Here is a 40,903-nt window from a genome sequence, read left to right as displayed (position 1 = left end):
ACGCCCGGTTACATTCCGAACCCGGAAGCTAAGCCTTTCAGCGCCGATGGTACTGCAGGGGGGACCCTGTGGGAGAGTAGGACGCCGCCGAACAACCCGCCCTTTTAGCTCAGTCGGTAGAGCGTCTCCATGGTAAGGAGAAGGTCAACGGTTCGATTCCGTTAAAGGGCTCCAATGAAAAAGGCCCCCGCCAATTGGCGGGGGCCTTTTTTGTTTTCCGGCACGGAACCTGAGGCTAGAAAGGAATCCATGAGTTTCGACATCTTTGTGTGCCGGTTCGAGAACGGTGATCCGACGCCGCTGGACATGAGTGCTGCGCACGAGGTCCTCGCCCCCTATGTGGTGGCACGGGACCCCCGGACGAACTTCCTGCAGGTGCGTACGGCGAAAGGGGAGGAGGCAGGTGTGTTCTTCTCCAGCCCGGGCAACATCACCTTCAACCGCTTCGGAGGCGGCGGAATCATGGACCTCCTGGCCGTCCTGCTGCGCCGGCTGGATGCCGTGCTCGTCATCCCGGGCGGACCAACCCTGATTCAGCGGGACGAGGACCGCGACCTTCTGCCTGCCGCCCTCAGGGACGAGTGGCCCGTCGTCGTGGCCCGCACCGGCGCGGAGATCGATCGGGCGATCCGGGCTTCCTGAACGAACGGGGGAGGGGCCCATCTCTGGTGCGTGCCACCGGGAACGGCCTCGTGAAGACCGCTTTCGTCCTTCACCACGCCTCGACCTGAGGTTGGAGAAGGCTCATGGACGTGCCCGTGTGGCACGGCCGGCACAGGCCTCCGAGGGCCGGAGGGGCGGGCCGTACCAGAGCTGCCTACCATGGATGTGAAGGGTAGATAAGGTACGTCCGGCGGCTTCGAGGTGCCCCCAAGGGCCGCTCGGCTGGCCCAGGAGGCGTGATGACCGTACCCCCCGACGCAGCGGCGCCACAGCACACGCAGGGCGATCCCGAGGACGTCCTCAAACACATCGGGAGCACGTGGCACTGGGCACTCGGCTTCGCCCTCGCGACCCTGATCCCCGGTATCCTGGTGCTCGTCTGGCCCGACGAGACGTTGCACATCCTGGCCGTCATCATCGGTCTGCAGTTCCTGGTGGCGGGCGCGTTCCGGTTCGTCACCGCCTTCTCGCACAGTCGCGACGGCGGGAGCAGGCTGGCGGGTGTCCTGATCGCCATGCTCGCGTTCCTGGCGGGCGTCCTGGTGTTGCGCCATCCGATGCAGACGATCGGCGCACTGAGCTTGATCATCGGCGTGTTCTGGTTGCTGTCCGGAGTGCTCGCGGCGTTCACCGCGATCGCCGACCACACGCTGGTGCACCGGGGCCTGCAGTTCGGCCTGGGGGCTCTCGGCGCCGTCGCCGGAATCGTCGTGCTCTGCTTCCCGGTGGACTCCGCCGTGGCCCTGACACGGCTGCTGGGACTCTGGCTCGTCCTGCTGGGCGTGTTCGAGCTGGTGATGGCATTCGCACTGCGTTCGGCCACCCGCCAGGTTGCGTCGGCCCGTCCGGAGTGAAGACCGGGCGTCGCCGGACCCGTACTTCCGCGAACTGAACTGAACTGAACTGAGCCTGGGCCCGGCGCACGCCGGGCCCAGGTCTTTGCGGAGACGGGCCCCGACTATTCGCCCATGCGCTGTTCCGGGACGCGGAAAGCGAGGATCGCCATGTCGTCCGACGCGGGTTCCGCGGCGAAGCGTTCCACCGCCCGCAGGACGCGGGAGGCGACCGCGCCCGCGGTGAGGCCCGTACACGTGGTGAGGACTTCGGTGAGGCCGTCGTCGCCCAGCATGCGGGTGCCCTCGCGGCGTTCGGTCACACCGTCGGTGACGCAGAGCAGCACATCGCCCGGGTCGAGGGTGAGGGTCTGTTCGTAGAGGTCAAGGTCGTCGATCACGCCCAGCAGCGGCTGCGGGTCCGCGGCAGCGTCGACCTGGCCGTTCGGGCGCAGGCGCAGCGGCAGCGGGTGGCCCGCGCAGACGACCTTCATCAGCGCGCCGCCGTCGGGCTGGGGGTGGAGCTCGCCGTAGAGGAGGGTGAGGAAGCGGCTGCGGGTGCCCTCGTCGAGGATGGCCGCGTTGAGGCGTTCGAGGACCGCCGGGCCGCCGAGGCCCTCGCGGGCCAGCAGGCGCAGCGCGTGCCGGGCGAGGCCCGTGACGGCGGCGGCCTCCGGGCCCGTACCGCAGACGTCGCCGATGGCGAAGCCGTACGCGCCGTCGCGGATCGGGAAGACGTCGTAGAAGTCACCGCCGACCTCGTTGCCCTCGCCGGCCGCGCGGTAGATCACCTCGACCTCCATGCCGGGGATCGCGGGGGAGCCGGGCGGCAACAGGCTGCGCTGGAGGGAGCGGCTGATCGCGGTGCGCTCCGAATACAGGCGGGCGTTGTCGAGGGCCAGGGCGGCGCGGCGGGAGAGGTCCTCGGCGAGTTCGAGGATCTCCTGACGGAAGTGCTCCTCCCGCGGCTTGCCGAGGGTCAGCATGCCGATCACGCGGTTGCGGGCGAGGAGGGGCAGGACCACCGTCTCGCCGCCGACCGCGGCGGTCGCCTCCGGCCACGGGCGGGCGCCGGCCTCGCGGACCGGTTCGGGCGGGCTGAGCCGGGACAGCAGGTCCTTCAGGCCGTCGATGCGTTCCTCGTCCTCGTGGAGCACGTAGGAGAGGTACGGATCGGAGGACTGGTCGGCGATCGTGTAGACGGCGCACCAGGTGGCCAGGGTCGGGACGGTCATCTGGGCCATGAGGGCCAGGGTCTGGTCCCGGTCGAGGGTGCCGGCCAGCAGGTCGGAGGCCTCGACGAGGAAGGAGAGGGAACCGCGGCGCAGGCGCTCCAGTTCGCCGAGTCGAGCGGATTCGACGGCGAGGGCGATGCGGTCGGCGGCGAACTGGAGGTGCAGGGCTTCTTCGTTGGAGTAGCGGCCGGGAGTTTCGGCGGCGACGCCGAGTGAGCCGGTGAGGCGGCCTTCCACCTTCAGGGGGACGGTGACGGCGGAGCGCATGCCGGTGGCCTCGAGGAGCGGCACGGCTCCGGGGGAGGCGATGAGGTCGTCGTGGACGGCGGGCATGCGGGCGGAGCCGTAGCGGTTGGTGCCGGCCTCGACGGGGACGCGGGCGAAGCGCTGGCGGGTGGAGGGCAGGCCGGTGGTGGCGCGGACCTCCAGCTCGGTCTCGTCGTCGGTGGCGAGCAGCAGGAAGGCGGAGTCGGCGTCGAGGAGGTCGCGGGCGCGCTCCACGGTGCGCTGGAGGAGCCCGTCCAGGTCGTCGGGGGCGGGGGAGCCGATGAAGACCTCGAAGGGGTCCGTGGGGCGGGGCTCGGTGAAGTGGCCGCCTTCGGAGGTGGGTACCCGTACCGGGGTCTGTAGCAGGGCGCGCTCGTCGTCGTGGACGAGGAGGCAGACGATGGACGGTTCGCCGTGGGCGTCGCGGACCCGCAGGTGCGAGGCGAAGACGGGGATGACGCGGCCGTCGGCGCCGCGGACGCCGTAGCTGCCCTCCCAGCGGGACAGGCGCAGGGCCTCGGCGATGCCGGTTCCGGTGCCGGGGGTCTGGGGCCAGGCGGCGAGCTCGGCGAGCGGGCGGCCGAGCGCCTTCTCGGCGGGGTGGCCGAAGATGTGCTCGGCGTCCTCGTTCCAGGCGGAGATGGCGTCGTCCGCGTCGATCTGGAGGACGGCGACGCGGACCCGACTGTCGGCCAGGGGGAGCAGCTGGTCGGGGACGACGGGGCCCGCGGAGCGGGTACCGACCGGCCGGTCTGGCAGATCGAGACGGAACCACACGTGCTTGTGGGTGGCGGTGTACTCGACGCCCCAGCGGGTGGCGAGGGCGGCGCACAGCATCAGGCCGCGGCCGTTCTCGCGGTCGGGGTCGGCGTAGGGGCGATCGCCGGGGTGCTGGAGCGGGAGCTCGCGCTCCGGGTAGCGGTCGGCGACCTCGACCCGTACGCCGCCGTCGGCGCGCAGGCACAGGACCTCGGCCCGGGTGCCGGCGTGGACCACGGCATTGGTGACGAGCTCGCTGGTGAGGACCACCGCGTCGTCGACGATGTCCGCGAAGCCCCAGCCGTGCAGGGTGTCGCGGACGAACCCGCGGGCGGCGGCGACCGAGCGCCCGAGGGGATCGAAGCTGGCAGCCGCCCGTGCCGTGATCACGAGTCTCCTTCGACGCGGTTGGACATCGGGTGCCAGGTTACTTACCTTCGCGGTCGGCATGGTGCCGTCGTGGGGGATTCCACCCGCAGGGTACGGCGGGTGTGCGATGGTGCCGAAGTGTTATGGCCGGGTTCGGCCAGGGTGAAACACTGGGCGGGCTTGCAAGGTCGGCTCGTAGATGAGTCGGGCGTCCGGTGGAAGAGTGGTCGACCCCTTCGGGAGGGACACGGTGGAGTCTGGCGCAGCGGTACGGCGTACGGGAACGAGGCCGAAGGGCGGGCGTTCCCGGCGCAGTGGCACGACGGAGGTCGATACCGCCGCTCTCAACCGGCTGCTCACGGCCCTGGTGTCGATGCGGGACGGGAATTTCCGCAAGCGGCTGACGGTGTCCGGCGAGGGCGTGATGGCGGAGATCGCCGCCGTCTACAACGAGGTGGCCGACCGCAACCTCCACCTGACCGGGGAGCTGTCCCGGGTGCGGCGGATGGTGGGCCGCGAGGGCAAGCTGAGCGAACGGCTGGAAACGGGTGCCTGTGAAGGCTCCTGGGCGGCCGCGATCGATGCCTCGAACCAGTTGGTGGACGATCTGGCCCGGCCGGTGTCCGAGGTGGGCCGGGTGCTGTCGGCGGTGGCCGAGGGCGATCTGGACCAGCGGATGGACCTGCGGACGCAGGCGGCCGAAGGGGCCGGACATCCGCTGCGCGGGGAGTTCCTGAAGGTCGGGCGCACGGTCAACAACCTGGTCGACCAGCTGTCGGCGTTCACCGACGAAGTGACGCGCGTGGCGCTGGAGGTGGGTACCGAGGGCAAGCTCGGTGGTCAGGCCCAGGTGCGCGGGATGTCGGGTTCTTGGAAGGATCTGACCGACTCCGTCAACACGATGGCGTACCGGCTCACCGCCCAGGTGCGTGACATCGCTCTCGTCACGACGGCGGTCGCCAAGGGCGATCTGTCGCGCAAGGTCACGGTGCACGTGGCCGGCGAGATGCTCCAGCTGAAGAACACCGTGAACACGATGGTGGACCAGCTGTCGTCGTTCTCCTCCGAGGTGACCCGCGTCGCCCGCGAGGTGGGTACGGAGGGCGAGCTGGGCGGCCAGGCGAAGGTGCCCGGGGTCGCGGGCGTGTGGAAGGACCTGACCGACTCGGTCAACACCATGGCCGGGAACCTCACGGCCCAGGTGCGCGGGATCGCGCAGGTGACCACGGCGGTCGCGAACGGCGACCTGTCGCAGAAGGTACGGGTCAGCGCGCGCGGCGAGGTGGCGCAGCTGGCCGAAACGATCAACCAGATGACCGAGACGCTACGGACCTTCGCGGACGAGGTCACGCGCGTGGCGAGCGAGGTCGGGGCCAAGGGTCTGCTGGGCGGTCAGGCGCAGGTGCCGGGGGCGGCGGGGACGTGGAAGGACCTCACCGACTCGGTGAACACGGTCTTCCGCAACCTCACCACCCAGGTGCGCGACATTGCGCAGGTGACGACGGCGGTGGCCAACGGCGACCTGTCGCAGAAGGTCACCGTCGACGTGGCTGGCGAGATGCTGGAGTTGAAGAACACCGTCAACACGATGGTGGACCAACTCTCCTCCTTCGGCGCGGAAGTGACGCGTGTGGCCCGTGAGGTCGGCGTCGAGGGTGAGCTGGGCGGTCAGGCGCAGGTGCCGGGGGCGGCGGGGACGTGGAAGGACCTCACCGACTCGGTGAACACCGCCTTCCGCAACCTCACCGGGCAGGTGCGCAACATCGCGCAGGTGACGACGGCGGTCGCCAACGGCGACCTGTCGCAGAAGGTCACCGTGGACGTCTCCGGCGAGATGCTCCAGCTGAAGAACACCGTGAACACGATGGTGGACCAGCTGTCCTCCTTCGCCGACCAGGTCACGCGGATGGCGCGGGACGTGGGTACGGAGGGCCGCCTCGGCGGTCAGGCGCGGGTCGAGGGGGTGTCCGGTACCTGGAAGGAGCTCACCGACTCCGTCAACTTCATGGCCGGGAACCTGACCTCGCAGGTGCGCCAGATCGCCCAGGTGACGACGGCGGTGGCCCGCGGTGACCTGTCGCAGAAGATCGACGTGGACGCCCGGGGCGAGATCCTGGAGCTGAAGAACACCATCAACACGATGGTCGACCAGCTCTCGGCCTTCGCCGAGCAGGTGACCCGGGTGGCCCGCGACGTGGGTACCGAGGGTCGCCTGGGCGGTCAGGCGCAGGTGCCCGGGGTGGCCGGCGTATGGCGCGACCTCACGGACTCGGTGAACGGCATGGCCGGGAACCTGACCTCGCAGGTGCGCAACATCGCCCAGGTCGCGACGGCGGTGGCCCGCGGTGACCTGTCGCAGAAGATCGACGTGGATGCGCGCGGCGAGATCCTGGAGCTGAAGAACACCCTCAACACGATGGTCGACCAGCTCTCGAACTTCGCGGAGCAGGTGACCCGGGTGGCGCGCGAGGTGGGCACCGAGGGCATCCTGGGCGGCCAGGCGGAGGTCAAGGGTGTCTCCGGTACCTGGAAGGACCTCACCCAGTCCGTCAACTTCATGGCGAACAACCTCACGTCCCAGGTGCGCAACATCGCCGAAGTGACCACGGCGGTGGCCATGGGCGACCTCTCCAAGAAGATCACCGTCGATGCCAAGGGCGAGATCCTCGAGCTGGTCACCACCGTGAACACGATGGTGGACCAGCTGTCGTCGTTCGCGGAGCAGGTGACGCGGGTGGCCCGTGAGGTGGGCTCCGAGGGCATCCTCGGCGGTCAGGCCCGGGTGCGCGGGGTGACGGGCATTTGGAAGGACCTGACGGACAACGTCAACCTGATGGCCAACAACCTGACCTCCCAGGTGCGCAACATCTCGCAGGTGTCGGCGGCGGTCGCCAACGGTGACCTGACGAAGAAGGTCACGGTGGAGGCGCGCGGCGAGGTCGCACAGCTCGCCGACACCGTCAACACGATGGTGAAGACCCTGTCCTCGTTCGCGGACGAGGTGACCCGGGTGGCCCGCGAGGTGGGTACGGAGGGCCGTCTGGGCGGTCAGGCGCACGTGCCGGGCGTCTCGGGGACGTGGAAGGACCTCACCGATTCGGTGAACTTCATGGCCTCCAACCTCACCGGTCAGGTGCGGCAGATCGCCATGGTCACGACCGCCATCGCCAAGGGCGACATGACCAAGAAGATCGACATCGATGCCCGCGGCGAGATCCTGGAGCTCAAGACCACCATCAACACGATGGTGGACCAACTGTCCTCGTTCGCCGACCAGGTGACGCGGGTGGCCCGTGAGGTGGGCACCGAGGGAATCCTGGGCGGCCAGGCCCGCGTCCGTGACGTAGACGGCACCTGGCGGGACCTGACGGAGTCCGTGAACGAGATGGCCGGGAACCTCACCCGGCAGGTGCGCGCGATCGCGGCCGTGGCCACCGCGGTGACCCGCGGCGACCTCAACCTGAAGATCGACGTGGACGCGGCGGGCGAGATCCAGGTCCTCCAGGACAACATCAACACGATGATCGCGAACCTGCGCGACACCACCTTGGCCAACAAGGAGCAGGACTGGCTCAAGGGCAACCTCGCCCGGATCTCGGCCCTGATGCAGGGCCGCCGGGAGCTCGACGACGTGGCCTCGCTGATCATGAGCGAGCTGACCCCGGTGGTCTCCGCGCAGCACGGCGCCTTCTTCCTGGCGCTGCCGGCCGGCGGCACCACCGAGATCGGGACGGACGGGGGCGCGGACGGCTCGTACGAGCTGCGGATGCGCGGGAGTTACGCCTACGCGGGCGGTCAGATGCCCATGTCGTTCCGGCCGGGGGAGGGGCTGATCGGGGCGGTCGCCGAGGAGAAGCGGATGATCCTCGTCGAGAACACCCCGCCGGGCTACCTGAAGATCTCCTCGGGCCTGGGCGAGGCGCCGCCGGCGCACGTGATCGTCCTGCCGGTGCTCTTCGAGGGGAAGGTGCTCGGCGTCATCGAGCTGGCCTCCTTCACGCCGTTCACGCAGATCCAGAAGGACTTCCTCAGCCAGATCGCCGAGATGATCGGTACGAGCGTCAACACCATCAGCGTCAACTCCAAGACGGAGATGCTGCTGAAGCAGTCGCAGGAGATGACCGAGCAGCTGCGCGAGCGCTCCGACGAGCTGGAGAACCGGCAGAAGGCCCTGCAGGCCGCCAATGCGGAGCTGGAGGAGAAGGCCGAGCTGCTGGCCCAGCAGAACCGGGACATCGAGGTGAAGAACACCGAGATCGAGGAGGCCCGGCAGGTCCTGGAGGAACGTGCCGAGCAGCTCGCGGTCTCGATGCGCTACAAGTCCGAGTTCCTGGCGAACATGTCGCACGAGCTGCGGACCCCGCTCAACTCGCTGCTGATCCTGGCCAAGCTGCTCGCCGACAACGCGGAGGGGAACCTCTCGCCGAAGCAGGTGGAGTTCGCCGAGACCATTCACGGCGCGGGTTCGGACCTGCTCCAGCTGATCAACGACATCCTCGACCTGTCGAAGGTCGAGGCCGGGAAGATGGACGTCTCGCCGACCCGGATCGCGCTGGTCCAGCTCGTGGACTACGTGGAGGCGACCTTCCGGCCGCTGACCGCGGAGAAGGGCCTGGACTTCTCGGTACGGGTCTCCCCGGAGCTGCCCGCCACGCTGCACACCGACGAGCAGCGGCTGCTCCAGGTGCTGCGCAACCTGCTGTCCAACGCGGTGAAGTTCACCGACACGGGGGCGGTGGAGCTGGTGATCCGGCCGGCCGGCGCCGATGTGCCCGCCGCGATCCGCGAGCAGCTGCTGGAGGCCGGTTCGCTGCGGGAGGCGGACGCGGACCTGATCGCCTTCTCGGTCACCGACACCGGGATCGGTATCGCCGCGAGCAAGATGCTGGTGATCTTCGAGGCGTTCAAGCAGGCGGACGGGACGACGAGCCGCAAGTACGGCGGCACCGGGCTGGGGCTGTCCATCAGCCGGGAGATCGCCCGGCTGCTGGGCGGCGAGATCCACGCGGCCAGCGAGCCCGGCCGCGGGTCCACCTTCACGCTGTACCTGCCGCTGCACCCGAGCGAGCTGCCTCCGCAGGGGTACGCGCCGCCGACCCCCGGCGGCGCCCGCGGCGAGCTGTACCGCAGGTCGCTGGACGGAGGCCGACCGGCGCTGCCGGGTACTCAGGCGGGGCCTTCGGCCATGCCGTCGGTCCAGGCGCAGCAGGTGCGGCCGGCGCTGTCGGCGGCCGAGCCGGCCGGGCCGGGGCAGGGCGGCGGGGCCGCGCTGTTCCGGCGGCGGCGCAAGGCGGCGAGCGATCTGGAGCCGCGTACGGCGGTGCCGGGCCAGCCGAACGTGGTGGGGGCCGAGGACGGCTGGGGCAGCGCGGAGGAGGATCTTCCGGTGGTGCCCCGGACGTACGACTTCCACGGCGAGAAGGTGCTCATCGTCGACGACGACGTGCGCAACGTCTTCGCGCTCACCAGCGTGCTGGAGCAGCACGGACTGGCCGTGCTGTACGCGGAGAACGGGCGGGAGGGCATCGAAGTCCTGGAGCAGCACGACGACGTGACGGTCGTACTGATGGACATCATGATGCCCGAGATGGACGGGTACGCGACGACCTCGGCGATCCGGCGGATGCCGCAGTTCGCCGGGCTGCCGATCATCGCGTTGACGGCGAAGGCGATGAAGGGGGACCGGGAGAAGGCGATCGATTCCGGTGCTTCCGACTACGTCACCAAGCCGGTCGATCCCGACTACCTGCTGTCGGTGATGGAGCAGTGGATGCGCGGCAAGTGATCGTCGGGAGAGCGGAAGGGCGCCGATCGCCGACTCACCCAGCCCGGGGCGGTGTGGGAGGGCGGCGAACGGGGAACCTTCTGCTCTCCCGCCGCGTTTGCGCTTCGTGCACAGTGACATCTTGGTGACAGGGTGTGGCGATCTCGGGACTGGGGCTACGATGACCGGCACAAGGACGGACGGCGCAAGGATGCCGTCCTCTGGGGCGGGGTCCGGCGCACAGGCCGGAACCCGGAGCCGGGGAGGCCCCATGCCGGGGCGAGGAGGACAGGGCATGGTGCAGAAGGCCAAGATCCTCCTGGTCGACGACCGGCCGGAGAATCTGCTGGCGCTGGAGGCCATCCTCTCCGCGCTCGATCAGACACTGGTCCGGGCGTCGTCGGGGGAGGAAGCGCTCAAAGCGCTGCTGACGGACGATTTCGCGGTCATCCTGCTGGATGTCCAGATGCCGGGCATGGACAGATTCGAAACGGCCGCGCACATCAAGCGGCGGGAACGGACCCGGGACATCCCGATCATCTTCCTCACCGCGATCAACCACGGTCCGCACCACACGTTCCGCGGCTACGCGGCGGGTGCGGTCGACTACATCTCCAAGCCCTTCGACCCGTGGGTGCTGCGGGCCAAGGTCTCGGTCTTCGTGGAGCTGTACACGAAGAACTGCCAACTGCGGGAGCAGGCCGCCCTGCTGCGGCTCCAGCTGGAGGGCGGCAGCTCGGGCGGCGTGGACGCGGGCAAGGAGACGGCCGGACTGCTGGCCGAGCTCTCCGCCCGGCTCGCGGCGGTCGAGGAGCAGGCCGAGGCGCTGACGAAGCAGCTCGGCGAGGATGCGGCCGACGCCGGCGTGGTGGCGACCGCGGCCCACCTGGAGCGCAAACTCACCGGACTGCGCAGGGCACTCGACGCACTGGAGCCCGGGACCGCCGGAGGGGCTTCGGTCCTGCCCGCGCAGAACTGACCGTGTGGGGTCGGGACTGGTGGTGCGTCAAAGCGCCTACGGAGCCGACGACACGAACGGGTGAAGGGGTGGGCACGCGTGTCCACCGGCGCGCGCACCGGTAACCTCGGGCCCATGTCACGTACGTCCGGTAAGGGTTCCCAGAGCACCGCGGGCACCGCGAAGGGCCGCACCGGCCGTACGACGGCGCCGGCCAAGAAGGCCGCGCCCGCGCGCAAGCCCCCGGCGAAGAAGGCCGCCGCCAAGCGCCCTCCGGTCAAGAAGGTCGCGGCCAAGCCGGCGCCCTCCCCGACCGGAGGCGTGGTGCGGCTGGTGCGCGCCGTCTGGCTGGGCTGCGCGCACGCGGTCGGCGCCGTCTTCCGCGGGATCGGTCAGGGGGCGAGGAACCTGGACCCCGCGCACCGCAAGGACGGCGTGGCGCTGCTGCTGCTCGCCCTCGCGCTGATCGTGGCGGCCGGCACCTGGTCGAATCTGAGCGGTCCCGTCGGGGATCTGGTCACGATGCTGATCACCGGCCTCTTCGGACGGCTGGACCTGCTCGTGCCGATCCTGCTCGGCGTCATGGCGGTGCGTTTCATCCGCCATCCCGAACAGACCGATGCCAACGGCCGCATCGGCATCGGTCTGTCCGCCCTGGTCATCGGGGTTCTGGGACTGGTCCACATCGCCTGCGGGGCGCCCGGTCGGGACGAGGGCACCACCGCCATGCAGAACGCGGGCGGGCTCATCGGTTGGGGCGCCTCCAAGCCGTTGATCTTCACCATGGGCGCGCCGCTGGCCGTGCCCATGCTGGTGCTGCTCACGATCTTCGGGCTGCTCGTGGTCACGGCGACCCCGGTCAACGCGATCCCGCAGCGGCTGCGCAGGCTCGGCATCCGGCTCGGGATCATCGCCCCGAACGAGTACGACGAGGGCTACGGAGAAGACGCGGCCGCCGGCGGCGAGCGGCACGACCCGGAGCAGTGGCGGGCCCGCGGCGGAGCGGGCGCGGGCTCCGGCGACTCCGCGGACGAAGCCGAGGAGGAGGCGCTCGCCCGGCGGCGCAGGCCGCGCAGGGCCCCGGCCCGGCCCGCCATGGAGCGGGGGATGGACGCCGTCGACGTGGCCGCCGCGGCCGCCGCCGCCCTGGACGGGGTGGTCTACGGCGGAATGCCGCCCTCCCCGCTCGTCGCCGACCTCACGCAGGGGATCACCGTCGAGCGGGAGGGCTCGGAGCCCACCGCTCCGGTGCCGACCGCCCGCGCGGAGCGCCCCGTACCGGACCACACTCCCGAGCGGGCCCCCGAAGCCGACTCCGCCCCCGCCGCCGGGCGGCCGCACGCGACCACCGCCGCGGCCTCCGGGACGCTGGCGGTGCCCGACCTGACCAAGGCTCCGCCCCAGGCCCAGGCGCTGCCGCCGCGCGCCGAGCAGCTCCAGCTGCGCGGGGACATCACGTACGCGCTGCCCTCGCTCGACCTGCTGGAGAAGGGCGGGCCCGGCAAGACCCGCAGCGCCGCCAACGACGCGGTCGTCGCCTCGCTGCGCAACGTGTTCACCGAGTTCAAGGTCGACGCGGACGTCACCGGCTTCACCCGGGGGCCGACGGTGACCCGGTACGAGGTCACCTTGGGCGCCGCGGTCAAGGTCGAGCGGATCACCGCCCTCACCAAGAACATCGCCTACGCCGTGGCCTCGCCGGACGTCCGGATCATCAGCCCGATCCCGGGCAAGTCCGCGGTCGGCATCGAGATCCCGAACACCGACCGCGAGATGGTCAACCTCGGTGACGTGCTGCGCCTCGCGGACGCGGCCGAGGACGACCACCCGATGCTGGTCGCGCTCGGGAAGGACGTCGAGGGCGGCTACGTCATGGCCAACCTCGCCAAGATGCCGCACGTGCTGGTCGCCGGTGCGACCGGCTCCGGCAAGTCCTCCTGCATCAACTGCCTGATCACCTCGATCATGGTCCGGGCCACCCCGGAGGACGTCCGGATGGTCCTCGTGGATCCCAAGCGGGTCGAGCTGACGGCGTACGAGGGCATCCCGCACCTGATCACGCCCATCATCACCAACCCCAAGCGGGCCGCCGAGGCGCTCCAGTGGGTCGTGCGCGAGATGGACCTGCGCTACGACGACCTGGCGGCCTTCGGCTACCGGCACATCGACGACTTCAACCGGGCCATTCGGGACGGCAAGATCAAACTGCCGCCGGGCAGCGAGCGGGAGCTCAGCCCGTACCCGTACCTGCTGGTGATCGTCGACGAGCTCGCCGACCTGATGATGGTGGCCCCGCGCGACGTCGAGGACTCGATCGTCCGCATCACCCAGCTGGCCCGTGCGGCCGGCATCCACCTGGTGCTCGCCACCCAGCGGCCCTCGGTGGACGTGGTCACCGGCCTGATCAAGGCGAACGTGCCCTCGCGCCTCGCCTTCGCCACCTCCTCGCTCGCGGACAGCCGGGTCATCCTCGACCAGCCGGGCGCCGAGAAGCTGATCGGCAAGGGCGACGGGCTGTTCCTGCCGATGGGCGCGAACAAGCCGGTCCGCCTCCAGGGCGCCTTCGTCACCGAGGACGAGATCGCCGGGATCGTCCAGCACTGCAAGGACCAGATGGCGCCCGTCTTCCGGGACGACGTCACCGTCGGCCAGAAGCAGAAGAAGGAGATCGACGAGGACATCGGCGACGACCTGGACCTGCTGTGCCAGGCGGCGGAGCTGGTGGTCTCCACGCAGTTCGGGTCCACCTCGATGCTCCAGCGCAAGTTGCGGGTGGGCTTCGCGAAGGCCGGGCGGCTTATGGACCTCATGGAGTCGCGCGGCATCGTCGGCCCGAGCGAGGGTTCGAAGGCGCGCGACGTCCTGCTGAAGGCCGATGACCTGGACGGGGTGCTCGCCGTGATCCGCGGCGAGGCCCATCCGTAATGAAATCGCGGGCAACCGTTTCCCTTGGACCCGCGTCAAGTTGAAGAGAGGTGGCGGTAGGCGCACGAGCTCCTGCACGGCGCCGGGCCGCCGCACCCGAGCACGACCTCCCTTCGCCATTCGGATGGCGTAGGGAGTGCACCCTCCGGTTGCTCCACCCTTTCGTCACCCCCCTAGACTGGACTTCCAGCAGGTGGCTACACGCTCGAAAGGCGCCCACGTGTCCATCGGCAACTCCAACTCCCCCGAAGAAGAGCGGCCTTCGACCGACGACCGGTCCGAGGACCGCATCGTCGAACGTCCCGTCGAAGGCCCGTCCATCGGGACGGCCCTCAAGAAGGCCCGGATCGCCGCCGGGCTCACCGTCGACGAGGTCAGTTCCACCACCCGCGTGCGCATCCCGATCGTGCACGCGATCGAAGAGGACGACTTCACGCGGTGCGGCGGCGACGTCTACGCCCGCGGTCACATTCGTACGCTCGCCCGCGCCGTGGCCCTCGATCCGGCACCCCTGGTCGAGAGCTACGACGCGGCCCACGGCGGCCGGCCGGCACCCACGCCCGCCGCGCCGATGTTCGAGGCCGAGCGGATCCGCCCCGAGCGGCAGCGGCCCAACTGGACCGCGGCCATGGTCGCCGCCATCGTCGCCGTGATCGGCTTCGTGGGCTTCACCGCCTTCAGCGGTGGCGACGAGAAGGACAAGCGCCCGGTGGCGGAAGGTTCCGCCTCCCCCAAGCCCGCACCCAAGCAGACCGGCGCCAAGCCGGTCGCCCAGCCCCAGCAGACCCCGCAGGCGCCCAAGCCGGAGCCCTCGGACAGTGCGATCGCCGCCGCGCCCAAGGACCTCGTCACCGTGGTCCTGACGGCCGACACGGGCGAGAGCTGGATCTCCGCGAAGGACTCCACCGGACGGCTGCTCTTCGACGGCACCCTCACGCAGGGTGAGTCCAAGACCTTCACGGACAAGGAGTCCATCGACCTCGTGCTCGGCGACGCCGGGGCCGTGAAGCTCTTCGTGAACGGCAAGGAGATCAAGGACGACTTCCAGCCCGGTCAGGTGGAGCGTCTGAAATACACGAAGGCCGACCCCCTCCAGGACCAGCCCCAGGCGGGCTGAGGCGGGACCGCCCTAGGGCGGAAGGCTTGAATCCGGATCCCCGGGGTGCTGCGCCGCACTCCGGGGATCTTGCTGTAGGGGGACATGCGGCAGGGGTCGACGCCGGGACGAAGTAGTCTTGAGTCCATGCCCGAACGCCGTACCGTCGCCCTTGTCACTCTTGGCTGCGCCCGTAACGAGGTGGACTCGGAGGAGCTCGCAGGCCGCTTGGCGGCGGATGGCTGGGAGCTCGTCGAGGACGCCGCCGATGCGGACGTAGCCGTCGTCAACACCTGCGGCTTCGTCGAAGCCGCCAAAAAGGACTCCGTAGACGCCCTGCTGGAAGCCAACGATCTCAAGGATCACGGCAAGACCCAGGCCGTCGTCGCCGTCGGCTGTATGGCCGAGCGCTACGGCAAGGAACTCGCCGAAGCGCTCCCCGAGGCCGACGGAGTCCTCGGTTTCGACGACTACGCCGACATCTCCGACCGCCTCCAGACCATCCTCAACGGTGGCATCCACGCCTCCCACACCCCGCGCGACCGGCGCAAGCTGCTGCCGATCAGCCCGGCCGCCCGCCAGGACGCCGAGGTCTCCCTGCCGGGCCACGCCCAGTCGGCGCCCGCCGAGGAGCCGGCAGAGGCCCCCGCCGACCTGCCGGACGGGCTCGCGCCCGCCTCGGGCCCGCGCGCCCCCCTGCGCCGCCGCCTGGACAAGAGCCCGGTCGCCTCGGTCAAGCTGGCCTCCGGCTGCGACCGACGCTGCTCCTTCTGCGCCATCCCGTCCTTCCGCGGCTCCTTCATCTCCCGCCGCCCCAGCGACGTGCTGGGCGAGACCCGCTGGCTCGCCGAGCAGGGCGTCAAGGAGATCATGCTGGTCTCCGAGAACAACACCTCGTACGGCAAGGACCTCGGCGACATCCGGCTGCTGGAGACCCTGCTGCCGGAGCTGGCCGAGGTGGACGGCATCGAGCGCGTCCGCGTCAGCTACCTCCAGCCCGCCGAGATGCGGCCCGGCCTGATCGACGTACTCACCTCGACCCCCAAGGTCGTGCCGTACTTCGACCTGTCCTTCCAGCACTCGGCCCCCGACGTGCTGCGCTCCATGCGCCGCTTCGGTGACACCGACCGCTTCCTGGAGCTGCTGGACACCATCCGCTCCAAGGCCCCGACGGCCGGCGTCCGCTCCAACTTCATCGTCGGCTTCCCCGGCGAGAAGGAATCGGACTTCGCGGAGCTGGAGCGTTTCCTCACCCACGCGCGCCTCGACGCCATCGGCGTCTTCGGGTACTCCGACGAGGACGGCACCGAGGCCGTCACCTACGAGAACAAGCTGGACGAGGACACCATCGCCGAGCGGCTCGCGCACATGCAGCGGCTCGCCGAGGAGCTCACCTCGCAGCGTGCCGAGGAACGCATCGGGGAGACCCTCGAAGTGCTCGTCGAGACCGTGGAAGCGGTCGACGAGGACGGCGAGGGCGCCTACGGGCGCGCCGCGCACCAGGCGCCCGAAACGGACGGCCAGGTGGTCTTCACGGACAGCACGGGCCTGGTCCCCGGGCGTATCGTCACGGCAAAGGTGGTCGGCACCCTGGGTGTGGACCTGGTCGCCGAGCCCCTCGGCATGGATCTTGAGGAGGCGGCCGGATGACCGGAGTCCCGGCATCTGCGGCGGGCGGGACCGGCCGTCGGCCGGTACCCGGCGCGAAGCTGGGGGCCGCGGCGGTCAATCAGGCCAGCCTGTGGAACATCGCCAACATCCTGACGATGATCCGGCTCGTGCTCGTGCCGGGCTTCGTCGTGCTGCTGCTCGCCGACGGCGGCTACGACCCGGCGTGGCGGGCCTGGGCCTGGGCGGCGTTCGCCGTCGCCATGATCACGGACATCTTCGACGGGCACCTGGCCCGGACGTACAACCTGGTCACGGACTTCGGCAAGATCGCCGACCCCATCGCCGACAAGGCGATCATGGGGTCGGCGCTGATCTGTCTCTCCTGGCTCGGTGACCTCCCCTGGTGGGTGACCGGGGTGATCCTCGGACGGGAGCTCGGGATCACCCTGATGCGCTTCTGGGTCATCCGCTACGGCGTGATTCCGGCCAGCCGGGGCGGAAAGCTGAAGACCCTCGCACAGGGCACGGCCGTGGGCATGTATGTCCTCGCGCTGACCGGGGCGCTGGCGACCATGCGCTTCTGGGTGATGGCGATCGCCGTCGTGCTGACCGTCGTCACCGGTTTGGACTACATCCGACAGGCGGTCGTGCTGCGCCGCCAGGGTCTCGCCGAGGAGCGGGCCGAGGAGCGGGCCGCGCGGTGACCCACCCGGCGGGGGACTTTCCGGCGGCACAAGCCGCTTCGGGAGCGGCGGGTGTGGCCGCAGTGGCTGAGGATGCGCTACGCCTCCTTGCGGAGAGTGACCAGACCCTTGCCGTGGCGGAATCGCTGACGGGCGGGATGGTGGCCGCCGAGCTGACGGCGGTCCCCGGAGCCTCCCGGTCCTTCCGCGGCTCGGTCACCGCGTACGCGACGGAGATCAAGCACGTGGTCCTCGGGGTGGACGCGGGATTGCTCGCAGCCGAAGGTGCGGTGAACGCGCAGGTCGCGGCGGAGATGGCGGCCGGTGTGCGGCGCGTGATGGGGGCTTCGTGGGGGATCTCGACCACAGGGGTGGCCGGTCCGGAGCCGCAGGACGGGCAGCCGGTGGGCACCGTTTTCGTCGCGGTGGACGGTCCAGGGGGCAGGAAAACGGTCCGTCTGAGGTTGAAAGGCTCCCGCGCGGAAATTCGTAGGGAGAGTGCACGCACAGTGCTCAGGCTTCTCTCGGACCAACTCCGCGAGAATGCGCGGGGGCAGGATACGGAACAGAACGGGGGGATTTGATGTTTGCAGCCCTGAGTGAACACGACATCGCTCCCCGCACGGCCGCGGCGCGAGGCGGTACGGTGGGGCGTGAAGGATGCGGCTACACGGTCAGAGGAGGGAGCCACCGATGATTCTGCTCCGTCGCCTGCTGGGTGACGTGCTGCGTCGGCAGCGCCAGCGCCAGGGCCGTACTCTGCGCGAAGTCTCCTCGTCGGCCCGAGTTTCTCTCGGCTATCTTTCCGAGGTGGAGCGGGGGCAGAAGGAGGCATCCTCCGAGCTGCTCTCCGCGATCTGCGACGCGTTGGACGTACGGATGTCCGAGCTGATGCGCGAAGTCAGTGACGAACTGTCGCTGGCCGAGCTGGCACAGTCGGCCGCGGCAAGCGAACCGGTCAGCGTGCCGGTCCGCCCGATGCTCAATTCGGTCTCCATGGCTTCGGTCACGGGTGGACCGGAGCGGGTGACCATCAAGGCACCTGCGGAAGCGGTGAATGTCGTAGCCGCGTGAGCGAGCACGTGCGTGTTTGAGCGTGGCCGGAGCCCCGGCCGGTGCCTGGTGCACCGGCCGGGGCTCCCGGCCGTTCTGGGTGCGGGGGCGCGGGGGGTGCGGGAGGATGGGGCCGTCCGGGTTCCGGCCCCTGGGAGGCGTTCGTGCGGCGATTGCTGCGCACACCCGCGGTGTCGGTCCTCGCGCTGACGGCGGGGGCGCTGTGGTGGTGGGCCGTGCTGCGGCTGGTACTGGCACCCGCCGAGTCCGGGGCCGTGGAGGGTGCGGTGGCGGTGGGCGGGTGGGGGCTGGGCCTGCTGCCGGTGCACTGCGTGCCGGGCCCGGTGCGGAAGGCGCGGTGGACGGTGCGGCGGGCGGTCGATGGGGCTACCAGGGCATGGACACCCCACCGTTCGGGCGAAGGATCTGACCCGTCATGAAGGACGAGGCGTCCGAGGCCAGGTAGAGCACCGCACGGGCGATGTCCTCGGGCTCGCCGACCCGGCGCAGCGGGGACATCCGGACCATCGCCGCCTCGGTCTGCTCTTGGACCTCGGGGCTGTGGCGGCCGGTCATGGGGGTGCGGATCCAGCCCGGGGCGACGGCGTTGACCCGTATGCCGTGCGGGCCGGCCTCGGTGGCGAGTGTCTTGGTCAGCTGGACGACGGCGGCCTTGGCGGCGCTGTAGCAGAGCAGGCCGGGCTGGGCGGCGTCCACGGCCCCGGAGGCCATGGTGACGAGGGAGCCGGGGCGGCCCGCCGCGATCATGGAACGGGCGGCTTCCTGGCAGGTGAGCAGGACCCCCTTGAAATTGATGTCCAGGATCCGGTCGAGGTCCTCGTCGGTGGTCTCCAGGACACTGCTCGTGTGCATGACCCCGGCGATGGCGGCCGTGATGTCGAGCGGGCCCGCCGCAGTGACGGCCGCCCGGAGCGCGGCCCGGTCGGTGACGTCGAGCGGGTGGACGGTGGCGGTGCCGCCGGCCTTGGCGACGAGTGCGGCCGTCTCGGCGAGGCCCTGCTCGTCGCGGTCCGCGCAGTGCACGTGCGCCCCCGCCTCGGCGAGCAGGACGGCGGTGGCGCGGCCGATGCCGCTGGCGGCGCCGGTGATCAGGGCGGTGCGGCCGGTGAGGCCGTACGGGGCTGTGGGTGTGGGCATGCCGGGACCGTACGACCGAATCTGACGGACCGTCAATCGGTGTGCCCGGTCGGGTCCGGGAGTGCGGGGGCATCCCTCAGGGTGTCGGGCCCTGCTGGCAGCGGGGGCACCAGTAGGTGGGGCGGCCGTCCTGGGGGGCCTCGCGGACGGGGGTGCCGCAGCGCAGGCAGGGACGGTGCGCGCGGCCGTAGACGAAGAGGTCCTGGCCGGGGCGGCGGCTGCCGGTCGTGTTGCGCGGGCCCGGCCGCTCGCCGGTGTTCGCGGACAGCAGCCGGTGGGCGGCGGCGGCCAGCCGGGGCAGAGCCGATTCGGGGAGCGCGCCGACCGGGGTCCAAGGGGTGACCTGGGCCAGGAAGCAGAGTTCGGCCTTGTAGATGTTGCCGATGCCGGCGAGGTTGCGCTGGTCGAGCAGGGCCTCGCCGAGGGGGCGCTCGGGGACGGCGAGGAGGTGGGCGGCGGCGAGGGCCGGATCCCAGTCCGGGCCGAGCAGGTCGGGGCCGAGGTGGCCCACGGCGCGGTCCTCCTCGGCGGTGCGGATCAGCTCCAGGACGGGGAGGCGGTAACCGACGGCGATGTGGTCGACCGTGCCGAGGACGGCTCGGATCTCGTGCGCGGGGCCGCCGCGCCACTTCTCGCCGGGGGCGAAGACGCGCCAGGCGCCGTCCATCCGGAGGTGGCTGTGCAGGGTGAGGCCGCCCTCGAAGCGGGTGAGGAGGTGTTTGCCGCGGGGGGTGACGTCGAGGGTGACGCGACCGGTGAGGTCGGCGGTGGCGAAGCGGGGGACGCGCAGGTCGCTGCGGGTGAGTGCGCGGCCTGCGAGGGCGGTGTGGAGCCGGGTCGCCACGCGCCGGACGCTGTCACCTTCGGGCATGGCTTCATTGTGCGCTCCCGGCCCGTGCCGCCGGCTCGCGCGGGCCGCCGGGTGGCCCCGACGGGGGACCAGGCGCCTTGCAGGCCGGCTTCCGGCCGGCGCGGCGCCCTGCGGGGCCCGTGCGGGTCCGACTGCGACCCGGCCGTGCGGTTCGCGGGCGTGCTCCCTGCGGTGCGGTCCCGATGTGAGCCGGGTGCCGCGGCCACCTGCGGCGGGGGTGGTGCCCTGCGGGTGGCTTCCGGGGCGCCTTGTGGGTCCGGCCCTGCCGTGCGGCTCCACGCCCGCCCTTGCGGTCCGGGGGCGTGCTCCCCGCGGTGCGGAGGTGTGGTCCCGATGCGGCGCAGCCGGCTCGCGGGCCCACCTACCCCGGGTCAGGGACCGGGCCGTGGCGGTGGGGCTACTTCCAGGCGATGGCCTCGCCCTTGCTCATCGCGTTGTACGGGTTGCCCGAGTACTCGGCGCCGGCGACCTTCACCTGGGCCGACGGGGCCAGGGCTATCGCACAACTCGTCTGGGTCTGGCCGTTGGTGAAGCCCTTCGGCATGGACTCGGTCTTGCACTTGTCGAACGTGCCGATGACCGCCAGGCTCTGGGCCCCGGTGCCGTCCCCGAGCAGGCCCTTCACGTGGCCGACCGAGGCGTACGACATGTCCGTGGTGCCGATGTTCTTGACCGTGTAGCGGACGTAGTACGGGACCTTGCCGTTCGCCTTGTCGCCGAGGTCCATTCCCTCCAGGTCGGCGGGCGTGCCCTGCTCGATCGCCGTGACGGTGAGGGCGAGCCGGCTGCCCTTGAAGTCCCCGTAGTCGTACGGGACCTCCGCGGCCTCGCCGATCTTGAAGACCTGGCCGGACTTCGCGGTGCCCGGGGCCCCGGCGGGGGCCGCGCTGCTCCCGCTCGACGGGCTGGCCGAAGCGCCGGGGGCGGGTGAGGTGCCGCCCGGGTGGGAGGCGGCCGGCTGCGCCGGGCGCTCTCCGTCGCCGTTATTGCAGCCGGTCAGGACCAGACTGCCGACGACTGCCAGACCGACCGCGCCCAGGGTGGTGTTGCGCATGCTGATGGTGCTCACTCTTCTCGTCCCCCATGACTGTGCATTGCCAGCGCAATGCCTGTGATCACCTTGATAAAGGATCAATAAGCGGATCGGCCGGCCGAGGGACGCCCGGCGACGGGTTTGTGACACGTTCAGGACGTGAGTGACAGGGTCGGGACCGTGTGCGCCGTCAGGAGCGCAGGCGCAACCCCCTCGGAGTGGCGTGGAAGCCGGCCGCCTCCAGGGCCGGACCCAGGGGGGAGGTCAGGGCCGCCGCCGCGTTGATCCGTTCCACCGTGAGGGCCGGGAGCGTGCCCGCGCGGGAGGCGCCCGCCAGGGCGGTCGTGGCCGCCGTGAGCCGGGGGTCCTCCGGGGCGGGCCAGGCCAGCAGGGTCTTGCCGCCGCGCTCCAGGTACAGGACGAGCTCCCCGTCCACCAGCACCACCAGGGAGCCCGCCTTGCGGCCCGGCTTGTGGGTGGCCCCGGCCGGCGGCTCGGGCCAGGGCAGGGCCGCGCCGTAGGCGTTCGCCGGGTCGGCGGCCGCCAGCACCACCGCCGCCAGAGGGGGCGGGGTCCGCTCGGCGGCCCTGAGGCGGTCCACCGCCCCGTCCATCGCGAACTGGGCCGCGCCCAGCCCCTCCACTACGTAGCCCCGGCGCGCCTGGCCGCTGTCCTCGAAGGCCGACAGGACGCGGTAGACCGCGCTGAAGCCGCCTTCCACCCCTTCCGCGGCGACCGCCCCACGGGTCACCACCCCGTGCCGGTCCAACAGCGTGCGGGCCAGGGCGTGGGCCCGGTGCGTCGGGTCGGGGGCCGTATCCGGCAGCAGGGACCAGCGTCCGGAGACCGTGGGCGGTCCGCTACGGGACACGGTCGCGCTGAGCGTGCCGTACCGGCCGCGGGGGACGGTGCGCCGGGCCCGGTGCGCCGTCGAGCCGGCCGTGCGGCCCGAACCGAGCAGCGACCGCAAGGGGGCCAGCGTGTCGTTGGTGAGCCGGCCCGACCAGGCCAGATCCCATACGGCCTCGGAGAGGGCGACGTCGGACACCTCGGGGAACTCGCCGCGGATCGACTGCGCGATCTGCCGGAAGAACAGGCCGTACCCGCCCGCCAGCGATGCCAGGACCGCCTGGTGGAGGGGGCTCTGCTCCAGCGGGTGCGGCGGGGGCAGCAGCATCGGGGCCGCTTCCGCCAGGTACAGGGAGATCCAGCCGTCCTTGCCCGGGAGGGCGCCGGCGCCCGCCCAGACCACCTCGCCCGCGGTGGTGAGTTCGTCCAGCAGGCCCGGGGAGTACCCGCTCACCCGCGACGGGAGGATCAGGCGTTCCAGCGCGGAGGCCGGCACCGGGGCGCCCTGGAGCTGTTCCACCGCACGGGCCAGCCCGTCGAGGCCGCGCAGTGCTCCGCCCAGGTGCTGCCACTGGGGGAGGAAGGTGGCGAGTGAGGTCGGCGGTACTGGTTCCAGCTCCTGGCGGAGCGCGGCGAGGGAACGGCGGCGGAGCCGGCGCAGCACCGTCGCGTCGCACCACTCCTGGCCGATGCCCGCCGGATGGAACTCGCCCTGCACCACCCGGCCGGCCGCCGCCAGCCGGTGCAGGGCGCCTTCGGTCACTGCCGCGCCCAGGCCGAAGCGGGCGGCGACGGCGGCCGTGGTGAAGGGCCCGTGGGTGCGGGCGTACCGGGCCAGGAGGTCCCCGAGTGGGTCCTTGACCGGCTCGGTGAACGCCTCCGGAACCCCGACGGGCAGCGCCGTGCCCAGCGCGTCGCGCAGCCGGCCCGCGTCCTCGATCGCCGCCCAGTGGTCCGCGCCGCCGATCCTGACCGCGATGGCGCGACGGGCCGCGGCAAGCTCGCCGGCCCAGGCCGGATCCGCCCCGCGCTCGGTCAACTGGTCCTGCGTCAGTGGGCCCAGCAGGCGCAGCAGGTCGGCCACCGACTCGGGATCCTTGGCCCGCCGGTCCTCCGTGAGCCACTGGAGCTCCCGCTCCAACTCCTCCAGCACCTGCGCGTCGAGGAGTTCGCGCAACTCCGCCTGGCCGAGCAGCTCCGCCAGCAGCCGGGAGTCCAGCGACAGCGCGGCCGCCCGGCGCTCGGCCAGCGGCGAGTCCCCCTCGTAGAGGAACTGGGCCACGTACCCGAAGAGGAGGGAACGGGCGAAGGGGGAGGGCTCCGGGGTGGTCACCTCGACCAGCCGGACCCGGCGCGCCTCGATGTCCCCCATCAGCTCGGTCAGGCCGGGCACGTCGAAGACGTCCTGGAGGCACTCCCGTACGGCTTCCAGCACGATCGGGAAGGAGCCGAACTCCGAGGCCACCTGGAGCAGCTGGGAGGCGCGCTGGCGCTGCTGCCACAACGGGGTGCGCCGGCCGGGGCTGCGGCGCGGCAGCAGCAGGGCGCGGGCCGCGCACTCGCGGAACCGTGAGGCGAACAGTGCGGAGCCGCCGACCTGGTCGGTGACGAGCTGGTTGATGTCACCGTGGTCGAAGGCGACATCGGCCGCGCCCAGCGGAGCCTTCTCGTCGTCGAACTCGAACCCGTGCACGGCCGCCGGATCGTGGTCCAGGAGGTCCATGGACAGCAGGTCCGCGTCGGGCAGACGGAGCACGATCCCGTCGTCGGCGTGCATCACCTGCGCGTCCATGCCGTACTTCTCGGCGAGGCGGGCGCCCAGTGCCAGCGCCCAGGGGGCGTGCACCTGCGCGCCGAAAGGGGAGTGGACCACGACCCGCCAGTCCCCGAGCTCGTCGCGGAACCGCTCGACCACGATGGTCCGGTCGTCGGGGACGTGACCGCAGGCCTCGCGCTGTTCGGCGAGGTACGCCAACACGTTCTCGGCGGCCCAGGCGTCCAGGCCGGCCGCCAGCAGGCGTAGGCGGGCGTCCTCCTCGCCCAGGCCGCCGAGCTCGCGGAGGAACGCGCCGACCGCACGGCCCAGTTCGAGCGGCCGCCCGAGCTGGTCGCCCTTCCAGAACGGCAGCCGGCCCGGCACCCCGGGTGCGGGGGTGACCAGGACCCGGTCCCGCGTGATGTCCTCGATCCGCCACGAGGTGGTGCCCAGGGTGAAGACGTCCCCGACCCGGGACTCGTAGACCATCTCCTCGTCGAGCTCCCCGACCCGGCCGCCGCCCTTCTTGGGGTCGGAGCCCGCGAGGAAGACACCGAAGAGACCCCGGTCGGGGATCGTGCCGCCCGAGGTGACCGCGAGGCGCTGGGCACCCGGCCGGCCCGTGACTGTCCCCGCCACCCGGTCCCAGACCACGCGCGGCCGGAGCTCGGCGAACGCGTCCGACGGATAGCGCCCGGCCAGCATGTCCAGCACCGCCGTGAACGCCGACTCCGGCAGCGCCGCGAAGGGCGCCGCCCGCCGCACCAGGGCGAGCAGGTCGTCCAGCTGCCACGTGTCCATCGCGACCATCGCGACCAGCTGCTGCGCCAGTACGTCGAGGGGGTTGGAGGGCACCCGCAGGGACTCGATCGCCCCCGTGCGCATCCGCTCGGTGACCACCGCCGCCTGCACCAGGTCTCCCCGGTACTTGGGGAAGACCACCCCGGTGGAGACCGCGCCCACCTGGTGCCCGGCCCGGCCCACCCGTTGCAACCCGGAGGCCACCGAGGGCGGCGACTCCACCTGCACCACCAGGTCCACCGCGCCCATGTCGATGCCCAGCTCCAGGCTGGAGGTGGCGACCACGGCCGGCAGCCGGCCCGCCTTCAGGTCCTCCTCCACCAGCGCCCGCTGCTCCTTGGACACCGAGCCGTGGTGCGCGCGGGCCAGCAGCGGAGGGGCGCCCAGCTCGGCGCCCGACTGGGCCATGACCTCGGCCGGCGAGGAGTGCTCGGGCAACTTCTCGCCGACGGCGCGCTCGTACGCGATCTCGTTGAGCCGGTTGCACAACCGCTCGGCGAGCCGGCGGGAGTTGGCGAACACGATCGTCGAGCGGTGCGCCTGCACCAGGTCGGCGATCCGCTCCTCCACATGCGGCCAGATCGACGGCTTGTCCCCGCCCTCCTTGCCCTCGGTCGCCGGGGAGCCGCCCAACTCGCCCATGTCCTGCACCGGGACGACCACCGACAGGTCGAACTCCTTGGCCGACGGCGGCTGGACGATCTCCACCTTGCCGCGCGGCGCCAGGTACCGGGCCACCTCGTCCACCGGCCGCACCGTCGCCGACAACCCGATCCGGCGCGCCGGGCGGGGCAGCAGCTCGTCCAGCCGCTCCAGGGAGAGGGCGAGATGGGCGCCGCGCTTGGTCCCCGCCACCGCGTGCACCTCGTCCAGGATCACCGTCTCGATCCCGGCCAGGGCCTCCCGGGTCGCCGAGGTCAGCATCAGGAACAGCGATTCGGGCGTGGTGATGAGGATGTCCGGCGGGCGGGTGGCCAGCGCCCGCCGTTCGGCGGGCGGGGTGTCGCCGGAGCGGATCCCGACCCGGATGTCCGGCTCGGGCAGGCCCAGGCGGACCGACTCCTGGCGGATCCCGGTCAGCGGGCTGCGCAGATTGCGCTCCACGTCGACGGCCAGGGCCTTCAGGGGCGAGACGTACAGCACGCGGCAGCGCTTCTTCGCATCCGCGGGCGGCGGGGTCGACGCGAGCCGGTCGAGGGCGGCGAGGAACGCCGCCAGGGTCTTGCCGGAGCCGGTGGGGGCCACCACCAGCACGTCCGAGCCCTCCCCGATCGCCCGCCAGGCGCCCTCCTGCGCGTCGGTGGGCGTGACGAAGGCCCCCGTGAACCACGAGCGGGTCGCGGGGGAGAACGAGTCGAGCGCAGCGCCTGCCATGCTCCCATCGTGCACCCGGCCACTGACAACGGGCCGGACCTGGGCAAACGCGCGACGCGGGCCGGGCGCAGAATGGGGGGATGGGGACGGACGAGGACGAGGGCGCCGGGGGGCGCCGGGAGTGGGCACGGCACTGGCAGTACGCGGAACTGCCGGGCCTCGACCTGCTGCGCGCCCACTACGTGCGCCACACCTTCCCGCGCCACGCGCACGACGGGTACGTCATCGCGGCCGTCACCGGAGGCGTCGAGGAGATCGGGCTCCCCGGCCACGTGGTGCGCGCCGGACCGGGCAGCGTGGTCCTGATCAACCCCGAGGTACCGCACACCGCGCGCGCCGGCGTGCCCGAGGGCTGGGCGTACGCCACCCTCTACCCCTCCAGCGAGCTGCTCGCCGAGGTCGCCGACGACCTCGGCACCCTGCGCGGCACCCCCGGCTTCACCACCGACATGGTCGCCGACCCCCAGGGCGCGCAGGCCATCACCGAGATCCACCGGGCCGCCGAGGCGGGGAACGCACTGGCCGCCGACACACTGCTGCGCAGCGTGGTGGCGCGGATGCTGACCCGGCACGCCGGACCGCTGCCCGCCCGTACCGTCCGCGGTGCGGGCGGCGCCGACGCCGCGGCGGCCCGGGCCGTACTGCAGGAGCGGATGGCCGACCCGCCGTCGCTGGAGCAGCTCGCCGCGGAGCTGGGCACGAGCCCCTTCGCGCTGCTGCGGGCCTTCCGCGAGCGGTACGGGATGCCGCCGCACACCTGGCTGACCGACGCCCGCGTCCGGCAGGCGCGCCGGCTCCTCGACGCGGGCACGGCGCCCGCGGAGGCGGCCGTCGCCGTGGGCTTCACCGACCAGCCGCACCTGAACCGGCACTTCACCCGGATCGTGGGGGTGCCGCCCGGCGCGTACCGGCGGGAGCGCACGCTCTAGGCTGCCGATCATGGACATCGGGGGGTGCGGGCACGTTACGAGGCGCACGTGCGGGGACGGCTTCCCGAGCGGCCGGGTTCGGTCCATCCGGACGGCGACCACCACCGCCACCTCGACCCCGAGCCGCGCTTCGGGACGCTCGGGCCCCCCAGGGAGCCCACCCCGTGCGCGTTCGGGGCGCCGCTGACCGCCGGGGCCGAGGCCGAGCTCACCGCGCTGCTCGGGGAACCGGTGCGCCGGCGGGACTCACTCCGGGCGCGCGCAAGAACGTACAAGACCCGTCAGGCGGGCCCCGCGTAGTTTCGGGGCGTGGGAGAGAACCAGCTGGTCACAGAGCCAGAGATACGAGAGACACAGGCGCCCGACGAGCGGCCGCGCGCCGCCGTGGTGCGGGACGCGCTCGGGGTCGGGGTGGCCGTCGGACTGTCCGGGTTCGCCTTCGGGGTGACCGCCGCCGGGGCCGGCATCAGCACCCTCCAGGCCTGTGTGCTCAGCCTCCTCGTCTTCACCGGTGCTTCGCAGTTCGCCCTGGTCGGGGCGCTCGCGGCGGGCGGGAACCCGTTCACCGCCGCCGCCGGGGCCTTCTTCCTCGGGACCCGGAACGCCTTCTACGGGCTGCGGCTGTCGCAGCTGCTCAAGCTGCCCCGCGCCGTGCGGCCCCTCGCCGCGCACTGGGTGATCGACGAGACCACTGCCGTCGCGCTGGCCCAGCCCGACCGGAAGTCGGCCCGGCTCGGCTTCACCGTCACCGGACTCACCCTCTACGTGCTGTGGAACCTCACCACCCTGCTCGGTGCGCTCGGGGCCGAGGCCATCGGGGACACCAGGGCGTGGGGCCTGGACGCCGCCGGCCCCGCCGTGTTCCTGGCGCTGCTGGCCCCGATGCTGAAGACCTCCACTGAGCGGGCCGTCGCCGCCCTCGCGCTCGTCCTCGGCCTCGGCTTCCTGCCCGTACTGCCCGCCGGGGTGCCCGTGCTGATCGCGGCCCTGGCCGCCCCCGTCGTGCTGTGGATGAAGGGACGCCGTCCGTGAACGTCTGGATCGCCATCGGCCTCACGGTCGTCGGCTGCTACGCCGTCAAGCTCGCCGGGCTGCTCGTCCCCGCCGGGGCCCTGGAACGGCCGCTCGTGCGCCGCCTGGCCGCACTGTTGCCGGTCGCCCTGCTCGCCGCCCTCACCGCCCAACAGACCTTCAGCACCGGGTCCGCCCTCGTCGTCGACGCCCGCGCCGCCGGACTCGCGGCCGCCGGGCTGGCGCTGCTGCTGCGGGCCCCGTTCCTGGTCGTGGTCGCGGCCGCCGTCGTCGTCACCGCGGGGGTACGGGCCCTGGGGGGCTGACCTTGGCGGGCAGGCGCCCGTACGCACGCAGGGTGAGCAGGGCCTCCAGGGTGGCGATCGGCCGCCGCTCCAGCGAACTCCCGGGCGCCCACGCCCGCCGGCGCACCGGCCAGCCGCCGTCCGGCTGCTGCTCGGAGGCCAGGAAGTCCAGTGAGCGGCGCAGCTCCGCATCGGTGAACCAGCCGCGGGCCAGCGACTCCGGCCGCTGGGCGAAGTCGTGCGGGTACAGCCGCTCGCCCGGCGCGTAGCCGGGGGCTTCCGGGTACTCCGCCCGCCGCACCGGATCGAGCACCACGAGCCGCTGCTCGCGCACCAGCCGCCCCAGCCGGTCCGCGGCCGCCGCCGCGCGCGCCCGGTCGGGGATGCCGTCGAGGAAGGCCACCGCGCTCTGGATCTCGTACGGGTGCGAGTGGTGCAGGTTCTCGACCCGGTCCCAGCAGAAGTCCGTGGCCCGGAAGAGCCAGGCGTGCCAGACCCGGTTGCGGTGCAGTACGCCGACGACCGGGCCCGTGGTCAGCAGCTCGCCCGGCGGGTCGTCGTGCAGGGGGTGGTAGGGGGCCGCCGGATAGTCGCGGGGGGCCGGGAAGACCACCGGAAGCGCGCCGTCCGCGGTGGAGACCCCGGTCAGGTGGCGGCAGAGCCGCTCGACGCGCTGCCCGGCGCAGCGGCCCAGGCTGTCGAGCACGCGCAGCGCGTGCGCGGTGTGTAGGGGTTGGCTGAGCGGACCGCGAAGATCCGGATCGAGTGCGTGACCGTATCCTCCGTCCGCGTTGAGGTACGAACCGAGGGCCGTGTCCACCGGGTCGGCGTCCCCGCCGAGGAAGTGGAACGCGAACCGCCGCTGCTCCAGCACGCGGGCCGTGAGCCAGATGAACCCTTCGGCGCGGGCCAGCGGGGTCTGCGGGGGCTGAGAGGGCTGAGGGTTCTGGGGGGTCTGCGGGGAAGCTTCGTCTCCGGGCATGCGTGCAACGTAGGACGCAGCGGTGCGGCGGGGAGGGCCGAACGCGGGCGGTGCACTCTCCCGGGGCGGGATACTGGGGGCATGCGGTTGACGATTTTCTGGGAACGGATGGCGGAGCACTTCGGCGCGGGCTATGCGGACTCCTTCGCGCGGGACCACGTCATGACGGAGCTGGGCGGGCGCACCGTCCACCAGGCGCTGGATGCGGGCTGGGAGACCAAGGACGTGTGGCGCGCGGTGTGTTCGGCGATGGACGTACCGGCGTCGCTGCGCTGACCAGCGCGCTGTTTCGCGAGGGCGGGCGCGGGTGGGACAGACTTGGCGCCGTGGCAGCCAGCGAAGAAACGACCGATCAGTCCGCCGAGGCGCGGGGGGTGACACCGCCGGTGGAGGCGGAGGAGCCGAAAACGCCGGATCAGCCGGGTCGGCCGGGTCCGCCCGGGTCGCCCCCGTCCGGTGCGGCCCCCGCCGCGGACGATGCGCGCATGCCGCGCTGGCTGCCGCGCGCCGTGGTCCTCGTACTGGCCCTCGTGGCCTGTTTCCAGCTCGGCAGCTGGGCCTTCCACCAGCTGATAGGCCTCCTCGTCAACATCCTGATCGCGTTCTTCCTCGCGCTCGCGATCGAACCGGCGGTGGCCAGGATGGCGGCCGGCGGCATGCGCCGCGGGCTCGCCACCTTCGTGGTGTTCCTCGCGGTGCTCATCGTGACCGCGGGCTTCCTCGCCCTGCTCGGCTCGCTGCTCGCCGGGCAGATCGTCGCCATGGTCGAGGGCTTCCCGGGCTATCTCGACTCGGTGATCAAAGCGATCAACTCCACCTTCCACACCGAACTGTCCCGGCTGGAGATCCAGGAGAGCGTGCTGCGCTCCGACTGGCTGCGCAAGTACGTGCAGAACAGCGCGTCCGGAGTGCTCGACGTCTCCGCCACCGTGCTCGGCGGACTCTTCAAGCTGCTGACGATCGGACTGTTCTCCTTCTACTTCGCCGCCGACGGACCGCGGCTGCGGCGCGCGCTGTGCTCCGTACTGCCGCCCGCGAAGCAGGCCGAGGTGCTGCGCGCCTGGGAGATCGCCGTCGCCAAGACGGGCGGGTACCTCTACTCGCGCGGGCTGATGGCCCTGATCTCCGGTGTCGCGACCTACATCGTGCTGGCGGTCCTCGGGGTGCCGTACGCGCCCGCGCTCGCCGTGTGGGTGGGACTGGTCTCGCAGTTCGTCCCCACCATCGGCACCTATCTCGCGGGCGCGCTGCCGGTCCTGCTCGCCTTCACCGTGGACCCCTGGTACGCGCTGTACGTACTCGGCTTCGTGGTGATCTACCAGCAGTTTGAGAACTACGTCCTGCAGCCGAAGCTGACCTCGAAGACCGTGGACATCCATCCGGCGGTGGCCTTCGGATCGGTCATCGCGGGCACCGCCCTGCTGGGCGCGGTCGGGGCGCTCATCGCGATCCCGGCCGTCGCCACCCTGCAGTCCTTCCTCGGTGCGTACGTCAAGCGCTACGAACTGACGCGGGACGCGGAGTCCTCTACTGCCCGTCGGCGTCGACGCGTACGACTGCCAAGGCTTCGCTGACGGTCGTCTCGACGGCGGCCTTGTCGAGTCCGAGACCGCTCAGCGGGCCCTCGCCGTTCTCCAGCTCCAGGAGCGCGAGCAGGACGTGCTCCGTGCCGACGAAGTCGTGGCCCATGCGGAGGGCTTCGCGGAAGGTGAGTTCGAGGGCCTTCTTCGCGGACGCGTCGAAGGGGATCAGGTCGGGGACCTCCGGCTGGGCCGGGGGCAGCAGGGCGGTCACGGCGGCGCGCACCTCGTCCGCCGAGACCCCCTGGGCGCTCAGGGCGTACCCGGCGAGGCCCTCGAACTCGGCGAGGAGGCCCAGGACCAGGTGCTCGGTTCGGATCTCGGTGTTGCCGGCGGCGCGGGCCTCGTTCTGGGCGGTCATGACGACGTTGCGGGCGCGGGGGGTGAAGCGGCCGAAGCCGGCGCTCGGGTCCATGCCACCCGCGCCCTCCTTGTCCGCCTTGGGGACGAAGCGCTTCTGGGCCGCCTGGCGGGTGACGCCCATGCTGCGGCCGATGTCGGTCCAGGAGGCGCCGGAGCGGCGGGCCTGGTCGACGAAGTGGCCGATGAGGTGGTCCGCGACGTCCCCGAGGGCCTCTGCTGCGACGACGGCGTCGCTGAGCTGCTCCAGGGGGTCCGTGTGGACCTTGTTGATGGCCTCGATCAGGTCGTCGAGGCGTACCGGATTGGTCATGCGAACGGGTTCCACCGAAGGGTTCGTCATAGGTGCAACCCTAGGTTGACACCTCGATGAGTGTCAACCTCAGGTTGTCACCCGCGTGGGGTGTTCGTGGGCGCGGGGCCGCGGTGTCATCCTGAGGAGGAAGCGCGAGACGCGGAGGCCGCCATGGGGTTCTACGCAGAGCAGGCAGTGCCGCGGATCCTCAACGTCGCCTGCGGGGCCAAGATGGCCCGGCCGCTGCGACGCCGGGTCTGCGCGGGGCTGGCGGGCGAGGTCGTCGAGATCGGCTTCGGCGCGGGGCACAACGCCCCCTTCTACCCGCAGGGCGTCACGGGCGTGTCGGCGGTCGAGCCGTCCGACGTCGCGTGGCGGCTGGCCGCGGAGCGCGTGCGCGGCGCCCGCGTCCCGGTCCGGCGGGCCGGCCTGGACGGCCAGTCGCTGCCCTTCGAGGACGGTGGCTTCGACTCCGCGCTGTCCACCTGGACGCTGTGCACCATCCCGGACGCCGTGGCCGCCCTGCGCGAGCTGCGCCGCGTGCTCAAGCGGGGCGGAACCCTGCACTTCGTCGAACACGGGCTCGCCCCGGAAGGCGATTGGCGCGTGCGCCGCATGCAGCGACGGCTCGAACCGCTGAACATGCGGCTCCTGGGCGGCTGCCACCTCACCCGATCCGCCCCGGACCTGCTGGCGGCGGCCGGATTCACGATCACGGCCCTCGACGTCTTCTACGAGGAGGGCGCGCCGAAGTTCCTGGCCGCCGAGTCCCTCGGGACGGCGATCTCCCTCTGACCGACGACCCGTCACGAAACCATCACGAGGGGCACGGGCCCCGAGCGCCCCTGGCAGCATCGGTCGGACCGATCCAGGGGGGGTTCCAGGTTCCATGAGATTCCGCGTGCGCGTCCCCGCAGCGACGACCCGTGCCACCGCCACCGCCACCGTCGCAGCGGTCGTGCTGTTGCTCGGAGGCTGTTCCCAGACCCCGGCCGAGCGGCTGGAGGAGTGGTACGGCTCGGGGGGCGAGGAGCAGATCAGGAAGCTGACCGAGGACGCCGGCCGGGTCAACGAGGTGAGCATGCGCACGATCGACGTCCAAGGACCCGCCTGCCAGGACCTGCTGGCCCAGACCGCCAAGGCCGAGAAGCTCGACCCGATCCCGGACGAAGCCGCCCAGCGGCACTGGAAGGAGGCCCTCGGCGGGTTCCGGCGGGGGGCGGCAGAATGCGCCGACGGGGCCGCGAAGAAGGACGGGAGCCAGGTCTCCCGGGGCATCAGGGCGGTCCAGACGGAAGGCCTCCCCAAACTGGTCAGCACCGTCTCGATGATCAAGGCGGTCCTGGCGGCCAAGTGACCTGACCGGGGCGGGTGTCGGTGGTGCTGCGTAGGGTGTGTGCAGGGCCGGCGGGGGTGGCGGACGACCGGCCGCCGCACTCGACCGGAGGCCGTTCTTGCCCGCGATGCACGACTTCGCGACCTGGGAGCCGCTGCTGCGGATCCTGCGCGCCGACGATGTGCGGACACCTGCGGCCCCGGACGGCCACCTGGCGGGACGGATCGGCCGGCGCGGTTGGGTACGGGCCCCTCGACGTCCGCGGCGCGGACGGGCGAGCCGGGCCGAGCTCGACGCGGTGGAGCGGGTGCTGCGCGCGCTCGCGGACGCGGAAGCCCGCGACGTCTGCTTCAAGGCGGAGGTCTCGCCGACCGGGGCGACCGCGCTCCACCTGATCGATCCCGGACCCGCCGTGGAGCCCGGATTCGCCACCGTGCACCCGGGGGCGCTCCTCCTGGTCGAGGGGGCGCTCGCCGAACCCTGGCGCCGCCTCCCCGATCCGACCCCCGGGGCGGCACCGTCGCCGTCGGCGGATCCGGCCTTGCTGGAACGCACGCTCCGCGCGCAGGTGCCCGGCGCCCGGGGGGCTACGGAGGCGGAGATCGCCGCCGCGGAGGAACGACTGGGCGTCACGCTGCCCGACGAGCTCAAGGTGCTCCACCGGGTGACCGCGGCGGGGCGCAGGGGCCGCGGCGACGTCGACGGGGCCGCCGAACACCTCGATGGGGCGGTCGACTGCGAACTCCTCCCCTTGGAGCGCTTGTACGTCGCCCGCGCCCCCACCCGTCCGTGCGACTGGCGGTCCGCGGCGATGCAGGTCGTCGACACACCGCCCGGCGCCGCCGTACAGGGCCTGGTCGGTTCCCCGGGCTGGATCGTCTTCGCGGTCGGCGGCGGAGGCGACCCGATCGCGGTCGATCTGACGCCGGGCCCGCGGGGCGCCCTCGGACAGATCGTGCTGATCGACCACGAGCAGGTCATCGGCGGTGAACTGCTCGCCGACTCCCTCACCGACCTGGTGGTCAACGGACGCGGGGAAGGGCGCCGCGACCGCCCGGGGGACCGACCTCGGCCCGGCGCCCGGACCGACCTCGCGGGCCTGACGGACCTCCGTGCCGTCGTCGACCCGCGCCTGGAGGTGCTGTCCACCGGCGGATGGCAGGGCGCACCGCTGAGCCTCGTCCCCGTCATGGGACTGCCCCGGCTACGGACCCTCACCGCCTCCCCGGGCACGCTCGCCGACCCGCTGGAGATCGCCCGACTGACCGCACTGGAGTTCCTCGAACTGGGCCCGCAGGACTGGCGCGTCCTGCTCGATGCCGGAGCCGTACCGCGCAGCCTCGAGGCGGCCTCCATCGAGGTGCACCGCGACCAGGACCCGCTCCCCGTCGTGGACCTCGCCAACGAGATCCTCGCCCTCCGGGATCGGCCCCCGATCACCCGGACCGTCCTCCACGGTGACCTCGGTCCCCTCTAGTGCTGTGGCCGGAAAGGTTCACCGGCTCACGACGCCCGGTACGGCACCTCGCCGCGTTGTCGGACCGCGCAAGTACGTCCAGTACGAGCCGCGGCCTTCCGCCTTGCGATGTACCGCACCGAACGCCGCGAACCGGCAAACCTTTCCGGCCACAGCACTAGCGCTGTGACCGGACCCCCGCCCCCGCCGTTCCGGGCCCCGCAATCGCGGTGATCCCGGTGCGGGAACTGCCTACCCTGCTCCCATGGCTCATGCGAAGACCTCCTACGTCTGCCTGCCCTGCAGGGCCTCGTACAAGCAGCCCTACGACAGGGACCGGGAGCGGATCTGTCCGCGGTGTGCGGGAGCCCTGGTCCATGTGGGGTCGGCCTTCGCCGTGCCCCGTCGGCGGGACGCCGCGGCATGGCGGACGCTCGCCGTGCTGCTGAACGCGGGCGTGCGTTTCCACAAGAACTGCTGCTTCGGCGGACCGGGATACCGGCCGCGCACCCTGCGCGAGGTGCGCGAGCGGATGGCGTACGCGGAGCGGACCGGCAGGCCCTTCGCGGAGGTGCTCGTACTGCGCGACCCCGGATCCTGATGACGGGGCGCTCCTGCGTCCCGGTACCGCAGGGGCGTGACGGAGCGGCGTGGATCGCTCGGGATCAGGGGCGTCGTGCGAGGAAGACGAACTCGTCGCCCGGCCTGTCCGGCGCATCGCGCACGTCCTGCACCGAGTAGCCATGGGTGACCAGGTCCGTCTCGATCTCTTCGCGCCCGCGGAAGCGCAGCGTCGAATCCGAGGTCAGCACCCGCCCGTCCGCTGCGAAGACGTAGGTCCGGCGAAAGGTCACCAGGGGCCGGCTCACCTCGATCAGCCGGACCCAGCTCTCGACGGGGCCGACGCCCGGGATCTCGGTCACGCGGCGGGAGTTCTCGGGGGTCCACTCCTCCCAGGCGCGCCTCGCCGGGTCACGGGTCTCGAAGACCAGGTGCCCACCGGGCCGTAGTGCCTCATGGGCTCCCCGCAGGGTCTTCTGCCAGTTGCCCGGATCAACGATGGCCTGGGCCACGTTCGCCGTCATTGTTGCGAGGTCGACCTGCAGTGGCGGGAGGGTTGTTGCGTCACCGCAGATCCAGCGCACCCGCTCGCCACCCGGTTTGGCCCGGGCGACGTCGATGGACGCCCGGGCGGGGTCGATGCCGACGACGTCGATCCCGCGCTCGGCGAGGAGGAGCGCGAACACCCCCGTGCCGCAGCCGATGTCCAGGACCCGGTGCGCCTCGAACTCTTCCGCGATGCGGAGGTAGGCATCGAGATCGCTGCGGTCGGGGTCGAGCGGATCGTAGATCGCGGCCAGTTGCGGGTGCCCGAAGCAGTCGTCAGCCATGCGGCCGAACGTATGCAGGGCCGACCCCGAAGAGCCACAGGGTTTTGGCGGCCCCGCCCGGGCGGGGGCGTGGAGAGCGCGCACTCGGACCCGGCAGGTCGGGCTGGCCGACGCGCCGGGTCTTCGAGTGAACCCCGCGGGCGAGCGGTCGCTCCGTCAAGTGTCAGCCAGCGAGTGCGACTTCCCGCCCGGTGAGCTTCCCGTCGGGGGTGAGGGTGAAGGCAGTGGGGTACATGCCCGTGGTGCCGTGGGCGTCCTCGCCGTACGCCTTGAGCGTGATCCACTCGGCCTTGCCCATGCGGATCTCCGCCTCTGCGGCGTGTGCCCACCTGTTGACCCGGACGTGTGTCGACCAGTGCAGCACCTCTCGGGACCGCCAGCCGCCCCATGTCGCTTCGGGGAGAAGGCCCGCCGCCGGGCCCTGCCGGACGGCGAAGACGCCGCCGGCCAGCAGTGCGGTGGCCAGGACGAGGCAGATCGCCGTCACGCGGGACGGGCGGCGCAGCGCGGGCACGTGGGTCTCCTGTCGTTCGGTTGACGGCGGCCGGTTCTCCTCGCACCACCCGGGGGTGGAGACGGTCGTGAGCCGGCGCCCGTTCCCGAACGGCGGCGCGGCCTCGGTCGTGGGCCGGGGCGGGCGTGGTGCGCTTGACAGGGAAATCGAACATCCATTCTGATGGGTTATCCACAGCCGAAACGCTCGTGGAGGCGCATTGTCAGTGGCAGGCATTAGCGTCAGTGACGTGAAGCGATCGACTCAAGCAAACCGGGTGGAACCCATGGCAGGCACCGACCGCGAGAAGGCTCTCGACGCCGCTCTCGCACAGATTGAACGGCAATTCGGCAAGGGTGCGGTCATGCGCCTCGGCGACAAGCCGAACGACCCCATCGAGGTCATCCCCACCGGGTCGACCGCCCTGGACATCGCCCTCGGCGTCGGCGGGCTGCCCCGCGGCCGTGTGATCGAGGTGTACGGCCCGGAGTCCTCCGGTAAGACGACCCTGACCCTGCACGCCGTGGCCAACGCACAGAAGGCCGGCGGCACCGTCGCCTTCGTGGACGCCGAGCACGCGCTCGACCCCGAGTACGCGAAGGCCCTCGGCGTCGACACCGACAACCTCATCCTGTCGCAGCCGGACACCGGCGAGCAGGCGCTGGAGATCGTGGACATGCTGGTCCGCTCCGGTGCCCTCGACCTGATCGTCATCGACTCGGTGGCGGCCCTCGTGCCGCGCGCGGAGATCGAGGGCGAGATGGGCGACTCGCACGTCGGCCTCCAGGCCCGACTGATGAGCCAGGCGCTCCGGAAGATCACCGGTGCGCTCAACCAGTCCAAGACCACCGCGATCTTCATCAACCAGCTCCGCGAGAAGATCGGTGTGATGTTCGGCTCGCCCGAGACCACCACCGGTGGTCGCGCGCTAAAGTTCTACGCCTCCGTGCGCCTCGACATCCGCCGCATCGAGACCCTCAAGGACGGCACGGACGCGGTCGGTAACCGCACCCGCGTCAAGGTCGTCAAGAACAAGGTCGCGCCCCCGTTCAAGCAGGCCGAGTTCGACATCCTCTACGGGCAGGGCATCAGCCGCGAGGGCGGTCTGATCGACATGGGCGTGGAGCACGGCTTCGTCCGCAAGGCCGGTGCCTGGTACACGTACGAGGGCGACCAGCTCGGCCAGGGCAAGGAGAACGCCCGTAACTTCCTGAAGGACAACCCCGACCTCGCCAACGAGATCGAGCGGAAGATCAAGGAGAAGCTGGGCGTGGGTGTCCGCAAGGACGCCGCCGAAGCCGGTACGGACGTGGCCGACGCCGCGGCCACCGCCGTGCCCGCCCCGGCATCGAAGGCCAAGACGACGGCCAAGGCCGCCGTGGCCAAGAGCTGACCCGTGCGGGAGCAGGAAGGGGGCGGCGAGCGCCGAGGCGGCCGTGAGGGCCGTTCGGAGCTGCCGCCCCAGAGCCCCGAGGAGCAGGCGCGGGCGATCTGTCTGCGCCTGCTCACCGGGAGCCCGCGTACCCGGCGCCAGCTCGCGGACGCCCTGCACAAGCGGGGCATCCCCGAGGAGGTGTCGCAACAGGTCCTCTCCCGGTACGAGGAGGTGGGCCTGATCGACGACGCGGCCTTCGCCGGAGCCTGGGTCGAATCCCGGCACCGCGGCCGGGGCCTGGCCCGTCGGGCGCTGGCCCAGGAGCTCCGGACCAAGGGGGTGCACGCCACCCTCGTGGAGGAGGCCCTGGAGCTGCTGGATTCCGATCAGGAAGAGCAGACCGCCCGGGAGCTCGTGGAGCGCAAGCTCCGTTCCACCCGGGGCCTGGAGCGGGACAAGCGGATCCGGCGCCTCGCCGGGATGCTCGCCCGCAAGGGATACCCGGAGGGCATGGCCCTGCGGGTGGTGCGCCGGGCGCTGGAGACGGAGGGCGACGACGCCGACGACCTGGGGTACCCGGGGGAGTGAGCCGGTGGGCCCGGGGTGGGGGTAGCCCCCGGGACCAGACGCCGGGGCACGCCAATGTCAGTCGCCCGGCGCGACGGCAAAGTTGGCCGCATGATGCTGCGTTACGCCCTCCAGACCGTCAGGGACCGCAAGGCGGGTTTCCTCGGCGCCTTCGTCGCACTGCTGTGCGCGGCCGCCCTCGTCACCGCCTGCGGGACACTCCTGGAAACGGGCCTCCGCGGAAAGATCGGCACCGAGCGCTACGCGGCCGCGCCGATCCTCGTCTCCGCCGACCAGAACGTCCACGAGACCACGGTCAAGGAGAAGAAGGGCGGACGGACCAAGACCAAGCACAAGGCCAAACCGGTCGCCGAGCGGGCCTGGCTCCCCGCCGCCACCGTGGACACGGTCCGTGCCGTACCCGGCGTCGAACGGGCCGTCCCCGAGCTCACCTTCCAGGCCGTCCCCCTGCTCGAGGGCCCCGGCGCGCCGGTGGTGCCCTCGTACGGGCACGCCTGGACCTCCGCCGCACTGACCCCCTTCACCCTCAGCGAGGGCCGCGCCCCGCAGAGCGGCGGCGAGGTCGTCGTCGACCGGGCGCTGGCCGCCCGCGCCGGGCTGGAGCCGGGCTCCGAGCTCGCCGTGCAGTCCACCGGCGAACCCAAGACGTACCGGGTCAGCGGGGTCGCGAAGACGGATCGGGGCGCCCGGGGCGACCTCGCGCAGCAGCACGCGCTCTTCTTCAGTGACGACGAGGCCCGGCGCCTCGCCGCCCGCGACGGCCAGGTCAGCGCCATCGGAGTGCTGCCCGCGCCGGGTGTCGGCGCCACCGAGCTCGCCGCCCGGGTCGAGCGGGCACTGCAAGGCACCACGGCGCAGGTCGCCACGGGTGACGGGCGCGGCCCCGTGGAATTCCTCGACGCCGCCGGCGCCCGCATCAAACTGGTCTCCATGGGCGGTGCGATGGGCGGCACCTCGCTGCTCGTCGCGATCCTCGTGGTTGTCGGGACCTTCGCGCTCTCCGTCCAGCAGCGCTACCGCGAACTCGCCCTACTGCGGGCCATCGCCGCCACCCCGGGGCAGCTGCGGCGCATGATCGGCCGGGAAGCACTGCTCGTCGGCCTGGCCGCCGGCGTCGCCGGAGCGCTCGCCGGGCTGCCGCTCGCCGCCTGGCTGCACGGCCGGTTCGTCGACGGCGGGGTCGTCCCCGCCACCTTGGAGCCCACCGCCGGCATCTTCCCGATGTTCGCGGCCGTCGCGGCCAGCCTGCTCGGAGCCTGGGCCGCCGCCCGGATCACCGGCCGCCGGATCGCCCGGATCCGCCCGGCCGAGGCGCTCGCCGAAGCCGCCGTCGAGCGGGGGCGGCCCGGTTGGATCCGCAGCGGACTCGGCGTGCTGCTGCTGGCGGGCGGGGCGGTGCTGGTCGTCGTACTCGGCTCGCTGCGCACCGAGCCGGCCTCCACCCCGGTCACCTTCCTCGCCGTGGTGGTACTGGCCGGGGCGGTTTCGCTGCTCGGCCCGCTGCTCGTACGGGCCGCCACCGCGCTGCTCGCCGGACCGCTGCGGCTGGCCGGCCCGGGCGGTCACCTGGCCACCGCCAACCTGCGCGGGAACGCCACGCGCATGGCCTCCGCCGTCACCCCGCTGGCGCTGCTGATTGGCATGACCTGCACCGTGCTCTTCATCACCCCGACGCTCGGGGACGCCGCCCGGGCCCAGGCCCGCGAGGGGATCCGGGCCCCGTGGGCACTGGCCGCGCAGGGGCCGGGAGTGACGAGGGAGGCCGTCGAGCGGGTCCGGCGCACCCCGGGGGTCACGGCGGCCACCGAGATCGTGCACACCTCGGTACGGGTGGGGCTCACGAAGTACGCCGCGCAGGGCGTGACCCCGGCCGGGCTGACCCGGACCTGGGACCCGGAGGTCACCGGCGGCAGCCTGGACGGCTTCGGCGAGGGGAGCGCGGCGGTGAGCGAACTCGCCGCCGACCAGCTGGGGCTGAAGCCCGGGAGCCCGCTGAAGCTGACGCTGGGGGACGGTACCCCGGTCACGCTGACGGTCTCGGCCGTGTACGCGCGGGGCCTCGGCTTCGGCGATCTGACGCTGCCGCACGGGCTGGTGGCCGCGCACGCGGACAATCCGCTGGCCGCCAGCGTGGTGGTGGCGGCGGAACCGGGTTCGGGGACCGGACGGGAGCAACTGGTCGCCGCGGTCCGGGAGTTCCCGGACGTACGGGTGCTGTCCGCGGTGGACGCCGACGCGGCACGGGCGGAGCGGCAGGACGCCGGGGCGGAGATCAACCTGCTGGCGATGGGACTGGTGCTGGCCTTCACCGCGATCGCGGTGGTGAACACGCTCGCGATGTCGACCGCCGAGCGGTTCCGGGAGTTCGCGATGCTGCGGCTGGCCGGGGCGAAGCGCCGGCAGGTGCTGCGGATGCTGCGGACGGAGGCACTGGCGGTGCTCCTGATCGGGACGGCGCTGGGATCTGGGATCGCGCTGGCCGTACTGACCGCGTTCAGCGTGGGCATGACGGGGGCGGCGGCGCCCGCGGTGCTGCCGGTGGCCTACGCGGCCGTGGTGGGGGTGGCCGGGATGCTGGCCCTGGCGGCCACCGCCCTCCCGGGCCGGGCGGCGTTGCGGGTACCTCCGGTGGAAGTGGCCACGGCCTAGGCGTGCGGCGGCGGGGGGGGGGGGGGGGGCCCCCCCCCCCCCCCCCCCCCCGCCCCCGCGGGCCCCCCCCCCCCCCCCCCCCGCGCGGGGGCCAC

General features: G+C 72.1%; 32 protein-coding genes, 1 tRNA gene and 1 rRNA gene. 25 read left to right on the top strand and 9 right to left on the bottom strand.

The window, feature by feature from the left end:
• The 4 genes from rrf to ACIQK6_RS40635 all read left to right on the top strand — a co-directional run.
• Positions 1–93: ribosomal RNA gene (gene rrf / locus ACIQK6_RS40650) — 5S ribosomal RNA — on the top strand; the annotation flags it as partial.
• A 5-nt stretch (positions 94–98) separates the two neighbouring features.
• A tRNA-Thr gene (locus tag ACIQK6_RS40645) sits at positions 99–174 on the top strand.
• A complete protein-coding gene (locus ACIQK6_RS40640; RefSeq protein WP_329098755.1) occupies positions 175–642 on the top strand; it encodes a hypothetical protein in 468 nt (155 codons plus the stop codon).
• 260 nt (positions 643–902) lie between these two features.
• Positions 903–1,517, top strand: a complete 615-nt coding sequence (locus ACIQK6_RS40635; RefSeq protein WP_402697470.1) for an HdeD family acid-resistance protein — start codon at positions 903–905, stop codon at positions 1,515–1,517.
• A gap of 104 nt (positions 1,518–1,621) precedes the next feature.
• On the opposite strand, the gene ACIQK6_RS40630 is transcribed toward ACIQK6_RS40635, so the two are convergent.
• Positions 1,622–4,207, bottom strand: a complete 2,586-nt coding sequence (locus ACIQK6_RS40630) for a SpoIIE family protein phosphatase (RefSeq protein ID WP_329098753.1) — start codon at positions 4,205–4,207, stop codon at positions 1,622–1,624.
• 169 nt (positions 4,208–4,376) lie between these two features.
• On the opposite strand from ACIQK6_RS40630, the gene ACIQK6_RS40625 reads away from it, so the two are divergent.
• The 8 genes from ACIQK6_RS40625 to ACIQK6_RS40590 all read left to right on the top strand — a co-directional run bounded on the left by ACIQK6_RS40625 (position 4,377) and on the right by ACIQK6_RS40590 (position 18,237).
• Positions 4,377–9,911 (top strand): HAMP domain-containing protein, encoded by a 5,535-nt coding sequence (locus ACIQK6_RS40625; RefSeq protein ID WP_329098752.1) that lies wholly within the window; start codon positions 4,377–4,379, stop codon positions 9,909–9,911.
• A 274-nt stretch (positions 9,912–10,185) separates the two neighbouring features.
• Entirely contained in the window at positions 10,186–10,869 is a 684-nt protein-coding gene (locus ACIQK6_RS40620; protein WP_402697468.1) for a two-component system response regulator, read from the top strand.
• A 114-nt stretch (positions 10,870–10,983) separates the two neighbouring features.
• Complete coding sequence (locus tag ACIQK6_RS40615) at positions 10,984–13,773, top strand: DNA translocase FtsK (protein ID WP_402697467.1); 2,790 nt, start codon at positions 10,984–10,986, stop codon at positions 13,771–13,773.
• A gap of 220 nt (positions 13,774–13,993) precedes the next feature.
• The gene (locus tag ACIQK6_RS40610) at positions 13,994–14,890 is read left to right on the top strand and encodes a RodZ domain-containing protein (protein ID WP_329098749.1); all 897 of its coding nucleotides are present in this window, start codon (positions 13,994–13,996) and stop codon (positions 14,888–14,890) included.
• 126 nt (positions 14,891–15,016) lie between these two features.
• Positions 15,017–16,519, top strand: coding sequence for a 30S ribosomal protein S12 methylthiotransferase RimO (gene rimO, locus ACIQK6_RS40605; protein WP_266605584.1), 1,503 nt, complete (start codon positions 15,017–15,019; stop codon positions 16,517–16,519).
• Positions 16,516–17,184 carry a CDP-diacylglycerol--glycerol-3-phosphate 3-phosphatidyltransferase gene (gene pgsA, locus ACIQK6_RS40600; RefSeq protein WP_329098744.1) on the top strand — a complete coding sequence of 223 codons (669 nt, stop codon included), beginning with the start codon at positions 16,516–16,518 and terminating at the stop codon, positions 17,182–17,184. Before rimO ends, pgsA begins: the two co-directional genes overlap by 4 nt.
• Positions 17,185–17,237: 53 nt before the next feature.
• Positions 17,238–17,747 carry a CinA family protein gene (locus tag ACIQK6_RS40595; RefSeq protein WP_329107591.1) on the top strand — a complete coding sequence of 170 codons (510 nt, stop codon included), beginning with the start codon at positions 17,238–17,240 and terminating at the stop codon, positions 17,745–17,747.
• A gap of 109 nt (positions 17,748–17,856) precedes the next feature.
• Positions 17,857–18,237: a helix-turn-helix domain-containing protein gene (locus ACIQK6_RS40590; RefSeq protein ID WP_030012484.1), complete on the top strand. Its 381-nt coding sequence runs from the start codon at positions 17,857–17,859 to the stop codon at positions 18,235–18,237.
• A 366-nt stretch (positions 18,238–18,603) separates the two neighbouring features.
• Here ACIQK6_RS40590 and ACIQK6_RS40585 read toward each other — a convergent pair whose 3' ends face one another.
• The 4 genes from ACIQK6_RS40585 to ACIQK6_RS40570 form a co-directional block, all read right to left on the bottom strand.
• Entirely contained in the window at positions 18,604–19,374 is a 771-nt protein-coding gene (locus tag ACIQK6_RS40585; protein WP_329098741.1) for an SDR family NAD(P)-dependent oxidoreductase, read from the bottom strand.
• A 76-nt stretch (positions 19,375–19,450) separates the two neighbouring features.
• Entirely contained in the window at positions 19,451–20,245 is a 795-nt protein-coding gene (locus ACIQK6_RS40580; RefSeq protein ID WP_329098740.1) for a DNA-formamidopyrimidine glycosylase family protein, read from the bottom strand.
• A 397-nt stretch (positions 20,246–20,642) separates the two neighbouring features.
• Positions 20,643–21,314: a hypothetical protein gene (locus tag ACIQK6_RS40575; protein WP_329098739.1), complete on the bottom strand. Its 672-nt coding sequence runs from the start codon at positions 21,312–21,314 to the stop codon at positions 20,643–20,645.
• A gap of 154 nt (positions 21,315–21,468) precedes the next feature.
• Entirely contained in the window at positions 21,469–26,058 is a 4,590-nt protein-coding gene (locus ACIQK6_RS40570; RefSeq protein ID WP_402697465.1) for an ATP-dependent helicase, read from the bottom strand.
• Between the two features lie 80 nt (positions 26,059–26,138).
• Between ACIQK6_RS40570 and ACIQK6_RS40565 the strand changes: the two genes are divergently transcribed.
• From ACIQK6_RS40565 to ACIQK6_RS40550, 4 genes are read left to right on the top strand one after another with little or no spacing between them, the layout of a single operon-like run.
• Positions 26,139–26,987, top strand: coding sequence for an AraC family transcriptional regulator (locus tag ACIQK6_RS40565; protein ID WP_329098737.1), 849 nt, complete (start codon positions 26,139–26,141; stop codon positions 26,985–26,987).
• Between the two features lie 24 nt (positions 26,988–27,011).
• Entirely contained in the window at positions 27,012–27,287 is a 276-nt protein-coding gene (locus ACIQK6_RS40560; RefSeq protein WP_329098735.1) for a DUF2716 domain-containing protein, read from the top strand.
• A gap of 42 nt (positions 27,288–27,329) precedes the next feature.
• On the top strand, positions 27,330–28,019 hold the full coding sequence (locus ACIQK6_RS40555; protein ID WP_402697473.1) for an AzlC family ABC transporter permease: 690 nt from the start codon (positions 27,330–27,332) through the stop codon (positions 28,017–28,019).
• Positions 28,016–28,324, top strand: a complete 309-nt coding sequence (locus tag ACIQK6_RS40550; RefSeq protein WP_030010743.1) for an AzlD domain-containing protein — start codon at positions 28,016–28,018, stop codon at positions 28,322–28,324. The genes ACIQK6_RS40555 and ACIQK6_RS40550 overlap by 4 nt, the downstream gene beginning before the upstream one ends.
• Here ACIQK6_RS40550 and ACIQK6_RS40545 read toward each other — a convergent pair.
• Complete coding sequence (locus ACIQK6_RS40545) at positions 28,293–29,285, bottom strand: hypothetical protein (protein ID WP_402697463.1); 993 nt, start codon at positions 29,283–29,285, stop codon at positions 28,293–28,295. The genes ACIQK6_RS40550 and ACIQK6_RS40545 overlap by 32 nt on opposite strands.
• A gap of 81 nt (positions 29,286–29,366) precedes the next feature.
• Here ACIQK6_RS40545 and ACIQK6_RS40540 point away from each other — a divergent pair, with 81 nt between their 5' ends.
• Both ACIQK6_RS40540 and ACIQK6_RS40535 read left to right on the top strand, forming a co-directional pair.
• Positions 29,367–29,561, top strand: coding sequence for a DUF3046 domain-containing protein (locus ACIQK6_RS40540; protein WP_033217375.1), 195 nt, complete (start codon positions 29,367–29,369; stop codon positions 29,559–29,561).
• 98 nt (positions 29,562–29,659) lie between these two features.
• The gene (locus ACIQK6_RS40535; protein WP_402697472.1) at positions 29,660–30,859 is read left to right on the top strand and encodes an AI-2E family transporter; all 1,200 of its coding nucleotides are present in this window, start codon (positions 29,660–29,662) and stop codon (positions 30,857–30,859) included.
• On the opposite strand, the gene ACIQK6_RS40530 is transcribed toward ACIQK6_RS40535, so the two are convergent.
• Entirely contained in the window at positions 30,813–31,568 is a 756-nt protein-coding gene (locus tag ACIQK6_RS40530; protein WP_329098730.1) for a Clp protease N-terminal domain-containing protein, read from the bottom strand. The genes ACIQK6_RS40535 and ACIQK6_RS40530 overlap by 47 nt on opposite strands.
• A 123-nt stretch (positions 31,569–31,691) precedes the next feature.
• On the opposite strand from ACIQK6_RS40530, the gene ACIQK6_RS40525 reads away from it, so the two are divergent.
• From ACIQK6_RS40525 to ACIQK6_RS40510, 4 genes are all read left to right on the top strand, one after another.
• Positions 31,692–32,315 (top strand): class I SAM-dependent methyltransferase, encoded by a 624-nt coding sequence (locus ACIQK6_RS40525; protein WP_402697461.1) that lies wholly within the window; start codon positions 31,692–31,694, stop codon positions 32,313–32,315.
• A gap of 106 nt (positions 32,316–32,421) precedes the next feature.
• Positions 32,422–32,877, top strand: coding sequence for a hypothetical protein (locus ACIQK6_RS40520; RefSeq protein WP_329098727.1), 456 nt, complete (start codon positions 32,422–32,424; stop codon positions 32,875–32,877).
• A 97-nt stretch (positions 32,878–32,974) separates the two neighbouring features.
• Entirely contained in the window at positions 32,975–34,333 is a 1,359-nt protein-coding gene (locus ACIQK6_RS40515; protein WP_402697459.1) for an SMI1/KNR4 family protein, read from the top strand.
• A gap of 244 nt (positions 34,334–34,577) precedes the next feature.
• Positions 34,578–34,913, top strand: a complete 336-nt coding sequence (locus ACIQK6_RS40510) for a deoxyxylulose-5-phosphate synthase (RefSeq protein ID WP_329098725.1) — start codon at positions 34,578–34,580, stop codon at positions 34,911–34,913.
• 64 nt (positions 34,914–34,977) lie between these two features.
• Here the strand turns inward: ACIQK6_RS40510 and ACIQK6_RS40505 are convergent, their stop codons facing one another.
• The gene (locus ACIQK6_RS40505) at positions 34,978–35,703 is read right to left on the bottom strand and encodes a class I SAM-dependent methyltransferase (RefSeq protein WP_329098724.1); all 726 of its coding nucleotides are present in this window, start codon (positions 35,701–35,703) and stop codon (positions 34,978–34,980) included.
• Positions 35,704–35,866: 163 nt separating this feature from the next.
• On the bottom strand, positions 35,867–36,217 hold the full coding sequence (locus tag ACIQK6_RS40500; protein WP_329098722.1) for a hypothetical protein: 351 nt from the start codon (positions 36,215–36,217) through the stop codon (positions 35,867–35,869).
• Between the two features lie 265 nt (positions 36,218–36,482).
• Between ACIQK6_RS40500 and recA the strand changes: the two genes are divergently transcribed.
• The 3 genes from recA to ACIQK6_RS40485 all read left to right on the top strand — a co-directional run bounded on the left by recA (position 36,483) and on the right by ACIQK6_RS40485 (position 40,808).
• Positions 36,483–37,589: a recombinase RecA gene (gene recA / locus ACIQK6_RS40495; RefSeq protein WP_329098721.1), complete on the top strand. Its 1,107-nt coding sequence runs from the start codon at positions 36,483–36,485 to the stop codon at positions 37,587–37,589.
• A gap of 3 nt (positions 37,590–37,592) precedes the next feature.
• Positions 37,593–38,159 (top strand): recombination regulator RecX, encoded by a 567-nt coding sequence (gene recX / locus ACIQK6_RS40490; protein ID WP_329098720.1) that lies wholly within the window; start codon positions 37,593–37,595, stop codon positions 38,157–38,159.
• Between the two features lie 90 nt (positions 38,160–38,249).
• The gene (locus ACIQK6_RS40485; protein ID WP_402697456.1) at positions 38,250–40,808 is read left to right on the top strand and encodes an FtsX-like permease family protein; all 2,559 of its coding nucleotides are present in this window, start codon (positions 38,250–38,252) and stop codon (positions 40,806–40,808) included.
• Positions 40,809–40,903: the final 95 nt, after the last annotated feature.

Source organism: Streptomyces sp. NPDC091682 (genome assembly GCF_044756625.1).
In the GTDB taxonomy this organism is placed as follows: Bacteria; Actinomycetota; Actinomycetes; order Streptomycetales; family Streptomycetaceae; genus Streptomyces.
This window is presented reverse-complemented; position numbering and strand designations above follow the sequence as displayed.

Excerpts from the sequence above, each read along its gene's own strand:
- ACIQK6_RS40570 (WP_402697465.1), bottom strand. The coding sequence starts at position 26,058 with ATGGCAGGCGCTGCGCTCGACTCGTTCTCCCCCGCGACCCGCTCGTGG.
- ACIQK6_RS40540 (WP_033217375.1), top strand. The coding sequence starts at position 29,367 with ATGCGGTTGACGATTTTCTGGGAACGGATGGCGGAGCACTTCGGCGCG.
- ACIQK6_RS40590 (WP_030012484.1), top strand. The coding sequence starts at position 17,857 with ATGATTCTGCTCCGTCGCCTGCTGGGTGACGTGCTGCGTCGGCAGCGC.
- ACIQK6_RS40580 (WP_329098740.1), bottom strand. The coding sequence starts at position 20,245 with ATGCCCGAAGGTGACAGCGTCCGGCGCGTGGCGACCCGGCTCCACACC.
- ACIQK6_RS40525 (WP_402697461.1), top strand. The coding sequence starts at position 31,692 with ATGGGGTTCTACGCAGAGCAGGCAGTGCCGCGGATCCTCAACGTCGCC.
- ACIQK6_RS40635 (WP_402697470.1), top strand. The coding sequence starts at position 903 with ATGACCGTACCCCCCGACGCAGCGGCGCCACAGCACACGCAGGGCGAT.
- ACIQK6_RS40510 (WP_329098725.1), top strand. The coding sequence starts at position 34,578 with ATGGCTCATGCGAAGACCTCCTACGTCTGCCTGCCCTGCAGGGCCTCG.
- rimO (WP_266605584.1), top strand. The coding sequence starts at position 15,017 with ATGCCCGAACGCCGTACCGTCGCCCTTGTCACTCTTGGCTGCGCCCGT.
- ACIQK6_RS40545 (WP_402697463.1), bottom strand. The coding sequence starts at position 29,285 with ATGCCCGGAGACGAAGCTTCCCCGCAGACCCCCCAGAACCCTCAGCCC.
- ACIQK6_RS40565 (WP_329098737.1), top strand. The coding sequence starts at position 26,139 with ATGGGGACGGACGAGGACGAGGGCGCCGGGGGGCGCCGGGAGTGGGCA.
- ACIQK6_RS40640 (WP_329098755.1), top strand. The coding sequence starts at position 175 with ATGAAAAAGGCCCCCGCCAATTGGCGGGGGCCTTTTTTGTTTTCCGGC.
- ACIQK6_RS40620 (WP_402697468.1), top strand. The coding sequence starts at position 10,186 with ATGGTGCAGAAGGCCAAGATCCTCCTGGTCGACGACCGGCCGGAGAAT.
- ACIQK6_RS40530 (WP_329098730.1), bottom strand. The coding sequence starts at position 31,568 with ATGACGAACCCTTCGGTGGAACCCGTTCGCATGACCAATCCGGTACGC.
- pgsA (WP_329098744.1), top strand. The coding sequence starts at position 16,516 with ATGACCGGAGTCCCGGCATCTGCGGCGGGCGGGACCGGCCGTCGGCCG.
- ACIQK6_RS40615 (WP_402697467.1), top strand. The coding sequence starts at position 10,984 with ATGTCACGTACGTCCGGTAAGGGTTCCCAGAGCACCGCGGGCACCGCG.
- ACIQK6_RS40630 (WP_329098753.1), bottom strand. The coding sequence starts at position 4,207 with ATGCCGACCGCGAAGGTAAGTAACCTGGCACCCGATGTCCAACCGCGT.
- recA (WP_329098721.1), top strand. The coding sequence starts at position 36,483 with ATGGCAGGCACCGACCGCGAGAAGGCTCTCGACGCCGCTCTCGCACAG.
- ACIQK6_RS40505 (WP_329098724.1), bottom strand. The coding sequence starts at position 35,703 with ATGGCTGACGACTGCTTCGGGCACCCGCAACTGGCCGCGATCTACGAT.
- ACIQK6_RS40485 (WP_402697456.1), top strand. The coding sequence starts at position 38,250 with ATGATGCTGCGTTACGCCCTCCAGACCGTCAGGGACCGCAAGGCGGGT.
- ACIQK6_RS40585 (WP_329098741.1), bottom strand. The coding sequence starts at position 19,374 with ATGCCCACACCCACAGCCCCGTACGGCCTCACCGGCCGCACCGCCCTG.